Origin of the sequence: Rhodococcus sp. IEGM 1305 (assembly GCF_030058635.1) — a bacterium.
Lineage (GTDB): Bacteria > Actinomycetota > Actinomycetes > Mycobacteriales > Mycobacteriaceae > Rhodococcus_F > Rhodococcus_F opacus_D.
In genome coordinates, this window is record NZ_JASHKX010000003.1 from 1 (window position 1) to 56,789 (window position 56,789).

The window sequence follows — 56,789 nt, forward strand, 5'->3', positions numbered from 1 at the left end:
GCGATGATCCAGAACATCGTCGACCGCGCCAAGAAGTACGCGATCAAGTCGGTGCTCGACACCGGTGCCCCGGGTCTGCGGGTCCAGCACCTGTTCGACTCCATCGTCGACGAGTTCTCGGAGAACGAGGACCTGCCGAACACCACCAACCCCGACGACTGGGCCCGGATCTCGGGCAAGAAGGGTGAGCGGATCGTCTACATCCGCACGCTGGTCACCGGTAAGAACGCGAGCGCGAGCCGCGCCATCGACACCGAATCCAACACGGGCCAGTACCTGTAAGCCGTGCGGCACCACCTGCGCGGCGGGAACTCGAACACGGTTCCCGCCGCGCAGGCGGCTGTGTGTCAGCGGTCCCGTGTCACGAGGTAGTCCTCCAGGAGCGCCCGGGTGTCCGGCACGAACGGCCACTGCGGGTCGTGCAGATGCGTCACCAGTTCGTGGGGCGTCCACCACCAGCCCGACGCGATCTCGCTGGCCTGGTGGACGATCGGCCCGTCCCAGTGCGTCTCGTAGGCGTACAGGTGGCACCGCAGCCGCAAACCCTGCCAGTGCCCGTCCCACGCCACTTTCGCGATGGGGGTGAGGCCCACTCCGGTGATGCCCAGTTCCTCCGCCAGCTCCCGGCTCGCGGCCTCCTCCGGGGTCTCCCCGGGATCGACCACCCCGCCCGCCAGGCAGTCGTGATGTCCGGCGAACACCGTCTTCGTGTCCGAGCGTCGGTGCACGTAGAGGCGCTTTCCGTCGCCGGACCGGACGAGGACGCCGGCACTCGCGTGCCACAGCCCCTCGGCGTAGACGCGGGAACGCTCGGCGGACCCCACCGGTCGTCCAGCACTGTCGAACACCGCCACCACTTCGTCCGTGCCGGGTGGGGTGTTCGGTGCGGAATCCATGTGTCGATCCTGCCAGCACCCCGGCGGACGTCGGTACTGTCGAGGTCGGTTGCTCGTTCCGGTGCCGAAGGGGTGAGAGGTCATGGCGTTGCCGCGTTCGGTCGCCCGGTTCAACCGGGTCGTCACCAATCAGGTGAGCCGTCACGTCGCGACGATCCTGCCCGGGTTCGCCATGGTCGAGCACCGGGGCCGCAGGTCGGGCAAGGCGTATCGCACACCCGTCAACGTGTTCGTCGTAGACGGCCGCTACCGGTTCGCCCTGACGTACGGTGCGCAGAGCGATTGGGTGCGAAACGTGGTGGCGGCGGGCGGATGCACCATCGTGACGCGCCGCCGGACGGTGCACCTGACCGACCCGAGCGTCGTCACCGACAGCACCCACTCCTGGGCTCCCGCCGGGGTCCGCACGGTGCTCCGGGCGATCTCGGCGGACCAGTACCTGGAGTGCTCGCCGGACTAGTCGCCGGGCGCGGACGGCTCGCGCGGCAGGAGTGTGCCGCCGGGTGATGTGGGTGATCGCATAGGCTCGGCAGCATGCAGCGGATCATCGGTGTCGAAGTCGAGTACGGAATCTCCTCACCCAGCGAGCCTTCGGCCAATCCGATCTTGACGTCCACCCAGGCGGTGCTGGCCTACGCGGCGGCAGCGGGAGTGCCGCGCGCGAAGCGCACCCGATGGGATTACGAGGTGGAATCCCCGCTGCGCGATGCCCGCGGATTCGACCTGGGCCGGTTGAGCGGCCCGGCGCCGGTGATCGATGCCGACGAGGTCGGCGCAGCCAACATGATCCTCACCAACGGCGCCCGCCTCTACGTCGATCACGCGCACCCCGAGTACTCGGCCCCGGAGGTCACCGACCCCCTGGACGCCGTGATCTGGGACAAGGCGGGCGAACGGGTGATGGAGGCGGCCGCCCGGCACGCGTCGAGCGTTCCCGGCGCCCCGCGACTGCAGCTGTACAAGAACAACGTGGACGGCAAGGGCGCGTCGTACGGCACCCACGAGAACTACCTGATGTCCCGGGCCACGCCGTTCTCCGCGGTGATCAACGGGTTGACCCCGTTCTTCGCGTCCCGTCAGGTGATCTGCGGGTCGGGACGGGTGGGCATCGGCCAGTCCGGTGACGAGGCCGGTTTCCAGCTGTCCCAGCGAGCCGACTACATCGAGGTGGAGGTCGGGCTCGAGACGACACTCAAGCGCGGCATCATCAACACCCGCGACGAACCCCACGCGGACGCGGACAAGTACCGGCGTCTGCACGTCATCATCGGCGACGCGAACCTCGCCGAGATGTCCACGTACCTGAAGGTCGGGACGACGGCCCTGGTCCTCGATCTCATCGAGGCCGGTGTCGACCTCACCGACCTGCAGCTGGCCCGCCCGGTGACCGCCGTGCACCACATCAGCCACGACCCGACGCTGCGCGCCACCGTCGCGCTGGCCGACGGCCGGGAACTGACCGGGCTTGCCTTGCAGCGAATTTACCTGGACCGGGTCGACAAGTTCATGTCCGCCGAGGGCAACGACGACCCCCGGGTGGCCGATCTGCTGGAGAAGTGGGCGATGGTGCTCGACCTTCTCGAGCGGGACCCGATGGAGTGCGCTCACCTGCTGGACTGGCCGGCCAAGCTGCGGCTGCTCGAGGGTTTCCGGAACCGCGAGGGCCTCAACTGGTCCGCGCCGCGGCTACATCTGGTCGACCTGCAGTACTCGGACGTCCGCCTGGACAAGGGTCTGTACAACCGGCTGGTCGCCCGCGGGTCGATGGAACGGCTGGTCTCGGAGCAGGCGGTGCTCGACGCCGTCGACACCCCGCCCACCGACACCCGCGCCTACTTCCGAGGTGAGTGCCTGCGCAAGTTCGGCGCCGACATCGCGGCCGCGAGCTGGGATTCGGTGATCTTCGATCTCGGTGGCGACTCCCTGGTCCGTATCCCCACCCTCGAGCCGTTGCGGGGCAGCAAGGCGCACGTGGGGGAGTTGCTGGAGTCGGTGGAGACCGCGAAAGAACTCGTCGACGAGCTCACGAACTGACCCGTCGAGCGGTCGCGGACGGATCTGCGCCGGAACTCGCCGTCGCGTCGGCACACGTGCGGCGGCGGCGCTCGGTAGGGTGAAGGTCCGAGCGGATGATGTAGTCAGACTGCTTGGCAGGACAGGACGCTCGGAAGAAGAGCTCCCTTCACACAAGGAGGTCGGCTGCGATGGCACAAGAGCAGACCAAACGAACTGGTGGCGGCGACGAGGACGACACCCCGGGCGCTGACGGTGCCGCGGGTCAGGAACGTCGCGAAAAGCTGGCCGAGGACACCGACGACCTGCTCGACGAGATCGACGACGTGCTCGAGGAGAACGCCGAGGACTTCGTCCGGGCCTATGTCCAGAAGGGCGGCCAGTGACGGCGGATCGACCGGCATTGCGGACAGGCGACGGTGAGACGAGGCTCAGTTTCGGTTCGAATCTGAGCTCGTTCACCGAGTATCTGCGTGGTCACGCACCAGAATTGCTGCCGGAGAATCGGATCGGCCATCGTTCGTACTCGACACGGGGTGGTGACGGGATGGAGAGCGGTGATCTCGCACCGCACGGAACGACGATCGTGGCGCTCACCTACAAGGGTGGCGTCCTGCTCGCAGGCGACCGGCGCGCGACCCAGGGCAACCTGATCGCCAGCCGGGACGTCGAGAAGGTGTACGTCACCGACGAATACTCGGCGGCCGGTATCGCCGGCACCGCGGGGATCGCTATCGAGCTGGTTCGCCTGTTCGCCGTCGAACTCGAGCACTACGAGAAGATCGAGGGCGTTCAGCTGACCTTCGACGGCAAGGCCAACCGCCTGGCGTCGATGGTGCGGGGCAACCTCGGGGCGGCGATGCAGGGTCTCGCGGTCGTTCCGCTGCTCGTCGGCTACGACCTCGACGCGGACGACGAGGCCCACGCGGGCCGGATCGTCTCGTACGACGTCGTCGGCGGCCGGTACGAGGAACGCGCCGGATACCACGCGGTCGGTTCCGGGTCGTTGTTCGCGAAGTCGGCACTGAAGAAGATCTACTCGCCGGACAGCGACGAGGAGACCGCCCTGCGGGCGGCCATCGAATCGTTGTACGACGCGGCCGACGACGATTCGGCCACCGGTGGGCCCGACCTGACCCGTGGCATCTACCCGACCGCGGTCACGATCACCCAGGCCGGTGCCGTGCACGTGTCCGAGGAGACGACGTCCGAGTTGGCTCGGCGCATCGTCGCCGAGCGCACCGAAGAAGGGGGGTCTGCGCGATGACCATGCCGTATTACGCGTCCGCCGAGCAGATCATGCGGGACCGCTCGGAACTGGCGCGCAAGGGAATTGCCCGCGGACGCAGCGTCGTGGTGCTCACGTTCCGCGACGGCGTGCTGTTCGTCGCCGAGAATCCCTCCACCGCGCTGCACAAGGTCAGCGAACTGTACGACCGACTCGGTTTCGCGGCCGTCGGCAAGTACAACGAGTTCGAGAACCTGCGGCGCGCCGGGATCGTCCACGCCGACATGCGGGGCTACTCCTACGACCGCCGTGACGTGACGGGCCGATCGCTGGCCAACGCGTACGCGCAGACCCTGGGCACGATCTTCACCGAACAGCCCAAGCCGTACGAGGTGGAGATCTGCGTCGCGGAGGTCGGGCGCGTGGGCAGCCCGAAGGCTCCCCAGCTGTACCGCATCACCTACGACGGATCCATCGTCGACGAACAGCATTTCGTTGTGATGGGTGGCACGACCGAGCCGATCGCGACCGCCATGCGCGAGTCGTACCGTGCCGACCTCGATCTCGAGGCGGCGGTCGGTATCGCGGTCAACGCCCTGCGTCAGGGTGGTGCCGGGGAAGGCGAGAAGCGCAACGTCGACGTGGCCAGCCTCGAGGTGGCCGTGCTCGACCAGTCCCGTCCTCGCCGCGCGTTCCGGCGGATCACCGGACCCGCGCTCGAACAGCTGATCCCCGCAGCGCCCGCGGCCGCCCCGGAGCCGGCTTCGGAGTCGAAGCCGGACCCCGAGACGAAGCCGGCCGACCCTCAGGTCTGAGGCCGGTATACCGCGATCGCTTCGGGCACCGTCCGGAAGTCGAACCGCAGGGCGTCGGCGACCACTTCACCGTCGGTGGCCAGTGCGACCGGCGAGCCGTCCACGCGGACGGTGAGCCGGGGCACGAGGGATCGCACGTACACCCGGCTGCTTCCGAGTGTCCCGGTGGCGGCGGCGAACAGCAGCCGCGGCCGGGACGCTTTCCGGTCGGCCCGCACGTACCGGACGTCGAGCAGTCCGCCGGTGATGGCGGGACGCGACATCGGAACCTGATCGCCGGGGGAATACCGACCGTTCCCCACGAACAACATCCACACCTTCACGGGCCTGCCGTCGATGGTGACGGCGAGCGGTGTTGCCGCGGAGAGAATCCGGATCATCGCCACACATGCCGCGGGCCACTTCCCGTACCGCGGTTGCCACTTCTCCCGCAGTCGCACCGCGTCGGGATAGCCGCCGAGACTGGCGGTGTTGAGGAACGGCGCCGGCTCCGCGACATCGGTGTGGACGACGGCCTGATCGACGAGAACCGCATGCCCGGTCTCGACGGCGTTCACCGTGTCCGAGATGTCGGCGGCGCCGGCATCCCGCGCGAAGTGATTGAGCGTGCCGCCCGGGAACACCGCCAGCGGCAACGCGTGACGCGCTGCCGCGGACGCGACGGCGACCACGGTCCCGTCGCCACCGCACACCCCGAGGGCGCGCGGCTCCGTTTCGGCCACCCAGGCGTCGAGTTGTTCGGCGAAATCGCGGGCGGTGTCGAGTGCGCGCACGTCGGCCTTGGGGAGAGCGGTTGTGATCTCCTCACTCGGATCGACACTGTCCGGCCCGGACTCCGGGTTGACCACCACGAGCAGATCCTCGCCGCCCCGAAGTGCCGGTGCGTCGACGGCGGGGCCCAGCTCTGCCGGTTCCTCCGTGCGCACCGCCCACCAGCGGCGGGTGCCCGACGCGACGGCCCCGCCGAGTAGCAGTCCGGCGGCAACGTCGGTCGGCCAGTGCACGCCGTTGTGCACGCGGGAGTAGGCGACCGCGGCGGCGAGCGGGGCCACGACGGCAGCGGTCGCGGGCGATTCCAGGGCGACACCCGTGGTGAACGCCGCCGCCGACGCCGCATGTCCCGACGGGAACGACGAGGACCGGGGGATCGCCACCCCGCGCAGCACGTTCGTCCATACGCGGGCCGGGGGGCGCCGCCGGGGGAACAGCGGTTTGAGGATGCCGTTGGCCAGACCGCTCGCCATCATGAGGGACAGCAGTCCGCGCACACCACCGCGGCGGGCGCGCCCGCCGACCAGTCCCAGGACCGCCGCCACGAACCACCACAGGAGCCCCTTGTCGGCCGCGCGGCTGAGGAAGCGCATGGCCCGGTCTAGCCCGGAGGGACTCAGATTGGCGCTGCGGTCGAAGACGATCTCGTCGGCCCGATGGATTCGGCGTAAGTGTCGGTTCACCATCTCAGCGTATGCGCGGGGTGTCGCTGGACGGTTTTATCGCTCCGCCGGGTGATCCGCGTTGTACTGTCGAGGTGTGCAGCGACGAATCATGGGAATTGAGACAGAGTTCGGTGTGACCTGCACCTTCCATGGTCACAGGCGACTGAGCCCGGACGAGGTTGCGCGCTACCTGTTCCGGCGGGTGGTGTCGTGGGGCCGGAGCTCCAACGTGTTTCTCCGGAACGGTGCCCGCCTGTATCTGGACGTCGGCTCGCACCCCGAATACGCCACCGCCGAGTGCGACAACCTCATCCAGTTGGTCAACCACGACCGGGCGGGGGAGCGCGTTCTCGAGGAGCTGTTGATCGACGCCGAACAGCGGCTCGCCGAGGAAGGCATCGGCGGTGACATCTACCTGTTCAAGAACAACACCGATTCGGCGGGCAATTCGTACGGCTGCCACGAGAACTTCCTCGTGGCCCGGGCCGGCGAATTCTCCCGGATCTCGGACGTGCTGCTCCCGTTCCTGGTGACGCGGCAGCTGATCTGCGGCGCGGGCAAGGTCCTGCAGACGCCGAAGGCGGCGACGTTCTGCCTGTCGCAGCGCGCCGAGCACATCTGGGAAGGCGTGTCCTCGGCGACCACGCGGTCGCGGCCCATCATCAACACCCGTGACGAGCCGCACGCCGACGCGGAGAAGTACCGCCGCCTGCACGTGATCGTCGGCGACTCGAATATGTCGGAGTCCACCACCATGCTGAAGGTGGGCACGGCGGCGCTCGTGCTCGAGATGATCGAGGCCGGGGTGTCGTTCCGCGACTTCGCGCTCGACAACCCGATCCGCGCCATCCGCGAGGTCAGTCACGACGTCACCGGACGCCGCCCAGTGCGGCTCGCCGGCGGCAGGCAGGCCAGCGCCCTCGACATTCAGCGGGAGTACCACGCGCGCGCGGTGGAACACCTGCAGAACCGGGATCCCGATCCGCAGGTCACTCAGGTGGTCGACCTGTGGGGTCGCATGCTCGACGCCGTCGAGACGCAGGACTTCGCGAAGGTGGACACGGAGATCGACTGGGTGATCAAGCGCAAGCTGTTCCAGCGCTACCAGGACCGGCACGGCTTCGAGCTGGCCGACCCGAAGATCGCGCAGCTGGATCTGGCGTATCACGACATCAAACGCGGTCGCGGCGTGTTCGACGTGCTGCAGCGCAAGGGGCTGGTGAAGCGGATCACCGAGGACGAGACGATCGAGGCGGCGGTGGACACTCCGCCGCAGACCACCCGGGCGAAGCTGCGCGGCGAGTTCATCACCGCGGCGCAGGAGGCCGGACGCGACTTCACGGTCGACTGGGTGCACCTCAAGCTCAACGATCAGGCCCAGCGGACCGTGCTGTGCAAGGACCCGTTCCGGTCGGTCGACGAGCGGGTGGAGCGCCTGATTGCCTCGATGTAGCGGCGCTGTGGGAGTCCGTAACGGGCTCACCCACTAGGCTTCCGGGCGTGCCGACTTCCAAGATCGAGCGGTTGATGAACCTGGTGATCTGTTTGTTGTCCACCAGGCAGTTCCTCACCGCCGAGAAGATTCGCGAGAGCGTTGCCGGGTACGCCGACTCCGCCAGCGACGAGGCGTTCAGCCGCATGTTCGAACGCGACAAGAACGAACTCCGAGATCTCGGTGTCCCGCTCGAGACCGGGCAGGCGTCGCGCTTCTCGACGGTCGAGGGCTACCGCATCAACCGCAATGCGTATGAGCTCCCCGACATCGAACTCAGTCAGGAGGAGTCCGCGGCGGTCGCGGTGGCGGTCCAGCTGTGGGAGTCGCCGGAGTTGACGTCCGCGGCCCAGGGGGCACTGCTCAAGCTGCGCGCGGCGGGTGTGCAGGTGGATCCGGATTCGGCGGCCACCCCGATCACGGCGGTGCCCGCCCGCACCCGCGGCTCCGAACCGGCGCTCGGCAAGCTGCTGGCGGCGGTCGACGCCGGCCGCGCCGTGCACTTCCCGCACCGCGGCGCCCTCAACGAACCGTACACCGAGCGCACCGTCGAACCCTGGGGCGTCGTCACCGCGCACGGCCGGTGGTACCTCGTCGGTCACGACGTCGACCGGGGGGCCGTCCGGACGTTCCGGCTGTCGCGGATCGGCGACGACGTGACGGAGTTCGGACCGTCCGGGGTCGTCCACAAACCGGCGGGCGTCGACCTCCGGGAGATCGTCGACCGGGTTACCGGTTCGGGGGAGGTCACCGGGACCGCCACCGTATGGGTGGCCGAGGGCCGGGCCCAGGAACTGCGCCGACTGGCGACCACGGCGGGGGAGAAGCGGGTGAACGAGCGCGCCGGCACCGTGCTCGGGATTCCGGTCCGCTCCCGGGACTGGATTGCGCGGCTGGTCGCGGGCCACGGGGCGGACGCCCTGGTCCTCGATCCGCCCGAACTACGCCACGATGTGCTGACCAAGCTGAAGGACGCCGCAGGGGAAGGGGGGACGTCGTGAGCAACAGGCTGTCGTCGAGATTGTCCCGGCTCCTCAACCTGGTGCCGTACTTCATCGCGAACCCCGGGATGAGCGCGGCCGAGGCCGCCGCCGAACTGGGCGTCACCACCACACAGCTGATGTCCGACCTCAACCAGTTGTGGGTGTGCGGCCTGCCCGGCTACGGTCCCGGCGACCTCATCGACCTCTCGTTCTCCGAGGAGAGCATCGAGGTGACGTTCTCGGCGGGCATCGACCGACCGCTGCGGTTGACGTCCACCGAAGCCACGGCCCTGCTGATTGCCCTGCGTTCGCTGGTGGAGATGCCGGGCATGGTCGATCCGTCCGCGGCGCACAGCGCGATCGCGAAGATCGAGGACGCCGCGGGCACCGCGGCAGCCCGCGCGGCGGTGACGCCGGCGTCGGAGCGGGAGGCGGTGGAAGATGTGGCGGAAGATCCCATCGCCGCCACGGTGCGGTCCGCGCTCCATCAACGGCACGCACTCCACCTGACGTACTACTCGGCGTCCCGGGACCGCGTCACCGAGCGCACCGTGGATCCGGTGCGGGTCGTGCTGGTCGACAACCAGAGTTACCTGCAGGCGTGGTGCCGGCAGGCCGAGGGCGTCCGGCTGTTCCGGCTCGACCGGATCGACGCCGCCACCGAGCTGGACGAGCCGTCCACACCGCCGGCGCAGGCACTCGTGCGGGATTCCAACCTGGAATTGTTCAGCGGCGACGCGTCCCTTCCCCAGGCACGGTTGAACATCGGCGCCGACTGCGTGTGGGTGCTCGACTACTACCCGATGGATGTCCGGACGGTCGCCGCCGACGGCTCGGTGGAGGCGAGCATGAGTTACGGGGCGCTCGAGTGGATGGCCCGGCTCGTGCTGGGGTTCGGGTCCGGAATCAGAGTGCTCGAACCGGCCGAACTGGTCGACGAGGTGCGCCGCCGGGCTGTGGAGGCGCTGTCCGCCTACGACGCCGTCGAGGCATGAGCGGCGACGGGCGTCCGCTGCGGATCAGCGTCTTCGGTGCGGGCAGCATCGGCTGCTATGTCGGGGGCCGGCTCGCCGCGGCCGGTGCCGAGGTGACCCTGATCGGCCGGGAGCGTGTCGGGGCGGAGATCCGCGAACACGGGTTGCGGCTGACGGACCTGCACGGAGCGGACATCCGGGTCGGTGCCTCCGGCATCGCCTTCGCCACCGGCCCGGAGTCGGTGGCCACCGCCGATCTCGTCGTCGTGTCGGTGAAGTCGGCGGGGACACCGGAGGTGGGTGCCGCGCTGGCGTCGGCGATAGGTTCCGACACGGTCGTAGTCAGTGCGCAGAACGGGCTGGGCAATGCGGACACCCTCCGCGCGGCCGTGCCGGAGCAGGTGGTTCTCGCGGCGATGGTGCCGTTCAACGTGGTGCACCGCGGTGACGGGCATTTCCACCAGGGCTCCGAGGGTAACCTCGAGATCGAGCAGCATCCGGCGGTGCGTGCATTCGCGCCGGTCTTCGGCGACGCAGGGCTGCCGCTGCATGCACGTGACGACTTCCGCGCGGTGCAGTGGGCGAAGCTGCTGCTCAACCTGAACAACGCGGTCAACGCCCTGTCCGGCCTGCCGCTCCGCGAGGAGTTGTCGCAGCGGTCGTTCCGGCGTGCGGTCGCGCTGGCGCAGCGGGAAGCGCTGACTCTCCTGACCGCCCGTGGCATCGCTGTCGCCAAGCTCACACCGCTGCCGCCGCAGTGGATTCCCCGGTTGCTGACCGTCCCGGACGGGGTGTTCCAGGTGGCGGGCAGCCGGATGCTGGCCATCGACCCGCACGCGCGATCCTCGATGTGGGACGACCTCGAAGCGGGCCGGCGCACCGAAGTGGACTGGATCAGCGGGGAGATCGTGCGCCTGGCCGCGTCGTCGGGGACGGTCGCACCGGTGAACGCGAGGCTGGTCGAACTGATCCGCGAGGCCGAGGCGGGCGGGAACCGGCACTGGTCCGGGGACGCGCTGCTCGCCGAGCTGCGCTCACAGCGGGCACCCGGGAAACCGACAGGTAAACGGCAGCGCAACTAGCCGGTTTCGACCGAACCGGTGCCGTGTATGTCCGGTAGCATCGGGGTCACCTGATCTTTTGGAGGTTTCATCATGGGAGCCATGAGCCCCTGGCACTGGGCCATCGTCGCGCTGGTCGTCATCATCCTGTTCGGTTCCAAGAAGCTGCCCGACGCGGCTCGTGGACTCGGCCGTTCGCTCCGCATCTTCAAGAGCGAGGTCAAGGAGATGCAGAACGACAACAGCACGCCGGCGCCCACCGCGCAGCAGAGCGCGCCCGCCGAGCTGCCCGTGGCGGACACCACCACCGCACCGGTCACCCCTCCGGCGCCGGTGCAGCCGCAGCACACCGAGCCCAAGTCGGCGTAACCCGAGCCGCCTGACAACCGGGGTGATTCTTCACCCCGGTTGCCTGCTGACCAAGACTAGGGCGAACAACAGTGCGAATTCCGTTCGATCCGCGCCACAGCAAGCGGAGGACCAATCCCGACGGCACCATGTCGTTGGTCGATCACCTCTACGAGCTGCGCACGCGGTTGCTCCTGTCCGTGCTGGCCATCGTGGTCACCACCGCGGTGGGCTTCTTCTGGTACTCCCACCAGATTCTCGGGATCGAGAGTCTCGGTGAGCTTCTGCGTGGGCCGTACTGTTCGCTGCCTGCGTCGAGTCGCGCCGACCTGAGCAACGACGGGTCGTGCCGTCTCCTCGCGACCGGACCGTTCGAGCAGTTCATGCTCCGTTTCAAGGTCGCGCTGACCGCGGGCATCGTCCTGGCCTGCCCCATCTGGCTGTACCAGCTGTGGGCGTTCATCACGCCCGGCCTCTACTCGAAGGAGCGCCGTTACGCGATCGGCTTCGTGGTGTCCGGTGCCGCGCTGTTCATGGCCGGAGCGGTCCTCGCCTACGTGGTCGTCGCGAAGGCGCTGCATTTCCTGCTGACGATCGGCGACAACGTCCAGATCACCGCACTCGGTGGCGCGGAATACTTCGGGTTCATCATCAACCTGCTGATCATCTTCGGAGTCAGCTTCGAGATCCCGCTGCTCATCGTCGCGCTGAACTTCGTCGGCATCCTGCCCTACGCGAAGCTCAAGGCGTGGCGCCGCGGCCTGATCTTCGCTCTGTTCGTGTTCGCCGCGATCGCCACCCCCGGGCAGGACCCGTTCTCGATGCTCGCGCTCGCGTTCGCGTTGACCGTGCTGTTCGAGGTCGCCGTGCAGATCGCCCGCATCAACGACCGCCGCAAGGCCCGTCGCACGGAACAGGAGTGGGGTGCCCTCGACGACGACGAGGCGTCGACCATCGCCGCGCCGTCGGACCTGAACGAGGCGTTCGACGTCGCCGCCACACCGGTCCCCGAGCCGGCGGGCCGGTTCCGGCGGTCACGCAAGTCCGGCAAGTCCGGCGGCGCGAACAAGAACGACGACGCGAGCACGACCGGCAGCAACACACCGGGTCAGGACTTCTCCGACACCCTGTGACAATCTGACGGGGTGGCAGTGACAACAGGTGACACGACCGGCGGCACCGAACTCGACGTGTTCTCGGCGCAGCTCGGCTTCGTGCTCGACCCCTTCCAGATCAACGCCTGCCGCGCGCTCGAGGGCGGCCACGGCGTCCTCGTCTGCGCCCCGACCGGCGCGGGCAAGACCGTGGTCGGCGAATTCGCCGTGCATCTGGCGCTCACGTCCGGTCGCAAGTGCTTTTACACCACACCGATCAAGGCGCTGAGCAATCAGAAGTACGCGGAGCTGGTGCGGCGGTACGGCAAGGACACCGTCGGGCTGCTGACCGGCGATTCGAGCATCAACTCGGACGCCCCGGTGGTCGTCATGACCACCGAGGTGCTGCGGAACATGCTGTACGCCGACTCCCCGGCGCTGCGCGGGTTGTCCCACGTCGTCATGGACGAGGTGCACTTCCTGGCGGACCGGTTCCGTGGGGCCGTGTGGGAAGAGGTGATCCTGCACCTGTCCGAGGACGTCCGACTCGTCAGCCTGTCGGCGACCGTCAGCAACGCCGAGGAGTTCGGCGCGTGGATGGAAACGGTGCGCGGCGACACGACCGTGGTGGTCGACGAGAACCGCCCGATCCCGCTGTGGCAGCACATCATGGTCGGGAAGCGACTGTTCGACCTCTTCGACACGAGGGCGCGCAGTGGGGACGCGCTCAAGGATCTGGTGGTCGACCAGGATCTGGTCCGTCACGTCAAACAGCGACAGGCTCTCGAGCGCGCCGACTCGTGGGAGTCGCGTGGCAGGGGACGCCGCGGCGGCGGGCGCGGATTCTCCAGCGATTTCCGGCCGCTGCCCCGACCGGAAGTGATCTCCCGCCTCGACGACGAGGGACTCCTCCCGGCGATCACGTTCATCTTCAGCCGCGCCGGGTGCGACGCCGCGCTGGCGCAGTGCCTGCGGTCCCGCCTCGATCTGACGACGCCGGAGCAGGTCGCCGAGATCCGGACCATCATCGACGCCCACACCGCCGAACTACCGAAGGCCGATCTGGAGGTCCTCGGGTACTGGGAATGGCGCAAGGCGCTCGAGCGGGGCCTCGCCGCGCACCACGCGGGGATGCTGCCCGCGTTCCGGCAGACGGTCGAGGAGTTGTTCGTCAAGGGACTGGTCCGGGCCGTGTTCGCCACCGAGACGCTGGCGCTCGGCATCAACATGCCCGCCCGCACGGTCGTCCTCGAACGCCTCGTCAAGTACAACGGCGAGGCCCACGCCGAACTCACCCCGGGGGAGTACACGCAGCTCACCGGCCGGGCGGGACGTCGTGGCATCGACATCGAGGGTCACGCGGTGGTCCTGTGGCAACCCGGGGTGGAACCCGTGGACGTCGCCGGGCTCGCCTCCACGCGCACGTTCCCGCTGCGCAGCTCGTTCCGTCCCGGCTACAACATGACCATCAACCTGGTCGATCGCATGGGAGCCGCGGAATCACGGGCCCTGCTCGAGCGGTCGTTCGCCCAGTTCCAGGCCGACCGGTCGGTGGTCGGCCTGACGCGGGGCATCGAACGCAACGAGGCCGCGCTCACCACGCTCCGCGAACGGCTGGGCGGCGAGGACGGCGAGTACTTCGAGTACGCGCGCCTGCGGGAGGAACTGAGCAGCCGGGAACGGTCACTCGAACGGGCAGGTCGAACCGAACGCCGGGACGCCGCCGTCGCCTCGCTCGTCGCACTGCGGCGCGGCGACGTGATCGCGATCCCGGTGGGACGGCACTCGGGTCTGGCCGTGGTGCTGGAACCGGACCGGGACCCCACGGATCCGAAGCCGCTGATCCTCACCGAGGCGAAGTGGGCGGGCCGGGTGTCGGCCGGCGACTTCCCGGAGCCCGCACGGTCTTTGGGATCGATGCGGTTGCCGCGGCGCTTCGATCACCACACCGCCCGGGTGCGACGCGATCTGGCATCGGCGTTGCGCAGCACCGGAATCGTCGCGCCGGGACGCCGGAAGCGGAAGAAGTCGGGTGCTGCCACCGACGACGCCGAGATCGCACGGCTGCGGCGCGCCATCCGGCAGCACCCGTGCCACAGTTGGCCCGACCGCGAGCAGCTGAGCCGGATCGGTGAACGCTACAACCGGCTGGCCCGCGAGACCGAGACGATGCGGCAGAAGGTGGCTGCCACGACGAACTCGTTGGCGCGCACGTTCGATCGCATCCTGTCGCTGCTCGCCGAACGCGACTACATCTCGCCGGGCGAACACCCCGACGCCACCGAACACGGCACACGGCTGAGTCGAATCTATTGCGAGAGCGACCTCTTGGTGGCCGAGTGCCTCCGGCAGGGTGTGTGGAAGGGTCTCGGGCCCGCGGAACTCGCCGCCGTCGTGTCCGCCGTGATCTTCGAATCGCGCCGTGAAGGGGACACCGTCGAAGGCGGCGGTCCGGGAGCACTACGGCACGCCCTCGACGAGACCGTGCGGGTGTGGCGGGAACTTCGGGCGGACGAGATCCGGCACAAACTGCCGCCCACCCGTGAGCCGGACCTCGGCTTCGCTGCCGCGATCTTCCACTGGGCGAGCGACAATTCGCTCGTCGAGGCGCTGATCGCGGCAGGAGATCAGGGGCGTGCGCTGTCTGCCGGCGACTTCGTGCGGTGGTGCAGGCAGGTGATCGACCTGCTCGAACAGGTCCGGTCGACGTCCCCCGATCCGCAGGTCGGCAAGGCCGCAGGTCGGGCGGTCGCGGCGATCCGCCGCGGTGTCGTCGCCGTGGATGCTGCGTGACCCGACGCCGTGTGGTTGGATTCGCACGCCGTCCGAAGGCCCGAATCCGATGGCGGGGCGTTACGGTAGGTACAAAACTTGACACGTGAGCGGGAGGCGACGATGAGCGGCCCTTACGGACCGAACGACCCGAACGGGCAATGGGCCCAGGGACAGCAACCGGGCCAGGGTAACCCTGACCAGGCCGGCGGCCAGTACGGGGCGCCGCAGTACGGTCAGCAGCCGCCCGCTCAGCCGTGGGGACAGCCGGCGCCGGGTCAGCCTCAGCAGCCCGGGCAGCCGCAGTGGGGTCAGCACCCCCAGCAGCCCGGACAACCGCAGTGGGGTCAGCAGCCGCAACCCGGTCAGCTCGGGCAGCCGGGTCCGGGACAGTGGGGTCAGCAACCCGGGCAGCCGCAGTGGGGTCAGCAACCGGGTCAGCCGCAGCAGTGGGGCCCGACTCCCGGCCAGCAGCAGTGGGGGCAGCCGCCGTCGTCGGGGAAGTCGAAGCTGCCGTTGATCATCGGCGGTGTGGTGGCTCTGCTGGTCATTGTGGGTATCGCCCTGGTGCTCGCGTTCACGGTGTTCGGCACGGACACACTCGATCAGAAGGCGGCCGAGGACGGTGTCGAGCGCATCGTCACCGATTCGTACGGCGCCGAAAACGTGTCCGGTGTCACGTGCCCCGCGGATCAGGAAGTGAAGAAGGGCAACAGCTTCACGTGCAGTCTCACCGTGGACGGTGAGAAGAAGCAGGTCACTCTCACCTTCACCGACGACAAGGGCACGTACGAAGTGAGCCGCCCCAGCTAGATGGCCGTCACGGAACCCGTACGGCGGCCACCTTTTTCATCGCCGCCGTGAGGCGGCCGACGGAATTCTCGATTCCGAGTTCCTCCGCCAGCCTGCCGAGCCGGTCCGCGTCGACCGGTTCGGCAGGCAGCGTGTCTTCGCGGGACAGCTCGACATCGGCGTCCCGCACCACCCGCACCACCGGCAGTGCCGCGTCGAGATAGTCGGCTGCGGCGGCGAATTTCGCGCGCGCACCCTTCGCCATGTCGGATTCGGGGTCGACTGCGGCGGCCCGCAGGGCGGCGAGCGATCCGTATTGCATGATCAGGCTCGACGCGGTCTTCTCGCCGATTCCCTTCACACCAGGCAGCCCGTCGGACGAGTCGCCGCGCAGCAGGGCGAGTTCGGCGTAGGCCTCACCGGCCCGGTCGGCGGGTACCCCGTACTTGGCTGCGACCTCTTCCGGCCCGAGCAGTTCGGCCTTGGCGAGGCCGCGCACCACGTACAGCACCCGCACCGGCACCGGGGCGTCCGTGACGACCTGCAGGAGGTCGCGGTCGCCGGTGACGACGATGGTGGTGTCGCGGGTCTCGATGGCGGCCAGGGTGCCGAGCACGTCGTCGGCTTCGAGCCCTTCGGCGCCGGCGGTCGCGATTCCGGTGGCGGCCAGGACATCCAGGATCATCGGGACCTGCGGCGACAGGGTGTCGGGAACCTCTTCCTCCGCCCCGCCGGTGTCCTCGGCGACCCGGTGCGCCTTGTAGGTGGGCACCGCCTCGACGCGGAACGCGGGCCGCCAGTCGAGGTCGAGGCACACCGCGAGCCGGGACGGCTGGTGCTTGGTGATCAGTGCGGCCACCATGTCGGTGAACCCGCGCACCGCGTTGACGGATCGACCGTCGGGGGAGGTGATCGAGTCGGGTAGCGCGTAGTACGCGCGAAACCACAGGCTGGCACCGTCGAGGAGAAGCAGAGGCCCTGTCATGACCCTCATCCTGCCAAACCGGTTTAGCCTGAAGCCATGAGTTCCCTCGGCGCATCGACTTCACGCTTCCCGACCACCATCTATGCCGACCGGATCGCTCGCGCAGGCGCACTGGCCCGCGACGCCGGACTCGACGGCCTCCTCATCACCCCCGGACCCGACCTGCGGTATCTGCTGGGTTCGCGCGCGGAGTCGTTCGAACGGCTCACCTGCCTGGTGATTCCCGCGAACGGCGACACCGCGTCCGTGGTCGTGCCGCGGCTCGAACTGGCGTCGCTCACCGAGTCGGCCGCGTCCGAACTCGGGTTGACGATCCGCGACTGGGTCGACGGGGTCGACCCGTACGCGTTGGTGTCGGGACTGCTGCCGTCTCCTGCCCGGACCGCGGTCACCGATGCGATGCCTGCGCTGCACCTGATTCCGCTGTCGGAGGCGCTCGGCGCGCTGCCGGTCCTGGCCACCGGGGTGCTGCGGGAGCTGCGGATGGTCAAGGACGACGCGGAGATCGGCGCGTTGCGCCGGGCCGGTCAGGCCATCGACCGGGTCCACGCCCGCATGGGGGAGTTCCTGAAGGTCGGCCGCACCGAGGCCGAGGTGGCGGCCGACATCACCGCCGCGATCCTGGCGGAGGGGCACACCGAGGCGGCGTTCGTCATCGTCGGCTCGGGACCGCACGGCGCCGACCCGCACCACGAGGTGTCCGAGCGGGTCGTCGAATCGGGTGACGTCGTGGTCATCGACATCGGCGGACCCGTCGAACCCGGCTACAACTCCGACTCCACCCGCACGTACAGCATGGGTGAGCCCGATCCGGGTGTGGCCGCCAAGTTCGCGGTGCTCGAGGAGGCGCAGGCGGCGGCCGTCGACCTGGTGCGCCCCGGCGTCACCGCGGAAGCGGTCGACGCGGCCGCCCGCGACCTGCTGGCCGCGCAGGGGCTGGCGGAGGTGTTCGTGCACCGGACCGGGCACGGAATCGGGTTGTCGGTGCACGAGGAGCCGTACATCGTGTCGGGTAACGCGATCGAACTGGCCGAGGGGATGGCGTTCAGCGTAGAGCCCGGCATCTACTTCCGCGGGGAGTGGGGTGCACGGATCGAGGACATCGTCATCGTGACCGCCGACGGCTGTGAGCCGGTCAACACCCGGCCGCACGGGCTGACGGTTCTCCCCGGCTGAGCGCCGGGAGCGTGCGGGGGCGGTGCGGCGCGGGTAGTAACATCTTCCATTTGTTCACGACCGCACTCGCCGCTGCACGTCTGCGGAGAGTCGGGATCACAGATCACGCGAAGGTGTCATGGAAAGCGTCGCCCCGAAGGTAACCGTCGTCGTACCGACCTACAACGAACGCGACAACCTGCCCAAGATCGTCGAGCTTCTCGCGGCGTCGGAAATTCCGAACCTGCATGTGCTGGTCGTCGACGACAACTCGCCGGACGGCACCGGTGAGGTCGCCGACACCCTGGCGCAGAGCGGTCCGATCCCGGTCGGAGTCCTGCACCGGACCGTGAAGGACGGCCTCGGGCGGGCCTACGTCGCCGGGATGAGCAGGGCTCTGGACGAGGGCGCGGACATCGTGATCCAGATGGACGCCGACCTGTCGCACCCCACCGAGGCCATTCCGCGGATGGTGGAGACGCTGGCGACGACGGACGCGGCCGTCGTGCTCGGCTCCCGCTACGTGGCGGGCGGCGCGGTCGCCAGCGACTGGCCCTGGCATCGCAAGGCGCTGTCGGCGTGGGCGAATTTCTACGTCAACGCGATCCTGCGGCTGCGCGTCAAGGACGCCACCGCCGGGTTCAAGGCGTGGCACGCGGACACGCTGCGGGCCATCGACGTCGACGGTGTGCAGAGCAACGGGTACGCGTTCCAGGTGGAGATGAACTACCGCACGGTGCAGCGCGGCATGACCATCGCGGAGGTCCCGATCCGGTTCGAGGAGCGCACCGACGGCGTGTCCAAGATGAGCCTCGCCGTGCAGATCGAGTCCGCGCTGGTCCCGTGGAAGCTGCGATTCAGCGGTGACGCAGCGCAGCCGAGCCGAGTACGCGGCTGACGGCGATCTCCACGACCACGCGGGTCGGGTTCACCCGGGGCTGGCGGTACCTGGCGGCGTAGCGGGCGACGGCGTCGGCGACGGACTCGGGGTCGGTCAGGACCCGGGCGGGACCCTCGAGGGTCATCCAGCGCGGTCCGTCCACCTGGCTCACCGCGCCGTATCCTCCGCGTTCGGCGTTGAGGGCCTTCTGCGAGGAGCCGTTGGTGATGACCCGCGCCAGCCCGTGCTCCTGATCCCAGGTGAAGCCGACGGCGACGACGTGCGGGGTGCCGTTCTTGCGGAGCGTGGTGAGCGTCCCGAGGTGGTATTCGCCGAGGAAGGTGAGTGCCGCGTCGGTCAGGCGGATCGGGGTGGAGGGGGTGCGGTCCATGCTCCGACGGTAATCCAGGACACTGGACTGGTGAGCCTGGGATCGAAGAAGAACAGCGGCAAGCCCGGCGACGACGGGGTGGTACTCCTCCTCGGTGGTCGCAGCGAGATCGGCCTCGAGATCGCGTCCCGGCTCGCGCCCGGCCGCACGATCGTCCTCGCCGCCCGCCGCAGCACCGAACTCGCCGCCGAACGGCAGGCGCTGCTGGCCGCGGGCGCGTCCGTGGTCGACTGCGTGGAATTCGATGCCGACGACTTGGACAGCCACGAGAAGCTGCTGCGGTCCGTGGTGGACGCGCACGGACCGCTGTCGGTGGCGGTGCTGGCGTTCGGCATTCTCGGCGATCAGGCGCGCGCTGAGCGGGACGCGCGGCACGCCGTCGCCGTGGTCCACACCGACTACGTCGCGCAGGTCGCTGTGCTCACGCATCTCGCCAGCCTGCTCCGGGAACAGCGGTCGGGGCGGATCGTGGTGTTCTCGTCCGTCGCGGGTGTGCGTGTGCGCCGGGCCAACTACGTGTACGGGTCGGCGAAGGCGGGCCTGGACGGATTTGCCTCCGGTCTCGGTGACGCCCTCCACGGTAGCGGTGTCTCCCTCCTGCTCGTCCGGTCCGGTTTCGTGATCGGCCGGATGACCGAGGGGATGTCGCCCGCGCCGATGTCGAGCACACCGGCACAGGTCGCGGACGCGGTCGTGCGGGGTCTGCACCGCGGTGCGAGCCGAGTGTGGGTGCCGGGACGGTTGCGCCCGGTGTTCTTCGTCATGCGGTTGCTGCCGCAGGCGATCTGGCGCCGGATGCCGCGATGACCGATCCGATCGTCGTCGTCGGTATCGGTGCCGACGGGTGGGACGGTCTGTCGCCGTCCGCGCGCCGCGCGATCGACGGCGCCGACGTGGTGATGGGCTCGGGGCGTCAACTCGCCCTGCTTCCCGAGTCGCCGGCACTGCGGGTGGCCTGGCCGTCGCCGCTCGTCCCCGCGCTACCGGGCCTGTTCGAACAGCACCACGGCCGGCGGGTGTGCGTCCTGGCCAGCGGAGACCCGATGTTCCACGGTATCGGCGTCACCCTCGTCGACCTGCTCGGCGCGGAGCGGGTTCGGGTGATCTCGCACCCGTCCTCGGCCACCCTGGCGTGCGCGCGGCTGGGCTGGGCCGCGCACGAGACGCCCGTGGTCAGTCTCGTGAACCGGCCCGTGGGCGCGCTCCTGCCTGCACTCGGCGATCACACGCGACTGCTCGTGCTGAGCCGCGACGAGCACACCCCCGCTGCCGTGGCCGAGCTCCTGACGAAACACGGGTTCGGACCGTCGCGGCTCATGGTGCTCGGCGAACTGGGCGGACCCGACGAGTCGAGGCTCGACGGAACGGCGTCGGCCTGGCCGCACGAACCGGGGGCCCGGCTGAACGTGATCGCGATCGACTGCCGGGCCGACTCCGGCACCCTCCGGATGACCCGGATGCCCGGACTGCCCGACGTCGCGTTCACGGGCGACGGGCAGATGACCAAACACGAGATCCGCGCCCTGACGCTGTGCGCCCTCGCCCCGGCGGCGGGGGAGTTGCTGTGGGATGTGGGAGGCGGGTCCGGCACGGTCGCGATCGAATGGATGCGTACCCACCCCCGCTGCCGGGCCGTGACTTTCGAGCGCAGCGCGGCACGCGTCGACCAGATCGAGTCGAACGCGGCCGCGCTCGGGGTGCCGTCCCTCGCCGTGTTCGGTGACGCACCCGCAGCGTTCGAGGACGTACCACCCGCGCTGTCCACACCGGACGCGATCTTCGTCGGCGGTGGCGTCACGCAGGACGGCCTGCTCGACGAGTGCTGGTCGCGGCTCCGGGCCGGCGGCCGGATGGTGGTCAACGCGGTGACGGCGGAATCGGAAGCGCTTCTGCTGCAGTGGTTCTCGAAATGCGGCGGGCAGCTCCGCAAGTTCCAGGTGTATCGCGGTGAGCCACTCGGCGGGTTCACCGCGTGGCGGCCGCAACTGCCGGTGGCGCAGTGGTCGGTGACGAAGCAGTCGAAAGGTGATGCGGCATGACGGTGTACTTCATCGGGGCAGGTCCCGGCGCGGCCGACCTGGTCACGGTCCGCGCGCAGCGGATCATCGCGGCGAGCCCCGTCTGCCTGTATGCGGGCAGCCTCGTCCCGCAGGAACTCCTTGCGGAATGCCCCGAGGGTGCGCGGGTGATCGACACGGCGCGGCTGAGTCTCGACGAGATCGTCGCCCTGCTGATCGAGGCGGACACGGCCGGTCAGGACGTCGCGCGCCTGCATTCGGGTGACCCGTCGATCTTCAGTGCCGTCGCCGAGCAGGTGCGCCGGCTCGAAGCCGCCGGCGTCGCGTACACCGTGGTGCCCGGAGTGCCCGCGTTCACCGCGGCGGCGGCGTCGCTGGGGCGGGAGCTGACCGTTCCCGGTGTCTCGCAGTCGATCGTGCTGACCCGCGTGTCCACGTTGTCCACCGCGATGCCGGAGGGCGAGGACCTGCGTTCCCTCGGCCGCAGCGGTGCCACGATGGTGGTGCACCTGGGTGCGCACCGGATCGATCAGATCGTCGAAGAGCTCACCGAGAACTACGGCCGCGACTGTCCCGCCGCCGTTGTCGCGTTCGCCTCGCGTCCCGACGAGATCGTGCTCCGCGGCACCCTGGCCACGATCGCCGATCAGGTGAAGGCGGCGGGCGTCACGAAGACCGCTGTGGTAATCGTCGGGAAAGTGCTTGCGGCCGAGGGATTTCCGGACAGTTACCTGTATTCCGCCACGCGCGAGCGCACCACCCACTGAGCGTGGCGCGGATCCTGATCCTCGGCGGCACCGGGGAGGCCCGAGCGCTTGCCGCCGCACTCGCGGACGTTCCGGGTGTCGACACCGTGTCCTCCCTCGCCGGCCGGGTCCGTGATCCGCGCCTGCCCGTCGGTGACGTGCGGATCGGCGGATTCGGGGGAGCGGACGGACTCGACGAGTGGCTGCGCGCGCATCCCGTCGCCGCGATCGTGGACGCCACGCACCCGTTCGCGGCGAAGATCACGAGCAACGCCGCCGAGGCCGCGCACCGTCGCGGGATACCGCACGTCGTCCTCCGGCGCCCCGAATGGTCTCCGAATCCCGGCGAACGCTGGCACCGCGCCGCCGACCTCGCCGACGCGGCCACACTGCTGCCCGACCTGGGAACGAGAGTCTTCCTCACCATCGGCAGGCAGGGTGTCGACGCGTTCGCCGGCCTGCACGCACTGTGGTTTCTCATCCGCGCGATCGATCCCCCCGATGTGGCGACGCCGCCGGAGTCGACGCTGCTCCTCGCCCGCGGGCCGTTCGCGGTGACCGACGAGATCGCGCTGATGCGCGAGCACCGCATCGACGTCCTGGTCACCAAGAACAGCGGCGGCGGTCAGACCGACGCGAAACTCGACGCCGCCCGCGCACTGAGCGTTCCGGTACTGATGATCAGCCGTCCACCGTTGCCGTCGGGAACGACAACGGTGGACGACGTCGCGGGAGCGGTCGAGTGGATCGACTCGGTCACCCGATGAGGAGGCGGGCGCGGTGACCGTCAGCAGGCCGGCGCCGGCGCGTCCTCGGACAGGGGCTTGCCCTCCGGTTCCGTGTAGAACGCGAGCAGCACCAGCGGTTCGGTTCCCAGATTCGAGCCCTCGTGGACGTGATCGCTTCCGTGGTCCTCGGTGATCGCCTGACCGGCTGTCGTCACCGCTTTCGTGCAGTCCTGCAGAGTGCGGGACAGCACACCGGATTCGACGAACGCGTACACCGGACCGTCGTGGTAATGCCATCCCGTCGTGCCGCCGGGGGCGATCTCGATGCGCCGCAGCGTGAGATCGGTGCCCGCCGAGCTTCCGGCGACCGCCGGAACCGTCGTCTCGAACAGAACCTGCGCGGTCACCCCCGAGGACGGCGTGGCCTGGGCGGGGGAAGCGGACAGCACCGCGGCTACGGCACAGGACAAGACGACCACACTCGATCTGAGGAGCATCGTGACGACCTCTCGGCGCGCTGGCCCTGCACACTGCGCGCAGGCATCCAGGGGGAGTGCCTTTCGGCGTGTCCAGGGTAGGGCTCCGGAGGGAGCGGCCGCGGGGATATCCGCGAACCCGATCCCGGTCGCCTACCTCAGGGTGCTCTCGTCGTCGCCCTCGGCGACACTGTAAAGGCGTGCCGGTCGCGGCGATGATGTCGTGGCCGTGGGGTTGCGGAGCGGACCGACGGGACGAGCATGACGATCGAGCAGTTGCTGACCACTCACTTTCCGGACGATCCCGTGTTGGACGCGGCGCTTGCCACGGCGCTTCTGCGTCGCACCGCGCGGGAGCCGAATGCCCCTGCGCTGATCCGCATCTACAGTCCCGCGCGGACGCTGTCGTTCGGGCGGCTGGACGCTGTTCGACCGCAGTTTCCGGCCGCCGCCGCGGCGGCGCGGCGACATGGATTCACCCCCGTCGTCCGAGGGGCAGGCGGTCGGGCGGCGGCCTACCACGAGCAGACCCTCGTCGTGGAGATGTTCTCCCGCGACACGGAGGGCATGGTCGGGGCCCGGCCCCGCTTCCAGCGCATCACCCCGCGGCTCGTCGACGTGCTGAGGAAGCTGGGTGTCGACGCTCGCATCGGACCGGTGCCCGGTGAGTATTGCCCTGGTGATTGGACGGTGAACGGCGCGGGCCGCGTCAAGCTCGCAGGAACCGCGCAGCGAATAGTCGCCGGGGCGTGGCTGTTCGGCTTCGAACTGGTGGTGTCCGATTCCGACCCGGTGCGGGCGGTGCTCACCGATGTCAACGCCGCGCTCGAGCTGGAGTTCGACCCCGGTACGGCGGCGTCCCTGACCGACATGAATCCGGCCGTCACCCTCGACCAGGTCCAGGCCGCGGTCCTCGCCGAGGTCGGCGTGGTCCGCGAACTGACCGCAGACCACGACGTACGCGAGGAGGCCGCGACCCTGCGCGACGCACATGTGGCGTGAGGGTCACCGCGCCGGGCGTTGACCCGTTGTCCTAATACGTTGCCGGACAGTGAAATTCACACGTCCGGCGGGGCGCGCGCGAGCATTCTGTTCCAGAGAACGCAGGCATCGGTACAAACTGTTGGGCCGCCGTTCTGCCGGGTTCCAGCGTTGTCGCAAAGCCGAGACCCAGCATCGCGAAGTTCACCGCGCTCACGATCAACTGGGGACCTTCGTGGTCCGCGAATTGTCGGCCGGCTTCGAGTACCGCTACACGGTAACCCCTCTCCACGAGAGGGAGAGCGGCTACGCTGCCGCCGAAACCTGAACCGATGATCACGACATCGAAGTCGAACGTGCTCAACCGGCACCCGCGACGGTCCGGGGGTGCTTGGTTCCGGTATGCCAAGCTAACCAATGAAATGGGCGTGGGATCGCACGCGCGATAGGGTGCAGGGCAGCCCACCTCCATGGTGCATGGACATCGTCCGCATCGCGGCGTAGTGCCGAGACGACGACGTCGGCGACTTGCTCGGGAGTCATAGTGCCGAGGAGCTTCTCAATCCTCGGAATCCGATCTTCAGCACCGGGGTTGCGGTCGAAGTAGGGGGTGTCGACCTTCGCAGGCGTTACCGAAGAAACACGAATGCCAGTGCCGCGCAGATCTTGTCGAAGAGACTCGGTGAACCCGCGGACGGCATAACGAGCTGACGCATAACCGACTGCCCCGGGCCAGGGAACCGTGGCAGCTGGAGTATTTATCTGCAGGATGTTACCGGAGCCCCGGGCTATCATCGGTGTCACGAATGCACGGCTGACAAAGAATGCGGCAAAGTATGGCGCAGCCATCATCTGGACTGCGTCCTCCGGATCGGTTTCGTCGAGGAACAGGAACCGGCCGGCACCAGCATTGTTGACGATGATGTCCGGAACACCGATATCCCCGAGCACCTGGTCGGCCAAGTCTTTGACCTCCGAGTACGACGTAAGGTCAGCGGGAAAATCGTGCGCTTGGCCGCCTCGAGATCGGATCAACTCGGCCGTTTTTGTCAGTGGCCCGGGTGTTCGGGCGACGAGGATCACTTCTGCGCCGGCAGCGGCGAGGGCCGCGGCGGTAGCAGCACCGATACCTGATGACGCTCCCGTCACTACAGCTAGTTTCCCGGTCAATTTCATTGTGATGGTTCGTTTCTGATTGAGGGTCAATGGATGATCAGCTGTCGTAGCTGATGGAGATCGCGGAACTGGTTGGGCGAGATTGGCAGGTAAGAACTGACCCGCGTGCAACGTCATCCTCGCCGAGTGCATAGTTCTGCTCCATGTGAACTGGCCCGCGTGGGAGGATCGCCTTGCAGGTCGAGCAGGCGTCGCCGCTGCAGGAGTGCGGGGCGCCCGAGTTGTCAGGTCCATTGCTGCTGCTTCGTTTTCCGGTGAGACCGGTCGGGCCAGCCCCATACCTCGCTCGGGCTGTTCCGGAAGGGTCATTTCCACTCCGGGGAGGGGCCAGGTGGGCTTTAGAGCAGGGTGACTGTGTCGGAGGTCTTGATTGGTGCTCCTTCTGGACCGGCGGTATGGGTCGAGATCCAGATTGGGTGGTGGCGTTGTTCGCTGGGATTCCATTGCTTCTTCCAGTGACCTCGCACTGTCCAACGATGCGAGTAAGTACGTGTTGGTGTCTCGTCTTGGGTGGCCCGCACTGAGGACCGGGACCGGGAGGACGAGTACGTGACCTGTGAGGGCTTCCTGCACCGCCGGGTGGTCGCAGACTTCGTGGCAGTCACTGTTGTGGACTCGGTCTGGGTCGTTCGCTGCCGGAGTATGTGAGTGAAGGAGACGAAGACCTCGAGAATCTGCGCGGATGTCCATCCGCGGTAGTTTGTGAGGGCTTGCTGCGGGACATCCGAATCCCCGGCGCGGGTGAAGTCGTCGATCGAGTGCAGGCTCGGTGGAGTGTCGCTTTCGGGCGGGCTGAGTTCGGCTTCCGCGGTCGGGATCGGCAGGTAGTCGTGGTTGCCGAATCGGTATGCCGAACCTGCGCGGAGCTCACCTTCGTCGCCGAGGAATTCTTCTACTCCGGCTGCCGATACGAGCTGGACCGAGAGATGCGTGTCATACAGGATATTCCAGAGAAGGACGAGTCCGCCTTCGGGTCGGGCGAGATACGCCACTCCGGAAGGTGACGGCAGGTCATCGGGTGTCACGCTCACTTCGGCAGAAGCCTTGCTACCGGCGCGGATGAGCGCTGTCATTTCCTCGGAGGCGTAGTACGCGTGCCGGTCGGCAGTAGCCCCGCTCGTGCACCGATACGCGCTGTACATTCCAACCGGATCCACCGGCGGTCACTCCCGCGCTCTCGCGCGGACCCCGCGTTGTGCTACCCATTCCGCATCACTGTCGAGTCGCGCGAGTCGCACTATGAGTGGGCGGACGATCAAGTGCGGCATGGGGATAAATGAATTGACGTCCTGCCTGCGAACCTTAGGCATGCGAGTTGTTCCTTTGGTGTTGCTTGGTGGGGATCGGGACGAGCCGAATCGGGTTGGCCAGATCGAAATCGGTGCGTTCGGATCTGGCGCAGCCGACCAAGCGCTTACCGAGGCAGCCGCCAGAATCTTTCAACACCGCCCACTGGCGACCTGGCGATCGCCGATGCCGATCGAGGCGCCGGCGACGCGTGCGACCTTTGGCGGTGTTCGCGCATGTGTGGGCTCAGCTGTCGTAGTCGACTGCGACCGTTGGGGTGGTGGGATGGGACTGACAGGTCAGTATGAAGCCGGCCTCGGTTTCGGCGGTCTGAAGTGCAAAATTTTGCTCCATCGAGACTGCCCCTGTGGTGACTCGGGCTTTGCAAGTGCCGCACGCGCCGCCAAGGCAGGCATAGGGGGCGTCGATGTCGTTTTTCAGCGCGGATTCGAGGACCGTCTCACCGGGGGCGAGTTGCACGATGTGATTCGCGCCGGACAGTGTGATGGTCACTTCGGAGGCGGGAAAGGCCTCGACGTGGGTGGGTCGCTTCGTGCCGCGGAACAGTTCGAGGTGGATCCGCTCGGTCGGCACTTTTTCGGTTGCGAGGTCATCGCGGATTGTGGTGGTGAGTTCGCTCGGGCCGCACAGGTACCACCGGTCGATCGACGTGAGGTCGGTGGCGAGCAGGCGTTGAACCATCGCCAGGTCGATACGGCCGCGAAGCGATGCGGGGTGGTGCGCCTCGGCTGAGCGGACATGGAAGATGCTCAGCCGGTCGGCATATCGGGATTCGAGCTCATCAAGTTCGGCGGCGAACATGGTCGACTCTGCGGTTCTGTTGCCGTAGAAGAGGGTGAATCGGCTCTCGGTCTCGATCTCCATCGTGGTGCGCACGATCGACAGGATGGGTGTGATGCCGCTCCCGGCGGCTACCACGACATGGTGGTGCCGAGCGAGTGGATCGAGGGGTGCGCCGAAGCTACCCGTAGGCGTCATCAGCTCCAGGAGGTCACCGGCTCGCAGCGTTTCGACCGCGAACGTTGAGAACATTCCGCCGGTGATGTGGCGTACTCCGATCGCGAGTTCTCCCGATGTCGCCGAGGTGCAGATCGAGTAGTTTCGTCGCACCTCCTTCCCGCCGACGCGGTGTTGAACGGTCAGGTGTTGGCCGGCCTGGAAGGCGAACTGGTCGCTGAGGTGATCGGGAACGTCGAAAGTGACTTTGACGCTGTCTGGGGTCAGGCGCTCGACGCTTTTGACAGGGATCGGGTGGGTGCTGGCATGGCGTGCCGCGGAGGAACGCGGCATTCGGACGGGGAGCAGTGCGGCGAGGGCGCCGTTGAGGCGTTTCCACTCCTGGTACTGGGTGGCGTCGAGATGTTGGCCAAAGACGGTGCTTATTGCCGGGTCGCGCTCGAGGTAGGCGGCTTCATTGCGTCGCCACGCCGCGACGTAGCGGTAGAAGGGGATGGAGGGGTGTAAGTGGTGGACCAGGTGATAGTTCTGCGACAAGAGCAGGGGAGTCAGGATCCACTCCGAGCCGACCCGGTTGCGGGTCGCGCGATAGCGGTTCTCGCGTTGTGTGTCGTCGAGGTCGTGGTGGGGTAGCCAGTCGAACCACCACGCGAGCGCGAACATCGCCACCCGTTCGGGAATCAGGTAGATCAGCGCGAGCGTCCACAGATGTCCCGCGAAGGCGGCCGACGCGATGACCGTCACCGACAGGGTCATCAAAGCCGCCGTTTCCAGGACCTCGGCGCGCGGGCGGCGACGCAGGTTGCGCACCAAGAAACTGATGTAGGGCAGGTCCATAGCCGGAAACCGGATGGGCAGCTGCCACCAGGGTGAGGCGCTGACGAAGTGATCGGGATCGGACTCACCGTCATTGGTGTTGCGGTGGTGCTCGATATGGATGAACGCGAAAGACCTGAATGAGATCAGAGGCGAGACGAAGAACATTGCCAACCGACCGAAGGCGACGTTGACCCAGCGATGTGAGCTGATCGAGTAATGCGAGGCGTCGTGCAGCACGGTGAACAGGACGAAGATTGCTGCGGAGCTCGCGGCGATGGTGGCGATCGCAGGCAACGTGTCGGTGAGCGCGGCCCAGGTCGAGAGGCCGAAGAGCGTAAGCGCAAATGTGCCGATACCGACAATCGGCCAGGACAGCGCAGGAACCTGCTCGCCCGGATCAGGCAAGGCGTGCTGCGAGGCCGCTACTGGGGGTTGGGGTGCTCGAGTCGTAGTCGGCATCGGACTCCTCCTTCGCGCTTCGGGATGAGATGCCAACCTACTAACGGCCGGTGTCGGTCGACAAGGCCTTCCCAGCCCTCTCCGGTGTGCTGTCAGCACATTCTGCGTGCTCGGTGTCCGTTTAGTAATGCTCTGACCCGCGCAACGCTGAGGCCCCCAGCACATTGCAGACGATCAGCGCTGCGTGTAGTTCGGCGATGTTGATCGTTGCCGGCCGGCTCCAACGCCTCCATATCGGCGCTGTAGCGCCGACCAAACCGCTACAGCTGACCGGTCCTGCAACGGGTGCGTCGCGCCAAGGAGCGCAGTCACGACAGGAGCGGGGTCGTCGTCAGGACGAGGTCGCCGATGCGCTTGCCGCCTCGGGTGCCCTGGACGAGGTGCTCGCCAAGATCGATGTCGGCGAAGTGTTGCCCGGTGATTCGGGCGATCGCTGATGAAAGTCGCTCTCGAACGCGGTCTGAACGCGGAGATCATCTCCTACTCGGCGAGCTGCCGACGCAGCCGGGTCAGCTCGTCACGCTCAGCGGCCGTCAGCGGTTCCTTGCCGTCTCGCTGCGCGGCATCGAGCGCGGTAGCAGGAGCCGTTGTCGGTGACGATCCGATTGATGTTGGCCGACGGAAGTGTGCAGCGAAGAACACCCGGGCTCGATGCATGAATCCGATTGCCGTCAAGGCTTTCTCATCGGTCAGGGCCTCGGTGTATGCGAGCGGAAGAACCCGTCGACGGCGGAGTGCAGGTACCCGTAGCCGGCGCGGGCTCCGGCAGCCTCGGCGCGTTCGACGGCCTTCGCCTGGTCAGAGCGTTTGCCGTGGGCATGCCAGCCACCGCCTTCCGGTATCCGCCCGACCTTCGTCACATCCACGTGCACCATAAGCGCGTGGGTGGTACTTCTCGTCCTGCCGTCGGAGTCCTGTCCCCTTCGCTCAACCCATGCCCCGCCCGGCGTCTACAACGTCATGACTCGCAACAACTAGTGTGCAGATATGGAGGCGCTGGAGCCGGCTCACGCTGCGGAGGCTGGAAGGGGTATCGCTGCGTATTTGCTGGCGAATGTGTCCAGCCTGGCTGACGACATGCTGCGGTACTTAGTCGAACGGATACCGGAGGTCGGTGGGGATGCTGAGCTTCGCGGTCTGACTTTGGGATCGTGCTCGTCGAATCTTGAGGCGGTACTTTCGATGGTTCGTCATGGGATCGATGCAGCGGCTGCGGAGGCGCCGGTAACGGCGCTCGAACACGCGCGGGCAATGGCATCACGAGGGCACAGCGTCGATGTGATGCTGCGGTTCTATCGGTTGGGCCACGAGTACTTCACCGAGAAGCTTTCCGAATCGCTGACTGACTGGATCGAGGACCCCGCGGTCGCGTTGAGGACGTTTGTCGATCTCGAGCGTTTCGGATTTCGATACATCGACCGCATCTCCAGTCTGGTGGCTGCCGAGTACGTCGCTGAGCTCGACCGACGCCAGACCCAGGCACGAGCCGAGCGCGACGACGTCGTGCGGGCACTGCTCGCTGGGGAGCGCGTCGACATCGCTCGCGCTGAACGTGTGCTCAGCCACCGGCTCACCGGTCGGCAGATCGGTTTCGTGTGCTGGGTCGACGACCGCGGCGTCGACCTCGAGGGATTCGCTCGGCGGGTTGGTCGGTTTCTCGGGGCGGGTCACTCACTCGTTGTGGCGGACGGCCCACTCGCGGTGTGGGGGTGGGCCTCGATCACGGGGGACGTGAGGACTTCGCTCACGGGCATGGCGAATGAGTTTCCCGGCGAACGCGACAACGTTCACATCGCGGTGGGCTCACCCCATCCGGGGGCGGCCGGCTTCCGCACCTCCCATCTCGAGGCCTTACGCGCACGCCGAATCATCGAACTGTCCGGGCGCGCGGCGCCATCGATCACCCAGTTCAGCGATGTTGCGTTGGTGGACGCCATCTCGCGCGACCTGGATGCGGCGCGGGCCTTCGTCGCCGCTCAGCTCGGCGCTCTCGCACGGGACGACGCGAAAGAGCGCGGCGAGCGCGCCGCGCTCTTGGCTGTGCTCGACGCGCAAGGGAGCCTGGCGACCGCAGCGAGCACCTTGGGAATCCACCGGAACACGGTCCTGCACAGGGTGCGTCGTGCCGAAGAGCGCAGGGGCCGGCCGGCAACGATCAACATCGCCGAACTGCACGCCGCCCTACTCGTCTGCGACGTGCTGGGGGCCTCAGTGTTGCCCGATTCATCTCGTCACTGACCGGAGCCAACGCGCGCTGGATGAGCTGACAGCACACCGGAGAGGGCTGGAAGGCCTTGTTGGCCGACACCGCCCGTTAGTAGGTTGGCATCTCATCCAGAAAGCACGGCCGAGGAGTCCGACCCGCGACTGCCTGTGCCACACCCTGGCTCCGATGACCATCGGCCTACCCTGGGTCGGGCGAGGACACACTGGGGGAGTTGCGCTTCCACATGGGGTAGTCGCGCCCCGCGGGCTCTTGGAACGGTCGTCGCGGGCTGACCGGGTGCCGGGCGTCTTGGGCCATGCCGCTCACCGTCGCTTCCGATGTGCGGCGCCGGGACTGGGGTTGATCGTCGGCATATCACCGCTGTGGTGCGTTATTTGCTCTCGGACGGGGACCGGATCAGTCCTTGGTTGTTATGGGGGTCGGCTACCGTGGGGGTTTGTGGCAGCAGGTATTCCGGTGCCGTCGGACAAGTTGACACCGAGCCCCGAGGTTGGGCTCGACTTCGCTCGGGAGTGGGTGGAGTTCCTCGATCCCGACGACGCCGAGCATCTCATCGCCGCGGACATGACGTGGCTTCTCTCGCACTGGACCTGCGTGTTCGGCACCCCGGCCTGCCAGGGCATCATCGCGGGCCGACCCGACGACGGCTGTTGCTCGCACGGCGCGTTCTTCTCGGACGAGGAGGATGTCGAGAGGTTGCACGAGTCGGTGAAGCTGCTCAGACCCGAGGACTGGCAGTTCAGGAGGCAGGGTCTCGGGAAGAAGGGGTACATCGAGGAGGACGAGCTCGACGACGAGCCGGCGCTGCGGACCCGCCGCTACAAGGGTGCATGCATCTTCCTCAACCGTCCCGGCTTCGAGGGTGGCATCGGGTGCGCGCTGCACTCGATGGCACTCGAGCGCGGCATCGAGCCGCTCGAGGTGAAGCCGGACGTGTGCTGGCAGCTGCCGATCCGGCGCACTCAGGAATGGGTGGAGCGACCCGACGGCGAGCAGGTCCTGAAGACGACGATCAGCGAGTACGACCGGCGCGGGTGGGGTGAGGGCGGCGCGGATCTGGACTGGTACTGCTCCGGCTCGCCGGACGCGCACGTCGGCGCTAAACCGGTGTGGCAGTCGTATGCGCCGGAGCTGACCGAGTTGCTCGGCAAGGCCGCGTACGCCGAGTTGGCGAAGCTTTGCAAGCGCAGGGCGGGCCTCGGGTTGGTTGCCGTGCACCCGGCGACCGCGGTCGCCGGGAAGAATTCCCAGTAACGGAGCGTCGCTCCCCAAAACGTCGACCCCGGCGGCAGCGTGGTTGCCAAGTAGGCTCTCCGATCGCGACTGGTGTCGAGTGTTCGGGGCAGGGACCTCCGGGATCCGCCGCGAAGGGTATCGGGCCGTCGTCGGCCAATCCCGACTGATGTTGAGTGTGCCTCCCGGGGTGCGCGTTTCGGCCCAACCGCCAGGCTGTCGGGGCGTCCGGTACTACCTCCTAGAGCGTCCGGTCGCTCGGGCAGCAGACACGTTCCACAGGCTGGGGGCTCACCGGTGGTGGCCAGACGTGCCTGCTACGTGGAAACGCACGACTTCCCACGGGCCTATATTCGGCAGCAGCACACGATGACTCGATGACGTGCTGCACTACCGAGCAGCGGCTTGCCGCCGAGGCTGGCAGCCGACACGTCGGAATGTGGCTCGCGAAATAAATTAGGTACTTGCTCGAGCCCGTTCAATCAGAAACCGTCGGAATTAGATTACTTGTCCATTTGAATTGGTCGGTTGTTCAAGTTTCGACTTCGAGAAGATTGTCGTATTGGTGAAACTTCTCGGGTGTTGATGCGATATGCGAAGTAGGCGGTGGATCCGATCGTGGCTTCCCTGGTGGGGTCGGCGTCACCGTTCCCTATCCGAGTCGGGACTTTTTCAGAATCGAAGGTGAGCACGATGAACAAGATCGCGTTGCGCACAGCTGTTGCCTCAGCCGTCATCGCCCCCGTGATGCTCGTGGGGGCCGGCACCGCAACGGCGGCACCTACTGTCACCGCGGGCGGTACAGGCGAGATCAGCATTGCGGTACCGCCGGGGGAGAGCTGGAATTGCTTTGCACTTGACTCGAATTTCGGATTCAAAGCCGGCGTCGGAAGGATCGGCGGTTTTGCGTCGGGGTCCAATGTGACCGTCTTCTGCTTCGGCAGTGTGGCCCCGTTCTTCTTCACCGGGAGCGTCAAGGTGACGTAACCACTTCGTCCTGCCGAATCCGCATTCCATCTGTGAGCGACGGGTCTGCCTGGCGCCCGGCTTTCGATCTGCCGGCCGCGCCCGGAACATGTCGTGTATAAGCAGCGACCTCGGATGCCGCCGTTTCGACCCGACCGCACTCGGGGTCAGGGCCGGACCCCGTCCGCCTGGCGCTCGGGAGGGCGGAGCCGTGGGAGGCGTTGGCGGAGCCGATGACTGCCCGCCGGTCGGTGGCGATGACATTGGCGTGCAGGTTCGGCGAAGACAGCACCCGAACCCCGGCGTCCGCGTAGTACGCGAGCACAATAGGGGAGGTCAGGGCGCCCGTACGGCTGCGCGGGAGGCGTTGACGACGAGGACGTCCCCGGCGCGCAGCGGCAGGGTGGGCGCGTCCTGGCCGAGGTGGGCGATCGCGGCATGCCGGGGCCCGCGCGTACGGATCGCGCGGGTGATGTGCGGCCACGGACTCGGACCGTGGAAGGCGGTCCCCATACCCGGACACGGTAGCGGGGTGTGAATGCCCGGCTCGGTATATCCGGATTCAATATCGACCGGTCAGCTTCTACATCGTGTTGGGGTGGGGTGTTTCCCTCCCTGGGGTGGGCGAACGGACCCCTGGGGTTGCTTCAGTTCGGGCGCTGGAATGGGCAGAGTTGTACCTGTCACCGACGCACTTCCCCGACATCCTCAGGAGCGAATGAATGATCAACGCCCGCCGAACCGTTGCCGCTATCGCCTTCACTGCCTTTTCGGTCCTGGGTGCCGTCGGGGCGGCGTCCGTCGCTCAGGCCGAGCCGATCGGTCCGAACGGTCCCACCGGTGGGCCGTGTCCGATCGTGAACACGGACTCGCAGGGCAACGAGACGGTGACGTACGGCAAGCCCGGTGATCGCAATGGTGCCCTGGTGTGCGGTGCGGACGGCGAATGGACGGTCGGCAAGACCAAGGCCAACCCGGGGCAGATCCAGATTCAGCCCGGACTCTCTCGCGGCTAACCGTCGGCAGCCTCTGCTGTCCCCTCTGAGCCAAGTGCCCCGCATCGATGTCGATGCGGGGCACTCTCGTCGGGAGGGACGTGTCGTCAGTCCTGGTAGAAGCGGTTTTGTGGGCTCATCCTCGTCTACGAATCCAGTAGATACCGTCGGCGCCCGGCAGGTACGAATGCGGTACGTAGCAGGGAAACTCGCCGTGTACTACGCGCCGGAAACCACGTGGGGATCGTCCGGAGTGAGCTGCTACCGACCCACACACAATGTCGACTCGCTCTAGGGAACCGGGAAGGATCCGAACCCAGGGTTGACCGGTACTTGAGGCCATCGGTCGCTCGCGGGCGGCAGGACGTGGGCGTTGACATCGGCGGTCGCGACGACTGTTCCGCTGCCGGTGCCCACTGTCGCCGGGGTATATCGGCACCTCTCGTCCGGCGCGATGGGGCGACTGAAGTCGACGGGCCGCTCGGCTCGGAGCACGGTGGTGCCGGTGGCGCCGGTGGTCAGGTTTCGCCAGTTCACCGATACGTCGATACAGTCGAGCGTGGTGATCGCGATTGTGTTCGAGGGCTCTGCCGCCAAAGTCACCATGCCGGGTGCACCGGTTGTTGCGGACGGAGTCACGGTTGCCAGCAGGTACGGTACCCAGCATCTGAATCCCACTGTGCTACAAGCAGAAACGAACGTCACCGGGGCCTGAAACATCGTTGTCGTCGCCGGGACCGGCGGCGGGTTCGCGGTCGCCGCAGCGGACGAGCCGAGCGGTGCAGCGAGGATGGCCACGGACGCCGCAGTCCAGGCGAAGGACGAACGAGGAAGCGAAACCCACCGCATGGTGTGCCCTCCAATGTGGGACCTGTCGCGACCCCTGTTGCAGTGTTAGCGTACTCGCTGAGCGCCCACCAGCTAGTCAACTCGAGTTCGGTGAAATTGCGGGGCGTTGGATTCGTATGCCCTGTTCACCGGCTCAATTCTCCAGCTGGCTTGTCCGCCGGCATCCGTCTTCCGACGCGTCAGGGAACGAAACCGACGGTCGTGGTCAGCCGGTCGCATTGGCTGCCACGGTGTGTGCGAATCCCGTTCCGACGGGTTATCAGCTCAGGTCGAGTTCGGTTGCGGTGGCGAGGTATTCGATCTGTTCCAACGTGATCGGGACGGTGGAACCCTTGATGGGGGTGGTGCTGATGATGATCTGTTGGGTGGAGGGACGGGTGATCGAGAAGTAGGCGCTGCCGTGCGCGGGGTAGAACCCGCGGGTGAGGGTGGACCCTTCTTTTGACACAGTCGTGATGCGGTTCGGGTCGATCTCGTTCAGGTACTCGTCCTGGCGCGAGGACGCGGGTTGACCGCTGACGACGACGATGTCGAGGCGCCCGGCGGCCCCGGTGGCCGATGTCACGGTGAGCACCTCGCAGACGTTGTCTTTTCCGGCGTCGGTCAAGCGGAGTGATCCGATCGGCCGATCCAGGGTGAGGTCGTTGTTGCCGGGCATGCTCGCCCACCGGGCTTCGAGTGCCTGGTCGAGCCGGGTCACCTTGTCCCGGGTCAGCTCCGGGCCGTTCCAATCGGTGAAGGCCCCGCAGGACGGCATCAGTGGCACGGCCGGGATGACGGGTGCCGTGACCGCCAGGGAGGGGGTGGTGGCGATCGCGGTCAGCTCGTCGAGGGTCAACGGGATCTGTCCGCTGTGGCGGCTGCCTGCCCTCGGGTCGGTGTTGTCGGCGTCGTTGGCCGTGGCCACGATCCGGGTGCCGTCGGGAAGGTACGCGTCGACAGTGCGTTCGAGTGTGCGGACGCCGTTGATCTCGTACCAGGTGTCCAGCGTGTCGAGCACCGTGCCGTCCGGGCGGGTGTCGCGTCGATCCAGCGCTCCTGTCACGCACGGCAGGACGGGACGGTTCCAGGCCTGGACATCGACGGTCAAGGTTCCGACGTGTCCGTCTCGGACCAGCGAGCCGCGGGCGTTTGTCGACCCGTTGAACAGGTCTGCATCCTCCTCCTGTGGGAAGTTGGCGGGGTCGACATCGGTGATCGGCTCGAACTGTAGGGACTGGCGTGGGCTGGCGAAGACCAGCTCCACCGAGTCCGGGAGTGCATCGACGGTGGCCTGTGTCATCGCCGCGGCCTTAGCCCCCGAGAACCATGGATATTTCGGGTTGTCGTACTCGCCGGGCCCGACGGTGGCGAAGTTGACGCGTTTAGGGTCCGAGGGCGGTTCGACTACATCGCACCCCGGTATCCGCGCCGGGTACGGCGCGGGTTCGAAAGCGTAGGTGTACGCGCCGTCGGTGGTGTGCTCATTGGGCCCCGGGTCGTTCAGCAGGCCGGCCACCACGGTTCCGGCGGCGATGGTCGAGAGGATGACGACAACGTCGAACCATCTGCTGTCGCGCCATCTGCGAGCACCGTCCTTGACCACTTTGCCCCCTCGGCGAGTCAGTGTTCACCGTAACTCAGGATTCGGCCGAGACGGCTGCCCACAAGCTGCGCCGTGTTCGCCTGCCTGCTCGGCGGGGACCGTCGTCGCGGTCGCGGCACGTGAGGCTCAGCTGGCGAGCTCGGCGGCGGCGGACTGGTGTGGGTATTCGGCGAGCTGCCCTGTCAGGGTGTCGTGATAGCTGTGGACGTTGCCGACCTTGATCTGCTCGTAGCCGCGGATCATGTCGGGCAGGGCGGCGATCTCGACGGCGGCAGGCAGTGATGCTGCGGTCAGGTCGACGAGGAGCCGCTCGATGATCTGGCGGTATTCGACGATGAGTTCGCGTTCCATCTTGCGGATGTGGTGGTAGCCGAAGACGTCCAGTTTGGTGCCGCGGACTCGCCGCAGCCGGTGCAAGGTCTTGAAGCCGGGATTGACCCAGGAGCCGAGGGAGAGCTTGTTCTTCATGCCCATCGCGCGCAGCATCGGCGGGTGCAGGCGCACCGACCGTTTCGCGCTGCGGCCGAAGGCATCGGTGACCGCGGCGTCGAAGGCGGGGTCGAGGGCAAGGCGCGCGACCTCGTACTCGTCCTTGTAGGCCATCAATTTGTGCAGGTGCTGGGCCACGGTTTCGGTCAGCGCGGTGGATCCGCCGATCAGCGTGGTCTCCTGCGCGCGCACGTGTTCGACGAAGGTGGCGTACTGCTGCGCGTAGGACGCGTCCTGGTAGTCGATCAGGTCCGCGGTCCGCAGGGACACGAGTCGCGCCAGCTCGGAGTCATCGGCAGCAGCGACGGTGGCCGCAATCTGGAGTGCTCGAGGTGACGGCGCCGGCGGGGTGTAGACGGCGCGCCGGGTGCTCTCGATGGCGGCGGTCAGGGCGGCCGGGTCGGCAACGGCCTGGCGGCCACGGCGAAAGGCCTGCACGTTGGTGTGGACTGCGGCACCGTTGAGGGTGATCGCCCGCTCGATGGCGTCGGCGGAGATCGGGAGGACACCGGTCTGGTAGGCCGCACCGACGAGGAGCATGTTGGTGTACTGCTCGTCGTCGAACAGATCCCGCGACAGGCCGGCCGGGTCGAGGTAGACGGACCGGTGGGTGGCGCTGTCGATGGCGGTGCGGATCGTGCTCAACTCGGGGAAGTGCACCGTGGTGTCGACCACCATCTGCCCGGTGGGGATCTCGGTGGTGGAGACGACTGCGATGGTGCTGTCGGGGTTGGCGACCTTCAGATTGGTCGGGTCGGTTCCGACGAGGGAGTCGCAGGCCAGGTACAGATCGCACCGGCCCTGACCGATCTTCGATCCTGTTTCGAAGGCGCGGTCGCTGAGCTTGAGGTCGGAGATGACGGCGCCGCCCTTCTGCGCGAGACCGGTCTGGTCGAGGCTGCGCACGAACTTGCCGTCGAGCACTGCGGCAGTAGCGAGGATCTGCGAGACGGTGACGACGCCGGTGCCGCCGACACCGAGAAGCCGCATTCCGAATTCGGACCCGACCGGCGCAAGTGCCGGCTCCGGAACCAGGCCGGGTGCGATGTCAGGTACGGGGGTGCGCTGCTCGGCGGGACCGGGAGTGACCGTCACGAACGAGGGGCAATCACCTTTCAGGCACGAGTAGTCGAGGTTGCAGGAGGATTGGTGGATGGCGGTCTTGCGGCCGAACTCGGTGTCGACGGGGTGCACGGACAAGCAGTTCGACTTCTCGCCGCAGTCTCCGCATCCTTCACAGATGCGTTCGTTGATCATCACCCGCGTGGTGGGGGTGTCGATTGTGCCGCGCTTACGTTTACGGCGTTTCTCTGCTGCGCATTCCTGGTCGTGGATGAGCACCGTGACACCGGAGACGGCGGCGAGGTCCTGCTGCACCTGCACCATGTCGTCGCGGTCGCTGATCTCGACCCCGCGGGGCAGCTTCAGGGCTTTGACCCGGTTACGGTCCTCGGTGGTGACGACGATCTTGTGGACGCCCTCGGCCAGGAGAAGTCGGGTGAGACGGTCGAGTGGCATGGCGCCGACCGGGTCCTGGCCGCCGGTCATGGCGACGGTGGCGTTGTAGAGCAGCTTGTAGGTGATGTTCTCACCGGAGGCGACGGCGGCGCGCAGCGCCAGACTGCCCGAGTGCATGAAGGTGCCGTCGCCGACGTTCTGGACCAGGTGGTTTTCTTCCAGGAAGGGGGCCATCCCGATCCATTGAGCGCCTTCGCCGCCCATCTGGGTCAAGCCGATGACATCGCCGACCTGTTTGTCGTCCATCAGCAACACCATGGCGTGGCAGCCGATGCCGCCGCCGACGAGGCTGTCCGGGGCCACCTTCGTCGACGAGTTGTGCGGGCACCCAGAGCAGAAATACGGTGTCCGGGTCAGCAGCGGCAGCGTGATCCGTGAGGTCTTGGCCCGCTCGCGCCAGCGCTGGACCGGTTCGATGTCGTACTCGTCGCCGAGGCGGCGGGCCAGAGCACCGGCAATCAGATCGGCGTCGAGTTCGCCGAAGGCATTGACCAGGGGCTTGCCGTGGGGATCGGTCTTGCCGAACACCCTGGGGGCGTTCGCCCGTGGGTAGAGGATGTCGCGGACCGCGGTCTCGATGAAGGCGCGCTTTTCCTCGACGACGATGATTTCGTCGAGGCCGTCGGCGAAGGTGTGCACGATCTGCGGGTCGACCGGGTAGATCATGCCGAGCTTGAGGATCCGGATGCCGAAGCGGCGCAGGTCGGTGTCGTCGAGTCCGAGTACGGTGAGGGCTTCGCGCAGGTCGAGGTAGGTCTTGCCGGAGGTGACGATGCCGATGCGGTCGTCGGGTCCGGCGGCGGCAATGCGGTTGAGGTGGTTGATGCGCGCGTAGTCCAGGGCGCGCGGGAGGCGGTCGTAGAGCTGGCTGCGCTCGAGGGTCAGCAGGTTGGGGCCGGCGAGCTTCGCGCTGGGTACGTAGGTGCTCGGTCCCAGGTCTCCGAAGCTGGGGTCGATTCGGTCGGGGTGCACCACCGCGGTGCCGGCGCCGTCGGCGACGGCGGTGACGAACTTGAGCCCCGACCAGAGTCCGGTGAACCGGGACAGGAACGGTGCGTGCAGTCCGTAGTCCAGTACCTCCTGCGGGTCGGCCGGGTAGAGGGTGGGCATCAACAGATCGGCCATGGCGATTTCGGAGGCGCAGGCCAGGCTCGACGATTTACCACCCGGGTCGTCACCGACCAGGGCGACGGCGCCGCCTCGGGGGTCGGTGCCGATGAGGTTGGCGTGCCGGATGGCGTCCGAGGCGCGGTCGAGGCCGGGCGATTTTCCGTACCAGTAGCCGGTGACTCCGTCCGGCCGCATCCGTCCGACCTGGGGCACCATCTGGGTGCCCAGGACGGAGGTGGCTGCCAGTTCCTCGTTGACCCCCGGGCGGTGCACGATGTCGAACCCGTCGAGGAGTTTGCGCTTGCGCCCGATTTCGAGGTCGTAACCGGCCAGCGGCGAGCCCTCGTAGCCGGAGACGAACGAGGCGGTGCGGTGCCCGCGGCGGCGATCGAGGATCGCCCGGTCACGCAAGGTGCGGACAAGTGCCTGGATGCCGGTCAGGTAGATCGTGCCCTCGTCGAGAACGTAGCGGTCGTCGAGCGAGAAGGTGGCGGCGGGGCTGTGCAGGGTGGAGGACAAGGTGGTTTCCTTCGATGATGTGTCGCCCGGTCACGCCGGGGCGTGACCGGAACCGAGGCCGGCGACGAGTTCTTCCAGGGACGAGGCGGCGTCGATCCGGTCGATGAAGGCGGCTTCGGTGGCGCTGGCGTTCTCGCAGAACTCGACGACCCCGGGGACGTCGAAGAACGGGATCACACAGACACCGTCGATGTCCGCGACGATGTAGTCCCCGGGCTGGACCAGGTAGCCGCACAAGGACACCGGACCGTTGAGCTCGATGACTTCGTACCGGTAGCGAGCGGAGTTGGGGCGGCGCGCGGCACTCCACACCGGTAACCCGGTGTCGAGGATGGAGGCGCTGTCACGGACCGCGCCGTCGACGACGCAGCCGGCGATGCCGGCCTTGAGGGCCCACCGAGCCGACAATGTGCCCATCACCGCCCCCGCGCGTGAGCTCGAGCAGTCCATCACCGCGACGTCGCCGGGGCGGCCGAGCCCGTACACGTCCCGGTCCCCGGCGCCGTTCCAGGACTTACTGTCGCGGACGCTGCTCACGTCGCCCCCCAGGGGGATATAGCGCAGGGTCACTGCCGGTCCGCAGAGCGTGTCTCCCGCCGCCAGCGGTTGCAGGGCGGTGGAGTCGAGCACGGCGCCGCCACCGAATTCATCGAGCGCGTCCGCGACGGCGGAGGACACGTCGGGGATCGCGAGCAGCCTCGCGGCGAAGTCGGTGTCGTACCGCGGGATCTCGGTGGTGCGGATCTTCGATTCGGGAACGGTCCCGGTCAGTCGGTTGTGATGATCTTCGACGGTCGAGAGGTCAGGCACGGCGGGCCTCCTGGAGGGTGATGCGGCGGGCGATGGGAAGGGTGCGCCGCCGGGTACTTTCGTAGATATCGATGTCGGCGACCTGCGCCAAGGTCAGGCTGATGTCGTCGTAGCCGTTGAGCAGGCGCCACCGAACGTTCTCGTTCAGCTCGAACGGGTAGATCACCTCGCCGACACGGACCTGCAGTTGCACCAAATCGACGGTGACGGCCGTGCCGGGCCGGGCCTCGATGCTGTCCCAGATCTGTTCGACCACATCGGCGGGGAGTTGCACGGTGAGCAGGCCGTTCTTGAGCGAGTTGTCGCGGAAGATGTCGCCGAACCGGGGCGCGATGATGGCACGGAAGCCGTAGTCCCGCAGGGCCCAGACCGCCCATTCGCGCGAGGACCCGGTACCGAAGTCGGTTCCCGCGACCAAGACGGTCGCGTCGCGGTATTCGGGCTGGTTGAGGACGAAGTCGGATTGGTCGGCTCGCCATTCGCCGAACAGTGCGTCCGCGTGCCCGTTGTCGAAGTCCCCAGTGAAAAAGCCCACCGGATAGATCTGGTCCGTGTCGACGTCGGAGCGACGCAGGGGTGCGGCGATTCCGGTGTGCTCGGTGAAACTATCCATCGTCAGCGCTCCTCGAGGTCGGTGGGAGAGGTCAGTCGGCCGGTAACAGCGCTGGCGGCCGCCACCGCCGGTGACACCAGATGCGTTCGCGCACCGCGGCCCTGCCTGCCCTCGAAGTTCCGGTTGTTCGTCGAGGCTGCGCGTTGACCTGGACGCAGCCGGTCGTCGTTGAGTGCCACGCACATCGAGCATCCCGACGAGCGCAGCGACGCCCCGGCCGCGGTGAAGATCTCGTCGAGTCCTTCGGCGACGGCCTGGGCGCGCACCGTTTCCGATCCCGGCACCACCAGGACCTCGATGCCGGGAGCGATCCGTCGTCCCTGCCACACCGCCGCGACTTCCCGCAGGTCCTCGATCCGGCCGTTGGTGCACGATCCGATGAACACGGCGTCGATCTCGATCGCCCTCATGGCGGTGCCGGGGGCGAGGTCCATATACGTCAACGCGCGTTCCGCCGCCGCGCGGGCGACGGGGTCCAGGAACGAATGGGGTGCCGGCACCACGCCGTCGAGCGGAACCGACTGTGCAGGGTTGGTGCCCCAGGACACCCGCGGCGCGACGGCGGAGGCGTCGATGTGCACTTCCTTGTCGAACTCGGCGTCGTCGTCGGAGTAGAAGGTGCGCCAGTAGTCGACTTCCTCGTCGAAGACGGCACCGGACGGCACGTGTGGTCGTCCCCGCAGATACTCGACGGTGACCTCGTCGGGTGCGATCAGTCCTGCGCGTGCCCCGGCTTCGATGGTCATGTTGCACACCGTCATTCGACCTTCCATCGACAGCGCGCGGATCGCCTCACCCTGGTATTCGATGACGTGACCCTGGCCTCCGGCGGTGCCGATCTGCGCGATTATCGCCAGGATCAGATCCTTGGCGGTGGTACCGGCGGGCAGCATCCCGTCCACGACCACGCGCATGTTCTTCATCGGGGTCATCGGCAGTGTCTGCGTGGCGAGGACGTGTTCGACCTGGCTGGTTCCGATACCGAATGCGAGGGCTCCGAAGGCGCCGTGGGTGCTGGTGTGCGAATCACAACACACCACCGTCATGCCGGGCTGGGTCAAACCCAGTTCGGGGCCGATGACGTGTGCGATACCCCGCAAGGGGTCACCGAGGGTGTACAGCTCGACGTCGAAGTCGTGGCAGTTTCTCTGCATATGGTCGATCTGCCGGATGGCAGTGGCGCTTGAAAGGTCACGCAACTCGTCATCGGTCGGGTTGTTGTGGTCGACCGTGCCGAGGGTCAGCTCGGGGCGGCGCACTGTGCGGCCCGCAGCTCGTAGTCCGGCGAACGCGGGCGGGGTGTTTGCCTCGTGCAGCAAGTGCAGGTCGATGTAGATCAGATCCGGCTCACCCTCGGCGGATCGCACGAGATGGCTGTTCCAGATCTTCTCCGCAAGCGTGTGGCCCATGTTCAGTGCCTGTCCCTTCCATTTACTCCAGAGCGCGCCGGCCGGACAGCCGTGCCGCTCTCGGCCGGCGGCGAAATGCGGGTTCGATCGATCCCCGATCTCCGCGGTACTCGATGTGACCCACAACATACGCAGACATGTACCGTGAGATAAACACAGCTCCGAAATTTGCTGCCAAATGCTCAACACAGGTGGGCGAGAGCGGTGCCGACTGCGCATTCGGCCTAGTTTCGGACCCTTACGACAGGAGTAGCAATGGACGGCTTCGACAAGCTTGATCTCGACATCCTTCGGCTGATCGTCGAAGAACCCCGTGCCGGTGTCCGCGAGTACTCCCGCAGGCTCAACATCGCTCGCAACACGGCACAGGCACGGATCACCAAACTCGAGAAGGCGGGCGTCATCGTCAGCTGGCGCCCGCAGATCAACCCCGCCCCCCTCGGGTACACCGTGATGGCCTTCGTGCATGTCCACATCGCTCAGAGCGAGATCGACCGCACTCTCGACCGCCTCACCGCGATACCGGAATTGATCGAAGCCAACACCGTCTCCGGTGACGGAGATCTGCTGTGCCGCTTCGTCGCCCGGGACAACTCACACTTCGAGGAAGTACTCCAGGCGGTCATGAGGACCGACGGGGTCCTACGGACGCGCTCGGAGATCGTGTTGAGCCGGCGGATCTGGCCGCGAACCATCCCCATCGTGGAGAAGCTTCGCCAGGAGCGCTGATCCGGACCTTTGGCCGTGGTAGCGCATGACCGGTGAGCATCGAACCAACAGAGGCGGTTAATTCTGAGCCATTGGCTTCATTTCGCGCGGCGGCGAAGATCCACGGTGAGCATCTGGATGCATTTTCGCCAAGCGGGTTGCTTCTGTGACAGCCATCACCCTTCAATAGGCGGGTGCGGGCCGTCGCCCGACGGGCCCGGCCCGACCGCGACGCCGCCCGCAGTCGGCTCACCGCCCCGGCTCGTCACCGGAAGGCGTGCTCGGAAAACCGAGCAACCACCGAAAGGGTTACCTCCATGCTCTATTTCCTCTCGATCGCGGCGTTGGTAGCGCTGTTCGCGATCGCCACCATGACCCCGATCAACATGGGGGTCCTGGCATTCGCCGCCGCCTTCGTGATCGGAGGTTGGGTCTCCGGAATCGCGCTCGAAGACATCTTCGACTTCTTCCCCGGCAACATCGTCATCGCCATCATCGGGATCACCCTGCTGTTCGGGATCGCACAGCTCAACGGCACCGCGGACTTGATGATCGGCGGAGCACTCAGGCTCGTCCGCGGCAAGCGCTGGGCCATTGTGTGGCTGATGTTCTTCCTCGGCGCAGGCCTGATGACCATGGGATCCACGCTTGCCGTCGGCATGCTCGCGCCCATCGCCATGCCGATCGCCAAGCGCTACAAGATCGATCCGCTGCTGATGGGCATGATGATCAGCCACGGCGTGCTCGGCGCCGCCTTCTCCCCGGTCACCGTCTACGGCGCGTTCACCAACGGTTGGCTGCAATCCGCCGGCCTGCCCAACAACCCGTTCGTGTTGTACGCAGTCCCCCTCGGGCTGAACTTCCTGTTCGCCGTCGCCATCTTCCTGGTGCGCGGACGCGACCTGATGCATTCGGGTGAACAGGACATCGACATCGACATCGACAGCATCACCGACACCGCCGAAACGGCCGAAACACCGCCACGGGGCGGTCAACTCGTCACCACGGGAGCGCCGACCGGCCGCAACGCCACCGCAACCCGCCCGGGGACAGCTACAACGGCCACGACCACCGGATCCGCTCAACCGAAGGTCACGCCCGGCAGGATCGAGGAACTCGAAGCCACTGGATTCACCCCGATGCGGATCGCCACAATCGTCGGCATTCTCGCTCTCCTCGTCGGCGGTGCAGCCTTCCAACTCGACATCGGCGTCTGCTCCATGGTCATCTCGGCGATCCTGCTCTGCCTGGCACCGAACAAGTTGAAAACGGCTGTCAACAACGTGCAGTGGTCAGCGGTCCTCCTGGTCTCCGGAATGCTCACCTACATGAGCGTGCTGAACGAGAACGGCACCGTCGACTTCCTCGGCAATGCGGCGGCCTCACTCAGTTCGCCGCTGCTCACAGCCCTGATCCTGTGCTACGCCGTCGCCGTCCTTTCCGCCGTCGGGTCCTCCATCGGCACCATCGGCATCGTCCTCCCACTCGCGGCTCCGCTACTCCTCGCCGGCGACATCGGCCTCATCGGATTCGTCGCGGCGGTCATCTTCGCAGCAACGATCGTGGACGTGAGCCCACTGTCCAGCAACGGCGTCATGGTCCTCGCCAACGCCCAGGTCCCCGACCGCAACAAATTCCAACGCACACAATTCAAATACACCGGCTACGTCGTCCTCGTCGCCCCGATCCTCGCCTGGGCCCTGGTCGTCCTTCCGACCTCCCTGTAGTTCTGCCCCTGCAGCTCGCCGACACCACCAACTGAGCCGCCGCGCCGGCCGCCCACCACACGAGGGGCAGCCGGCGCCGGGCTGGGGATTCCGCACAAGTTCGCAGCGCTGGGCAGGTACCTGTATCTCGGATTGACCATGGGCGCGGTGGCCGCCGAAGGCATTCTGCGTGCCCAGGACATCCCACCGGACCTGATCATCCGAAAGCGGCTCTTGCCCAGCAAGTCCTTAGCGCAACTCATTCTGGACGACGACGTCGAGGTTGCGGTTCTGGACGGACAGCGGAACCTGATCCGGCTCTGATCAGCGTGTTCTTCGTCCGCGAAGCCGACCTCAGCCGGGGCAGCATCGACATGTTCATCGACCACGACGGCACCTATCGCCCAGTCTCCACACAATAACGACCCGCAAAAAGCCAAATCCCTAAGGACATTCGTTGATTTCCACTCACTTCGAGAACATCCGCGTCGGTGATACCACCACAACCGAGTCGCGCACTATCACCGACGAGTACGTGCAGGACTTCGCCGAGCTGACCTGGGACCGGCACCCGCTGCACCTGGACCCCGAGTACGCGCAGCGGACCCGCTTCGGTCGCCAGATCGCGCACGGCGCGCTGATGCTGTCCACCCTGCTCGGACTGGTCGAACTGCATCCGAGCTACTTGCAGTGCTTCTACGGGCTCGACGAGGTCCGGTTCCATGCCCCGACGTTCTTCGGTGACACCGTGCACGCCGTCTCCGAGGTCATCGCAATCCGACCACGACCCAGCGGTGAGGCCGCGGTCGTCACCTGCAAGGGATCATTGATCAACCAAGACGGCACACTCGTCGTCTCCGGGCACTTCTCCCTCCTCGTGGCGGGAAAGGCTCAGGCCATCGATTTGGCGCACTTCTCGGGCGACGCCGTGCGTCGACGGGCCGATTGGATAAGGGCCTTATCAACTTCTGTCGAGATCTCCTGAACGGGGGCTCGCTCATCGTTTCGGGCGCTTGATCGCGGGGTAGCTTCCCATTGGGATTGCCGCGCGGGCGGCGTGGATGTTCATGGTGTTGGGGGTGTAGCCGAGTAGGCGGCGAGGGATGCGGCGTCGATTTCCTTGCTGAGGTCGTGCAGTGCGGCGTTGCGGGCGGCTCGGATGTCGATGCCGAGTTAGAGACTCACAAGGAGATCCGGCGGCGGACCGATGTCGTCGGGATCTTCCCCGACCGCACCGCCCTCATCCGGCTCGTCGGCGCAGTCCTCGCCGAACAGCACGACGAGTGGATCGAAGCCCGCCGCTACCTCGGTCTCGACGTGCTGGCCCGCTCCCGCGGAACCCACACACCATCCGAACCCGCCGAGGAGGTGACACCGGCGGCTCTGACCGCATAACCACCAGCCGAGGAATCACACGACGACGTCGTACACCACCTCACGGGACTTGACCAGGGCAGCATGGTTCGACTGCGCCATCATCTGGCGGAACAGGCACGCCGCGGACGAGACGCTCCGCCGGATCGTCACCGAGGCAGATGTTGCCTGATGCGGCACTGGTCGAGGCTAGCTGTCCGCGCGCAGAGCCGTCGGGGTCCAGGACGGCCAGGTCGGGTCGTCAATCGGATTGCCATTGGTGAAGCTTGCGACAAGGCGAAACGGGTGAGCTGTGGTGGTGTTGTCGTATACGTAGGCTTGATCGGCGGAGGCGATCGCAGCCCGCAGTAGACTCCACAACCGCCCAAACCGCGCCCGGATCTTCTCCTCGGGCACGTGGTGGCCTCCGTTCGCTACACGGTCGACCACGCGCGCGACGGCCAACTCCTCCGGGATCAGGACCACGTGCAAGGTCACGTGGAATCCTGCTTGTTGGGCGTCGCGGAGCAGGTCGAGTTTCGACTCGTGGGAGAACACGGTCTCGGTGACGAACGATCGGCGTTGGGCGATCCGCTGTGCTCGTTCCTCGGCTGCAAGGGCGGCCGCTTCGTACGCGTGGGTGGCCTCCTCGTTCGGCCAACGTGCGGCGGCGATGACGTCTGCGTTGACGAAGTCCAGGTGCGTGACAGGGCGGAACACGAGCTCGTAGAACGTGGTCTTCCCGGCACCGTTCGGTCCGGCGATGGCGTGCAGGACGGGATCAGGGCTCAAGCGCCGGCCGACTTGCCGTCGTGCGCGGCGTGCCGAACGATGTTCCCGTGTTGGTCCAGCTCGACATAGGAACGGCCGGAGTGGGCGAACTGTTCTGCCAGGTCCAGTCCTTCTCGGCGCTCGGTGATTCGCTCGGTCCATTCCGCACGGACGACCGCCTGTTCCCGGTCGGTCAGCTCGTCGTAGTCGCGTCGGCCGTCCAGGACGTCGGCGACGTCGCGGTAGGAAACGCTGTGGGAGGCTTCCAGTTCGCGGCCGATCCGCGCCCAGTGCGCAATCTGTTGCGCGGCGCTGCGACTCATCCGTCCACCGACCAGTTTCGCCGATGCATACAGCTCGTTGTCGATTCGAGTCGGAGATGTACTTGCCATGTCGGGAACCTTCCTCTCGACACCACTGTAGCAGTCTGCAACAGCCCAGGTGGGTGCGGTGCCTTAGGTCACTTCCGAAGCCTTTCTGAGCAGGCCTGCTGCTGGCACTTTCCTGTTATCGGCGAGTTGATCGGGGGACACCGTCGGCGGCATCGTCAACTTGGCCGGCCCAGGGCTGGATCCGCGAGTATGGAGCCGGGTGAGGGGCCCTGTCGGAGTCGCATCGTTCAGGCTGCGGCAGAGACACCGGTGACCGTGTTCCACACGGCGAATCGGTAAGTCGTCTCGCGTCGCCATTCGGAAGCGGTGAGCAGGTGTCGCCGCGCCTGAAAGTGCCCCGCGATGCCGCCGAACGCCGAGAGGAACCGCTGCGCCTGCCCGGGCGAGGCGAACCGTTTCATCCCCCGCTCGCGTCGTCGCGTGGGCCAGAACAGTGCGTCCCATTCGGCGCGGGCTGCGCGGGCGGCGGTGGGCTCGTGCAGCTCGTTCCCGCTGGCGAGGGCAACCAGGGCCTCGGCGAGCGTGAAGACGGACACGCCGTGACTTCGGGCCGCAGTCACCAGTTCGTCGAAAGCGTCTGCGGCCTCGATCCGGCGGGTCCCGATGACCGCCAGAATCCGCCGATCCCGTTCCGGGACGTGCGTCGCCGGCGGGACTGTCGTCGCTCCAAGGCCCGTCAAGGCTTGGCCGGAGAGACCGAACGCCTGCGGTGAACGACGTCCGTAAGCCGTGTGCGGGAGAACCGCATACACGGATTGACGGGCGGGAGCTGGGGCCGGAGCACCTTGACCAAGGTGACGAAGAAGAACACCGAGCGGGAAACCGTTCTGCTCATTGGCTTCCCGACCTACAGTCAGGATCTGCCACCGCGCCAGCTCGCGCCCCTGCACTCCTCGAGTGCGCATCGCCCTCCGCTGGAGCCTCTATCGATCGGGTGCTGCAGTCAGCGGAGAAATTCTGCTGATTCGTCGTCTCGGAGAAGCTGTGCGAGAACGTCGAATTCGTTGAACAGGTTCCACTCTTCGATGATGCGACCGTCGGCGATGTACAACTGGGTAATCCCCCAGAGGTGAGCTCGACGTCCTGTCGGTGTTCCGTAGAACCCGTAACCGCGGTGCGTTCCGGTGCCGGTCCACCGCACACAGACTCGGTAGCCGTCGCGGTCGTTTCCCATCCAGTACACCTCGTCGACGGCTACCCCGAGGTCGGGGAACGTCGAGAGCAGCCCGCGGGCGAAGGCGCGGACGTCGTTTCGGCCGCGTCCTTCCCGGTTTGTTGTGCCGTGGAAGAGGACGGTGGGGGAGTATGCCTTGTTGATGGCGCTGAAGTCGCGCCGGTTGAACACGTCGTGGAACAGTGCGCGCACCATGTGCTCGACATCGAAGCCGGTGCGGGTGCTGGCCTGCGGGTAGGGCAGTGGTTTGCGGCCCCCTGCCAGCCGGGCGACCTCGGTGTAGTCGCGTTCAGTCAACGGCGCGGTGCCTCCGTTGTTGCCGTAGGCCCGCGCGGCGTCTACGACGTCGATGCCGAGCTGTTTGAGCTTGGCGCCCATGTTGTAGAGAACCCATTCCTCGACGATCTCGTTCTCGCGCACGAGACAGTTCGCGATAACCCAGGTTTCGAGTTTGCGGCCGGTCGCCGGCCCCCATTGCCACGGTCCGGTGTGGTGGCCGATGTTGATCGCCCGGTGGGAGGTGACGAATCCCTGCTCGTCGTCGCCGGCCCAGATCACGTCGTCGGAGTACACGCGCAGATCGGGGAAGGCGTTGATCGATTGGATAGTGCCTTCCACCATGTGTTCGACACCGAAAGCGAATCCGCTGTCGTTCGAGACCCGGCATCCGGGGGCGTAGGTGTCGTAGATGTAGCCCACGTCCTGGTCCTCCCAGATGCGATGGGTGATACGGACGATGTAGTCGACGATGTCGGTGTACTGGTCTTCGAAGCCGCGCATCGAGTGTCGACGGTCTCCGGTGGGATAACCGGGCATGTCCGCGCCGTTGGCGGGTCGGACGGCGATGTCGAAGTTCGGCGGCATGATGCGAGTCGAACCGGATTTCGCCGTCGTCGGAGCGGCATTGCCGTTGGTAGCCGTTGCAGCGATGGCGGACGACTGGTCGTCAGTCTTGGGCATGGTGAGTGTCCTTCGAGATTATGGTGATGAGCGCGCGCTGCGAGCGCGCGCTGGTCGGGATCTACGAGACGCGGTTTCGGTCGCATCGTGCAGGGTCACCGGACGAAAGCCGATCTGGGGCGGCGCCGTCGGCGGTTGGTTGGTTGCTCAACCGAGCAGTCGTGCCCCGGTGACCGGGTGAAAAAGGTGCGTTTCGGCCACGTTGCGGAGACCGACCCGTACCGTCTGACCGAGACGGGGCGGCGTGCGGCCGTCCACGCGCACGTTGACCCGATGTGCCCCGGATGTGCTCAGAACGGTGCCGTAGATGTAGGCGTCGGCGCCGAGTTCTTCGACCAGTTCGACAGCGAGGTCGAATCCGTCGTCGGCTGGCCCGACCAATTGCAGTGCTTCCGGCCGAATTCCGAAGGTGACGTCATCCAGACCGGAGACGGCGGACCGGGGAACGGGAACGATGAGTTCGCCGAACTCGACGCCCACCGCGGACACCGGCACCGTTGTCAGGTTCATTCCGGGCGAGCCGATGAAGGCCGCGACGAAGGCGTTGGCCGGCCGTTCGTAGAGTTCGCGCGGGGTGGCAGCCTGTTGCAGGATGCCGTCCTTGAGTACCGCCACCCTGTGCCCCATCGTCATCGCCTCGACCTGATCGTGGGTGACGTACACGGTGGTGGTGGCCAGCCGTTGCTGCAGAGCCGCGATGTTGGCGCGGGTCTCGACACGGAGTTTGGCGTCGAGGTTGGACAGCGGCTCGTCCATCAGGAATACCGATGGATCGCGGACGATCGCGCGTCCCATTGCCACTCGCTGCCGCTGGCCACCTGACAATGCCTTGGGCTTGCGATCGAGGAATGGGGTCAGGTCGAGCAGGCGGGCCGCCTCGGCCACCTTCTGTTTGACGACCGTTTTGTCTTCACCGCGGAGTTTGAGCGCGAAGCCCATGTTGTCGCCGACGGACATGTGGGGGTACAGCGCGTAGGACTGGAACACCATCGCGATGTCGCGGTCCTTCGGTGCCACGGCGGTCACCTCGCGTCCGCCGATGGAGATTCCTCCCTCGTCGATATCCTCTAGTCCGGCCAGCATGCGAAGGGCGGTGGTCTTGCCCGAACCGGAGGGGCCGACCAGGACGAGGAATTCGCCGTCTTGGATCTCGAGGTCGAGCTGGTCGACCGCGGCGATGTCGGTGCCGGGGTAGCGGCGGGTGGCGCTGTCGTAGCTGACGGTGGCCATGTTATGCCCTTCCTGAAGGGGTCTGCGGTGGGTCGACGGAGCGGTTTCGGGTGGTGCCGCGGGCGGTGTCGAGGACCACACGGTGGTCGGCGATGCTTGCGAAGGCGCGCGCCGGGGCGTTGCTGCCGAGCGCGGGCGGGAACTGTGCGGTGGTGAGACGGCTTGTGCTGGTCGTGTGATGGGGTTCGCCACTCATTCCGCGCGTCGAGAGGAGGGTACGAGGGGTGCACCTCTTCGTGTCGGTGGTCATCGGTCGAGTTCCCGAATCTCGTCTGCGGTCTCGGCGAGCTTGCCGGGGACGTCTGCGCCGTTCGCCATTTCGTTGACGGTGACGGCGAGGATGTCCATGATGCGTGGCCAGTCGAGATTCATCGGTATCGCCCGCGCCGATTGCAGAGTGTTGTACTGAATCTGGGGAAGCCCTTGGTTGGCTGCGTTGACCTGCGGTTCGAGCATGTTCGAGTTGTGGACCGTGATACCGGTGGTGGTCGCCGGATCGGTCTTGTCGAGGGCGATCTCACGTTCGGTATCGGCGTGGGTGATCCATTTGACGTATTCCCATGCCGCGCCTTGGTGCTGGGAGGTGTTGAGGACCCCGGTGAGCCAGGTGTAGGCATAGCTCGCCGGGTCCTGGCCCGGGAAACCAGGTAGCGACGCGACTCCGACGTTGCCGCCGAGTTCGGGGGCAGCCTTGCCGGGATTGGTGAAGTCTTCGAGGTGCCAAGACCATGTCAGCACGGTCGCGGCGTTCCCCTTCAGGAAATTGGTCGTGGACTCGAGCTCACCCCAGTTGGTGGACTCCGGCGGTGTGTATCCCTGGCGCATCGTCTCCAGATACTTCTGCGTGGCGGCGACGGCTGCGGGACTGGTGAACGCAGGGGCTCCGCTGTCGTCGAACAGTTCGGCTCCGTTGCTCCACAGCATCGTCAGCCAGGTATAGAGGTCTTGGCCGTTGTTGCGGCTGAACTGGCCGGCGAGCGGATTCTTGTCGGTGCGGTTCTTGATCAGCTCCAACTGCTGGTAGTACTCGTCCCAGGTGGTGGGCGGCTCCAGGCCGAGTTGGGCGTAGATGTCCTTGCGGTAGAAGAGGTTGTAGGAGAATCCGCGAAAGGGCAGACCGTAGGTGGCCGTCGGGTCGCCCGCGCTGGCCGCTTCGCGGAAGGGTCCGGAGTAGTCGTCGAGGGTGATGCCGTCATTCTTCATGACCTCATCGAGGGGCTGGACGCCGATCTTCAGCGAGGGCCCCCAAGCGTCGGGCCAAATCAGAACGTCGTAGGTGCCGCCGCCGATAGCACTTTCGGCGACGATCTTCTGCAGGAACGCGGCGTAGGGATGTTGGACCATTCGACGGTGATGCCGGTGCGTTCGGTAAATTGCTTCGTCCGCTCGTTCAATGCGGCGAACTGCGGCACCGCGGTGCAGCAGGTGAGGAAGCGGATGTGGGTTCCCTCGTAGGGTTTGCCTTCGAGGAGACCGAGTTCGTCGACCGGCCCGGATTTGACCTGGGATGCGAAGTCCTTGGTGATGGGACCGGATCCGCAGGCAGACGCGAGTAGTGCGAGTACGAGGGCGATTGCGGCCGGAACGAGGCTCCGGAGGCGAGGAGTCTTTCGGGTCATTTGACCGCTCCTAGTGTCATGCCCTGTGCGAAGTGCTTGCGGACAAGGGTGGCGAGGATGATCATCGGAACCATCACGAGCAGACCGGCCGCCGCCATCTGACCCCACTCGACGCCGTCGGGTTGATCGAGCGTCATCAGAGAGACGGGCAGGGTGATGGCGTTGGCCCTGGCAAGGAAGGTCGGGAAGAGGAATTCGTTCCAGGACAGGAGGAAGGCGAAAACCACCGAGACGAAGATCCCAGGGGCGGCGAGCGGGGTGATGACGCGCCACAGCAGCATCAGCTGCCCACATCCGTCCAGTCTTGCGGCCTCCTCGACCTCGATGGGCAGTCCGTCGACGAACCCCTTGAGCAACCAGGTGTTGTAGGGAACGACGATCGCGAGATTGGTGACGATCAGGGCGAGGTGGGTGTCCAGCAGGCCGAGATCGCGGAACATCGTGAGGAAGGGGAGGGCGATCGCGACACCCGGAATGAATTGGGTGGCCACGATTCCCAGAAGAACGGACTTCGCACCGGGAAACCGGTACCGGGAAAACGCATAGGCGGCCAGCAGGGCCAGCGGTACCGAGATGACGGTGGTGATCACCGCGATGATGATGCTGTTGAACATCGGGTGCACCAGATCGTTGGCACCACCGATGATTCCGCGAAAATTGTCCAGTGAGGGGCGGAAGAGGATCGAGGTGGTGAATACCTCCCTCTCCGGCTTGAACGCGGTCAGCGCCAACCACAGGATCGGGAACAGCACGAAGAACAGGATGACGAGCGTGGCGAGTAGCCGGGCGACCCCGAGCGCGGTCTGCTTACCGGTCTTGCGGGGCCTGCGCCGCTTGAGTACGGCGGGGCGTGTCCGCGCGCCTTCGCGGTCGAGTGTGTCGGTCATTTCGACTCCTGCCTTCCCATGAGCCAGAGGTACCCGGCGGCGAGGGCCCCGAGGATCACGACGAGGATCCAGACGGTTGATCGTCATTCACGCGCCGACGGGGTTCGGCAAGAGCACCCTGGCCGTGCAGTGGCGCGACGGGCTGGTGGCGGAGGGGGTCACGGTGGCATGGCTGACCGTTGATCACGACGACAACAATGTGGTGTGGTTTCTCGGTCACGTGATCGAGGCGATTCGGGTCGTGCAACCGAGTTTGGCCGCGGAGCTGGGACAGGTGCTCGAGGAACACGGGGATGAGGCCGAGCAGTATGTCCTCGTGTCGTTGATCGACGAGATTCACGAGAGGGGGGAGCGCGTGGCCCTCGTGATCGACGACTGGGACCGGGTCGACGACGCAGGCACGATCGCCGCCCTGGAATTTCTTCTCGATCACGGCTGCCATCACCTCCAGCTGGTGGTGACGAGCAGGAATCAGTCCAATCTGGCGTTGAGCAGGATGCGGGTACGCGACGAGCTGGTCGAGATCGATCCCTCGGCGCTGCGGTTCACCCCTGCGGAGGCGCAGTCGTTGCTCATCGAATTGGGCGGCATCGAGCTCGGGACCGACGATGTAGTGCGGCTGACCACGACGACAGACGGTTGGGCCGCCGCTCTTCAGTTGGCGGCGTTGTCGCTACGGGGCACGACGGATTCGTCCGCACTGATCGGGCAGCTGACGGGTCGCCATCACGCAATCGGCGAGTACCTGGCCGAGAACGTCCTCGACCGACTGGAACCGCAGATGCTCGACTTTCTCCTCGTCACCTCGGTCCCCGAACGTATCTGCGGCGGATTGGCATCGGCTCTCGCCCAGGTAGCTCACGGACAGGCCATGCTGGAGGAAGTCGAGCGTCTCGATCTGTTCTTGCACGGCGTCGATGAGGGCAAACGGTGGTTCCAGTACCAAACGATGTTCGCCGACTACCTTCGGCGACGGTTGGAGCGTGAGCACCCGGACCGGATTGCTCAGCTCCATAGAACTGCATCCGAGTGGTTTGCCGATCACCGATTGCTCAGTCAAGCCGTCGACCATGCGCTGGCCGCGGGAGACGGCAATCGGGCCGTGGTGTTGGTCGAGGAAGCCGGTACGAATCTTCTAGAACATTCACAGATGTCGACGCTGCTAGGTCTCGTTGCGAAACTCCCGCCGCAGGTCGCCGCCTCGAGACCCCTGTTGCAGATCCTCGTCGCCTCCGCAAACAATCTCCTGCGACGATCCGGGGCCGCGGCAGGTGCGCTGCAACTGGCGGAGTCCGCACTCGACGGCGGTTCTGCGAGCGACTCCGACACTGCAGAACTTCGCGTGATGGCCTCCGTGATTCGGGGCGTGGTGGAAGTCTTCGCCGACCGAATCGACGGTGTGGACGATCTGATCGCGGCGAGTTTGGCGCAACCGGAATCACTGCCACCGTGGGTCGTGTCGACCGCCGCGGACGTCGCATCCTGGGTTGCGCTGTACAGGTTCGACTTCGATGGCGCTCGGCGGTGGCAGGACTGGGCCATCGAGTACCACCTCCGCACGACCGGTCCATTCAGTGCGATGTACGGATATTGCTTCGCCGGCATCGCAGCGCACGAGCAGCTCGACATCGACAGGGCCGAAGAGAGCTTCCGGCAAGCTCTGCACGGAGCGAGAGACCCGGCCGGTACACAGTCCCCTGCATCTCGGCTCGCGGGCGGACTCCTGGGTGACCTGCTGTACGAGCGTGGTGACATCGACGAGGCCGAACATCTACTGGACGAGTGTTACATGCTCGGGGCCGAAGGAGGAGTAGTCGATATCACTCTGGCCGCATACGTCACCGGCTCTCGGATCAAGGCCTTGCGGGGCGATCTCGGCCTCGCGAGCCGTCGCCTGGACGAAGGAGAGAGAATCTCCGAAGCGCACTCGTTGCCGCGGTTGAGAGCGGCGATCACTGCCGAGAGAGTCCGGTGGGGACTCGCCACGCTGTCGCACACGAATCAACCTCGCGGCGGCGCGGTGCAGACGAACGGGATCCTGCAGATCGCTGCAGAATATGAGGAGACATCGCGGCTGCGCGCGCTCATGGCCAGTGGGTCGGGCTCCGATTCGACACTCGCCTCCGCAGGAGCGCGAGCCATGGTCACGAAGTTCACCGAACAGGGCAGACCTCGATCTCAATTGCAGGCCAATCTCCTTTTAAGCGCAGCACTCTCGGCGGAAGGCCGAATCGAAGAAGCGAAGCAAGTCCTCGCCGATGCCGCCGTGAAATGCTCCGAATTAGGCCTGATCCGCTTCCTCGTCGATGGAGGACCTCGGGTTGTCTCCATCCTCACCGCCGTACGGGCCGACCGAGCGCAGGGCGTGGGAAATTCCGAATGGTCGAATGTCTCGACCGCGTTTCTGACCGATGCGATCACCGCCGCTGAGTCAAACGGTGTGCCACCCCTTTAGCTATCGCTTAAAAGGGGGTTCCCCCTGAGTGAGGACGTCGTGAACACCGGGGCGTGAGGGTCCCGGAGGAAGAGATGTCACTGATGGCGATGAAGGTGTACTCGGCGGAGTTCAAGGCCGAGGCCGTCGCGCTGTATCTGTCCTATCCGAGCACACCTTCGAGGGCATCGGCAACGACCTGGGCGTCAGTCGCGAGACCCTGCGCAACCGGGTACGGGCCGAACGCAA

Annotated in this window: 54 protein-coding genes and 6 pseudogenes (1 of these 60 running past the window's edge); 34 read left to right on the forward strand and 26 right to left on the reverse strand. The window is 66.6% G+C overall.

Annotated features, from left to right (window positions below):
* A pseudogene (locus QM693_RS06605) lies at positions 1-282 on the forward strand (proteasome ATPase); the annotation flags it as partial.
* A gap of 65 nt (positions 283-347) precedes the next feature.
* Here QM693_RS06605 and QM693_RS06610 read toward each other — a convergent pair.
* Positions 348-896, reverse strand: a complete 549-nt coding sequence (locus QM693_RS06610) for an NUDIX domain-containing protein (protein ID WP_283335138.1) — start codon at positions 894-896, stop codon at positions 348-350.
* Positions 897-978: 82 nt separating this feature from the next.
* Here QM693_RS06610 and QM693_RS06615 point away from each other — a divergent pair, with 82 nt between their 5' ends.
* From QM693_RS06615 to prcA, 5 genes are all read left to right on the forward strand, one after another.
* Positions 979-1,356: a nitroreductase family deazaflavin-dependent oxidoreductase gene (locus tag QM693_RS06615; RefSeq protein WP_283351814.1), complete on the forward strand. Its 378-nt coding sequence runs from the start codon at positions 979-981 to the stop codon at positions 1,354-1,356.
* Between the two features lie 74 nt (positions 1,357-1,430).
* Positions 1,431-2,930: a depupylase/deamidase Dop gene (dop, locus tag QM693_RS06620; protein ID WP_007299057.1), complete on the forward strand. Its 1,500-nt coding sequence runs from the start codon at positions 1,431-1,433 to the stop codon at positions 2,928-2,930.
* A gap of 170 nt (positions 2,931-3,100) precedes the next feature.
* Complete coding sequence (locus QM693_RS06625) at positions 3,101-3,295, forward strand: ubiquitin-like protein Pup (protein ID WP_007299058.1); 195 nt, start codon at positions 3,101-3,103, stop codon at positions 3,293-3,295.
* Positions 3,292-4,176 carry a proteasome subunit beta gene (prcB, locus tag QM693_RS06630; protein WP_283351815.1) on the forward strand — a complete coding sequence of 295 codons (885 nt, stop codon included), beginning with the start codon at positions 3,292-3,294 and terminating at the stop codon, positions 4,174-4,176. The genes QM693_RS06625 and prcB overlap by 4 nt, the downstream gene beginning before the upstream one ends.
* Positions 4,173-4,952, forward strand: a complete 780-nt coding sequence (gene prcA, locus QM693_RS06635) for a proteasome subunit alpha (protein ID WP_280780059.1) — start codon at positions 4,173-4,175, stop codon at positions 4,950-4,952. Before prcB ends, prcA begins: the two co-directional genes overlap by 4 nt.
* On the opposite strand, the gene QM693_RS06640 is transcribed toward prcA, so the two are convergent.
* Complete coding sequence (locus tag QM693_RS06640) at positions 4,943-6,409, reverse strand: phosphatase PAP2 family protein (RefSeq protein ID WP_283351816.1); 1,467 nt, start codon at positions 6,407-6,409, stop codon at positions 4,943-4,945. The two genes, prcA and QM693_RS06640, sit on opposite strands and share 10 nt — an antisense overlap.
* A 73-nt stretch (positions 6,410-6,482) precedes the next feature.
* Here QM693_RS06640 and pafA point away from each other — a divergent pair, with 73 nt between their 5' ends.
* The 8 genes from pafA (at position 6,483) to QM693_RS06680 (ending at position 15,925) form a co-directional block, all read left to right on the forward strand.
* Positions 6,483-7,841, forward strand: a complete 1,359-nt coding sequence (gene pafA, locus QM693_RS06645; protein ID WP_012687833.1) for a Pup--protein ligase — start codon at positions 6,483-6,485, stop codon at positions 7,839-7,841.
* Between the two features lie 47 nt (positions 7,842-7,888).
* The gene (locus QM693_RS06650) at positions 7,889-8,881 is read left to right on the forward strand and encodes a helix-turn-helix transcriptional regulator (protein WP_283351817.1); all 993 of its coding nucleotides are present in this window, start codon (positions 7,889-7,891) and stop codon (positions 8,879-8,881) included.
* Positions 8,878-9,858 carry a helix-turn-helix transcriptional regulator gene (locus tag QM693_RS06655; protein ID WP_280780062.1) on the forward strand — a complete coding sequence of 327 codons (981 nt, stop codon included), beginning with the start codon at positions 8,878-8,880 and terminating at the stop codon, positions 9,856-9,858. Before QM693_RS06650 ends, QM693_RS06655 begins: the two co-directional genes overlap by 4 nt.
* On the forward strand, positions 9,855-10,919 hold the full coding sequence (locus QM693_RS06660; protein ID WP_283351818.1) for a 2-dehydropantoate 2-reductase: 1,065 nt from the start codon (positions 9,855-9,857) through the stop codon (positions 10,917-10,919). The genes QM693_RS06655 and QM693_RS06660 overlap by 4 nt, the downstream gene beginning before the upstream one ends.
* Before the next feature lie 72 nt (positions 10,920-10,991).
* Positions 10,992-11,267, forward strand: coding sequence for a Sec-independent protein translocase subunit TatA (gene tatA / locus QM693_RS06665; RefSeq protein WP_005563470.1), 276 nt, complete (start codon positions 10,992-10,994; stop codon positions 11,265-11,267).
* 71 nt (positions 11,268-11,338) lie between these two features.
* Positions 11,339-12,379, forward strand: a complete 1,041-nt coding sequence (tatC, locus tag QM693_RS06670) for a twin-arginine translocase subunit TatC (RefSeq protein WP_280780064.1) — start codon at positions 11,339-11,341, stop codon at positions 12,377-12,379.
* An 18-nt stretch (positions 12,380-12,397) separates the two neighbouring features.
* Positions 12,398-15,133, forward strand: a complete 2,736-nt coding sequence (locus tag QM693_RS06675; RefSeq protein WP_280780328.1) for a DEAD/DEAH box helicase — start codon at positions 12,398-12,400, stop codon at positions 15,131-15,133.
* 102 nt (positions 15,134-15,235) lie between these two features.
* Positions 15,236-15,925, forward strand: coding sequence for a DUF4333 domain-containing protein (locus QM693_RS06680; RefSeq protein ID WP_271212587.1), 690 nt, complete (start codon positions 15,236-15,238; stop codon positions 15,923-15,925).
* Between the two features lie 7 nt (positions 15,926-15,932).
* Here QM693_RS06680 and QM693_RS06685 read toward each other — a convergent pair whose 3' ends face one another.
* On the reverse strand, positions 15,933-16,889 hold the full coding sequence (locus QM693_RS06685; protein ID WP_283351819.1) for a 5'-3' exonuclease: 957 nt from the start codon (positions 16,887-16,889) through the stop codon (positions 15,933-15,935).
* A gap of 36 nt (positions 16,890-16,925) precedes the next feature.
* On the opposite strand from QM693_RS06685, the gene QM693_RS06690 reads away from it, so the two are divergent.
* Both QM693_RS06690 and QM693_RS06695 read left to right on the forward strand, forming a co-directional pair.
* Positions 16,926-18,065 carry a M24 family metallopeptidase gene (locus QM693_RS06690; RefSeq protein WP_283351820.1) on the forward strand — a complete coding sequence of 380 codons (1,140 nt, stop codon included), beginning with the start codon at positions 16,926-16,928 and terminating at the stop codon, positions 18,063-18,065.
* A gap of 118 nt (positions 18,066-18,183) precedes the next feature.
* A complete protein-coding gene (locus QM693_RS06695; RefSeq protein WP_105416207.1) occupies positions 18,184-18,942 on the forward strand; it encodes a polyprenol monophosphomannose synthase in 759 nt (252 codons plus the stop codon).
* Here the strand turns inward: QM693_RS06695 and QM693_RS06700 are convergent.
* On the reverse strand, positions 18,902-19,315 hold the full coding sequence (locus QM693_RS06700) for a TIGR03618 family F420-dependent PPOX class oxidoreductase (RefSeq protein WP_283351821.1): 414 nt from the start codon (positions 19,313-19,315) through the stop codon (positions 18,902-18,904). The two genes, QM693_RS06695 and QM693_RS06700, sit on opposite strands and share 41 nt — an antisense overlap.
* 30 nt (positions 19,316-19,345) lie before the next feature.
* On the opposite strand from QM693_RS06700, the gene dprE2 reads away from it, so the two are divergent.
* The 4 genes from dprE2 to QM693_RS06720 are packed head-to-tail and all read left to right on the forward strand — an operon-like array spanning position 19,346 to position 22,846.
* Positions 19,346-20,122 (forward strand): decaprenylphospho-beta-D-erythro-pentofuranosid-2-ulose 2-reductase, encoded by a 777-nt coding sequence (dprE2, locus tag QM693_RS06705; protein WP_283335132.1) that lies wholly within the window; start codon positions 19,346-19,348, stop codon positions 20,120-20,122.
* Positions 20,119-21,354, forward strand: coding sequence for a precorrin-6y C5,15-methyltransferase (decarboxylating) subunit CbiE (gene cbiE / locus QM693_RS06710; protein WP_283351822.1), 1,236 nt, complete (start codon positions 20,119-20,121; stop codon positions 21,352-21,354). Before dprE2 ends, cbiE begins: the two co-directional genes overlap by 4 nt.
* Positions 21,351-22,100 (forward strand): precorrin-4 C(11)-methyltransferase, encoded by a 750-nt coding sequence (cobM, locus tag QM693_RS06715; RefSeq protein ID WP_283335130.1) that lies wholly within the window; start codon positions 21,351-21,353, stop codon positions 22,098-22,100. The genes cbiE and cobM overlap by 4 nt, the downstream gene beginning before the upstream one ends.
* Positions 22,101-22,102: 2 nt before the next feature.
* On the forward strand, positions 22,103-22,846 hold the full coding sequence (locus QM693_RS06720; protein ID WP_283351823.1) for a cobalt-precorrin-6A reductase: 744 nt from the start codon (positions 22,103-22,105) through the stop codon (positions 22,844-22,846).
* 20 nt (positions 22,847-22,866) lie between these two features.
* On the opposite strand, the gene QM693_RS06725 is transcribed toward QM693_RS06720, so the two are convergent.
* Positions 22,867-23,304: a cupin domain-containing protein gene (locus QM693_RS06725; protein ID WP_005256250.1), complete on the reverse strand. Its 438-nt coding sequence runs from the start codon at positions 23,302-23,304 to the stop codon at positions 22,867-22,869.
* A 240-nt stretch (positions 23,305-23,544) separates the two neighbouring features.
* Here QM693_RS06725 and QM693_RS06730 point away from each other — a divergent pair, with 240 nt between their 5' ends.
* The gene (locus QM693_RS06730; RefSeq protein WP_283351824.1) at positions 23,545-24,285 is read left to right on the forward strand and encodes a lipoate--protein ligase family protein; all 741 of its coding nucleotides are present in this window, start codon (positions 23,545-23,547) and stop codon (positions 24,283-24,285) included.
* 202 nt (positions 24,286-24,487) lie between these two features.
* Here QM693_RS06730 and QM693_RS06735 read toward each other — a convergent pair.
* The 5 genes and pseudogenes from QM693_RS06735 to QM693_RS06750 all read right to left on the reverse strand — a co-directional run.
* A pseudogene (locus QM693_RS06735) lies at positions 24,488-24,736 on the reverse strand (FAD-dependent oxidoreductase); the annotation flags it as partial.
* Positions 24,625-25,470, reverse strand: coding sequence for an SDR family NAD(P)-dependent oxidoreductase (locus QM693_RS06740; protein WP_283351825.1), 846 nt, complete (start codon positions 25,468-25,470; stop codon positions 24,625-24,627). The pseudogene QM693_RS06735 and the gene QM693_RS06740, both read right to left, overlap by 112 nt.
* 7 nt (positions 25,471-25,477) lie before the next feature.
* On the reverse strand, positions 25,478-25,879 hold the full coding sequence (locus tag QM693_RS37765) for a 2Fe-2S iron-sulfur cluster-binding protein (protein ID WP_502942619.1): 402 nt from the start codon (positions 25,877-25,879) through the stop codon (positions 25,478-25,480).
* Positions 25,779-26,513: a hypothetical protein gene (locus tag QM693_RS06745; RefSeq protein WP_283351826.1), complete on the reverse strand. Its 735-nt coding sequence runs from the start codon at positions 26,511-26,513 to the stop codon at positions 25,779-25,781. The genes QM693_RS37765 and QM693_RS06745 overlap by 101 nt, the downstream gene beginning before the upstream one ends.
* Positions 26,514-26,973: 460 nt before the next feature.
* Positions 26,974-28,983, reverse strand: a complete 2,010-nt coding sequence (locus QM693_RS06750) for a fatty acid desaturase (protein ID WP_283351827.1) — start codon at positions 28,981-28,983, stop codon at positions 26,974-26,976.
* Positions 28,984-29,180: 197 nt separating this feature from the next.
* Between QM693_RS06750 and QM693_RS06755 the strand changes: the two genes are divergently transcribed.
* Entirely contained in the window at positions 29,181-29,420 is a 240-nt protein-coding gene (locus QM693_RS06755) for a hypothetical protein (RefSeq protein WP_411194629.1), read from the forward strand.
* 128 nt (positions 29,421-29,548) lie between these two features.
* Here the strand turns inward: QM693_RS06755 and QM693_RS06760 are convergent.
* A pseudogene (locus tag QM693_RS06760) lies at positions 29,549-29,858 on the reverse strand (IS481 family transposase); the annotation flags it as partial.
* 112 nt (positions 29,859-29,970) lie between these two features.
* Here QM693_RS06760 and QM693_RS06765 point away from each other — a divergent pair.
* The 3 genes from QM693_RS06765 (at position 29,971) to QM693_RS06775 (ending at position 33,430) form a co-directional block, all read left to right on the forward strand.
* Positions 29,971-31,221, forward strand: a complete 1,251-nt coding sequence (locus QM693_RS06765; RefSeq protein ID WP_283351828.1) for a PucR family transcriptional regulator — start codon at positions 29,971-29,973, stop codon at positions 31,219-31,221.
* A 460-nt stretch (positions 31,222-31,681) separates the two neighbouring features.
* Complete coding sequence (locus QM693_RS06770) at positions 31,682-32,464, forward strand: DUF3109 family protein (protein ID WP_283352165.1); 783 nt, start codon at positions 31,682-31,684, stop codon at positions 32,462-32,464.
* Positions 32,465-33,136: 672 nt separating this feature from the next.
* Entirely contained in the window at positions 33,137-33,430 is a 294-nt protein-coding gene (locus QM693_RS06775; protein ID WP_283351829.1) for a hypothetical protein, read from the forward strand.
* 178 nt (positions 33,431-33,608) lie between these two features.
* Here QM693_RS06775 and QM693_RS06780 read toward each other — a convergent pair.
* Positions 33,609-33,922: pseudogene (locus tag QM693_RS06780) on the reverse strand (phospholipase D-like domain-containing protein); the annotation flags it as partial.
* A gap of 209 nt (positions 33,923-34,131) precedes the next feature.
* Here QM693_RS06780 and QM693_RS06785 point away from each other — a divergent pair.
* Positions 34,132-34,425, forward strand: a complete 294-nt coding sequence (locus QM693_RS06785; protein ID WP_105422014.1) for a hypothetical protein — start codon at positions 34,132-34,134, stop codon at positions 34,423-34,425.
* A 352-nt stretch (positions 34,426-34,777) separates the two neighbouring features.
* Positions 34,778-35,119 carry a hypothetical protein gene (locus QM693_RS06790; protein WP_283335122.1) on the forward strand — a complete coding sequence of 114 codons (342 nt, stop codon included), beginning with the start codon at positions 34,778-34,780 and terminating at the stop codon, positions 35,117-35,119.
* A 393-nt stretch (positions 35,120-35,512) separates the two neighbouring features.
* Here the strand turns inward: QM693_RS06790 and QM693_RS06795 are convergent, their stop codons facing one another.
* From QM693_RS06795 to leuC, 5 genes are all read right to left on the reverse strand, one after another.
* Complete coding sequence (locus tag QM693_RS06795) at positions 35,513-36,838, reverse strand: hypothetical protein (protein ID WP_283351830.1); 1,326 nt, start codon at positions 36,836-36,838, stop codon at positions 35,513-35,515.
* Between the two features lie 126 nt (positions 36,839-36,964).
* Positions 36,965-40,474 carry an indolepyruvate ferredoxin oxidoreductase family protein gene (locus QM693_RS06800; RefSeq protein WP_491930723.1) on the reverse strand — a complete coding sequence of 1,170 codons (3,510 nt, stop codon included), beginning with the start codon at positions 40,472-40,474 and terminating at the stop codon, positions 36,965-36,967.
* 30 nt (positions 40,475-40,504) lie between these two features.
* On the reverse strand, positions 40,505-41,284 hold the full coding sequence (locus QM693_RS06805; protein WP_283351831.1) for an RraA family protein: 780 nt from the start codon (positions 41,282-41,284) through the stop codon (positions 40,505-40,507).
* Positions 41,277-41,897: a 3-isopropylmalate dehydratase small subunit gene (gene leuD / locus QM693_RS06810; RefSeq protein ID WP_271213484.1), complete on the reverse strand. Its 621-nt coding sequence runs from the start codon at positions 41,895-41,897 to the stop codon at positions 41,277-41,279. Before leuD ends, QM693_RS06805 begins: the two co-directional genes overlap by 8 nt.
* A gap of 2 nt (positions 41,898-41,899) precedes the next feature.
* Positions 41,900-43,306, reverse strand: coding sequence for a 3-isopropylmalate dehydratase large subunit (gene leuC / locus QM693_RS06815; protein WP_283335118.1), 1,407 nt, complete (start codon positions 43,304-43,306; stop codon positions 41,900-41,902).
* Between the two features lie 255 nt (positions 43,307-43,561).
* On the opposite strand from leuC, the gene QM693_RS06820 reads away from it, so the two are divergent.
* From QM693_RS06820 to QM693_RS06840, 5 genes and pseudogenes are all read left to right on the forward strand, one after another.
* Entirely contained in the window at positions 43,562-44,035 is a 474-nt protein-coding gene (locus QM693_RS06820; protein ID WP_283351832.1) for an Lrp/AsnC family transcriptional regulator, read from the forward strand.
* Positions 44,036-44,331: 296 nt separating this feature from the next.
* Complete coding sequence (locus tag QM693_RS06825) at positions 44,332-45,741, forward strand: SLC13 family permease (RefSeq protein ID WP_283335116.1); 1,410 nt, start codon at positions 44,332-44,334, stop codon at positions 45,739-45,741.
* Between the two features lie 138 nt (positions 45,742-45,879).
* Positions 45,880-46,044, forward strand: a complete 165-nt coding sequence (locus QM693_RS06830) for a hypothetical protein (protein ID WP_283335115.1) — start codon at positions 45,880-45,882, stop codon at positions 46,042-46,044.
* Positions 46,045-46,177: 133 nt separating this feature from the next.
* Positions 46,178-46,705, forward strand: a complete 528-nt coding sequence (locus QM693_RS06835) for a MaoC family dehydratase (protein ID WP_283335114.1) — start codon at positions 46,178-46,180, stop codon at positions 46,703-46,705.
* A gap of 197 nt (positions 46,706-46,902) precedes the next feature.
* Positions 46,903-47,115: pseudogene (locus tag QM693_RS06840) on the forward strand (transposase); the annotation flags it as partial.
* Between the two features lie 15 nt (positions 47,116-47,130).
* On the opposite strand, the gene QM693_RS06845 reads toward QM693_RS06840, so the two are convergent.
* The 9 genes from QM693_RS06845 to QM693_RS06885 all read right to left on the reverse strand — a co-directional run bounded on the left by QM693_RS06845 (position 47,131) and on the right by QM693_RS06885 (position 54,106).
* Positions 47,131-47,274 carry a hypothetical protein gene (locus tag QM693_RS06845; protein WP_283351833.1) on the reverse strand — a complete coding sequence of 48 codons (144 nt, stop codon included), beginning with the start codon at positions 47,272-47,274 and terminating at the stop codon, positions 47,131-47,133.
* Between the two features lie 9 nt (positions 47,275-47,283).
* Positions 47,284-47,865, reverse strand: a complete 582-nt coding sequence (locus QM693_RS06850) for an ATPase (protein ID WP_283335113.1) — start codon at positions 47,863-47,865, stop codon at positions 47,284-47,286.
* A complete protein-coding gene (locus tag QM693_RS06855; RefSeq protein ID WP_283335112.1) occupies positions 47,862-48,236 on the reverse strand; it encodes a TA system antitoxin ParD family protein in 375 nt (124 codons plus the stop codon). Before QM693_RS06855 ends, QM693_RS06850 begins: the two co-directional genes overlap by 4 nt.
* Before the next feature lie 227 nt (positions 48,237-48,463).
* The gene (locus QM693_RS37585; protein WP_349307436.1) at positions 48,464-48,916 is read right to left on the reverse strand and encodes a hypothetical protein; all 453 of its coding nucleotides are present in this window, start codon (positions 48,914-48,916) and stop codon (positions 48,464-48,466) included.
* A gap of 263 nt (positions 48,917-49,179) precedes the next feature.
* Complete coding sequence (locus QM693_RS06865) at positions 49,180-50,370, reverse strand: ester cyclase (protein ID WP_283335111.1); 1,191 nt, start codon at positions 50,368-50,370, stop codon at positions 49,180-49,182.
* A 147-nt stretch (positions 50,371-50,517) separates the two neighbouring features.
* Complete coding sequence (locus QM693_RS06870; protein ID WP_005256922.1) at positions 50,518-51,600, reverse strand: ABC transporter ATP-binding protein; 1,083 nt, start codon at positions 51,598-51,600, stop codon at positions 50,518-50,520.
* A gap of 246 nt (positions 51,601-51,846) precedes the next feature.
* Positions 51,847-52,944, reverse strand: a complete 1,098-nt coding sequence (locus tag QM693_RS06875) for an ABC transporter substrate-binding protein (RefSeq protein ID WP_283351834.1) — start codon at positions 52,942-52,944, stop codon at positions 51,847-51,849.
* A complete protein-coding gene (locus QM693_RS06880) occupies positions 52,863-53,219 on the reverse strand; it encodes a hypothetical protein (RefSeq protein WP_283351835.1) in 357 nt (118 codons plus the stop codon). The genes QM693_RS06875 and QM693_RS06880 overlap by 82 nt, the downstream gene beginning before the upstream one ends.
* On the reverse strand, positions 53,216-54,106 hold the full coding sequence (locus QM693_RS06885; protein WP_283335109.1) for a carbohydrate ABC transporter permease: 891 nt from the start codon (positions 54,104-54,106) through the stop codon (positions 53,216-53,218). Before QM693_RS06885 ends, QM693_RS06880 begins: the two co-directional genes overlap by 4 nt.
* A 76-nt stretch (positions 54,107-54,182) precedes the next feature.
* Between QM693_RS06885 and QM693_RS06890 the strand changes: the two genes are divergently transcribed.
* Together QM693_RS06890 and QM693_RS06895 are read left to right on the forward strand one after the other, a co-directional pair.
* On the forward strand, positions 54,183-56,561 hold the full coding sequence (locus QM693_RS06890; RefSeq protein ID WP_283351836.1) for a winged helix-turn-helix domain-containing protein: 2,379 nt from the start codon (positions 54,183-54,185) through the stop codon (positions 56,559-56,561).
* An 83-nt stretch (positions 56,562-56,644) separates the two neighbouring features.
* Positions 56,645-56,789: pseudogene (locus QM693_RS06895) on the forward strand (transposase) (its annotated part continues 181 nt past the right edge of the window); the annotation flags it as partial.

Excerpts from the sequence above, each read along its gene's own strand:
- QM693_RS06640 (WP_283351816.1), bottom strand. The coding sequence starts at position 6,409 with ATGGTGAACCGACACTTACGCCGAATCCATCGGGCCGACGAGATCGTC.
- QM693_RS06870 (WP_005256922.1), bottom strand. The coding sequence starts at position 51,600 with ATGGCCACCGTCAGCTACGACAGCGCCACCCGCCGCTACCCCGGCACC.
- QM693_RS06725 (WP_005256250.1), bottom strand. The coding sequence starts at position 23,304 with ATGCTCCTCAGATCGAGTGTGGTCGTCTTGTCCTGTGCCGTAGCCGCG.
- QM693_RS06730 (WP_283351824.1), top strand. The coding sequence starts at position 23,545 with ATGACGATCGAGCAGTTGCTGACCACTCACTTTCCGGACGATCCCGTG.
- cobM (WP_283335130.1), top strand. The coding sequence starts at position 21,351 with ATGACGGTGTACTTCATCGGGGCAGGTCCCGGCGCGGCCGACCTGGTC.
- QM693_RS06660 (WP_283351818.1), top strand. The coding sequence starts at position 9,855 with ATGAGCGGCGACGGGCGTCCGCTGCGGATCAGCGTCTTCGGTGCGGGC.
- leuD (WP_271213484.1), bottom strand. The coding sequence starts at position 41,897 with ATGGATAGTTTCACCGAGCACACCGGAATCGCCGCACCCCTGCGTCGC.
- QM693_RS06610 (WP_283335138.1), bottom strand. The coding sequence starts at position 896 with ATGGATTCCGCACCGAACACCCCACCCGGCACGGACGAAGTGGTGGCG.
- QM693_RS06880 (WP_283351835.1), bottom strand. The coding sequence starts at position 53,219 with ATGACCCGAAAGACTCCTCGCCTCCGGAGCCTCGTTCCGGCCGCAATC.
- QM693_RS06690 (WP_283351820.1), top strand. The coding sequence starts at position 16,926 with ATGAGTTCCCTCGGCGCATCGACTTCACGCTTCCCGACCACCATCTAT.
- QM693_RS06775 (WP_283351829.1), top strand. The coding sequence starts at position 33,137 with ATGAACAAGATCGCGTTGCGCACAGCTGTTGCCTCAGCCGTCATCGCC.
- QM693_RS06755 (WP_411194629.1), top strand. The coding sequence starts at position 29,181 with ATGTTGATCGTTGCCGGCCGGCTCCAACGCCTCCATATCGGCGCTGTA.
- prcA (WP_280780059.1), top strand. The coding sequence starts at position 4,173 with ATGACCATGCCGTATTACGCGTCCGCCGAGCAGATCATGCGGGACCGC.
- QM693_RS06625 (WP_007299058.1), top strand. The coding sequence starts at position 3,101 with ATGGCACAAGAGCAGACCAAACGAACTGGTGGCGGCGACGAGGACGAC.
- QM693_RS06820 (WP_283351832.1), top strand. The coding sequence starts at position 43,562 with ATGGACGGCTTCGACAAGCTTGATCTCGACATCCTTCGGCTGATCGTC.
- QM693_RS06885 (WP_283335109.1), bottom strand. The coding sequence starts at position 54,106 with ATGACCGACACACTCGACCGCGAAGGCGCGCGGACACGCCCCGCCGTA.
- QM693_RS06785 (WP_105422014.1), top strand. The coding sequence starts at position 34,132 with ATGATCAACGCCCGCCGAACCGTTGCCGCTATCGCCTTCACTGCCTTT.
- dop (WP_007299057.1), top strand. The coding sequence starts at position 1,431 with ATGCAGCGGATCATCGGTGTCGAAGTCGAGTACGGAATCTCCTCACCC.
- QM693_RS06865 (WP_283335111.1), bottom strand. The coding sequence starts at position 50,370 with ATGCCCAAGACTGACGACCAGTCGTCCGCCATCGCTGCAACGGCTACC.
- leuC (WP_283335118.1), bottom strand. The coding sequence starts at position 43,306 with ATGGGCCACACGCTTGCGGAGAAGATCTGGAACAGCCATCTCGTGCGA.
- QM693_RS06825 (WP_283335116.1), top strand. The coding sequence starts at position 44,332 with ATGCTCTATTTCCTCTCGATCGCGGCGTTGGTAGCGCTGTTCGCGATC.
- QM693_RS06765 (WP_283351828.1), top strand. The coding sequence starts at position 29,971 with ATGGAGGCGCTGGAGCCGGCTCACGCTGCGGAGGCTGGAAGGGGTATC.
- tatA (WP_005563470.1), top strand. The coding sequence starts at position 10,992 with ATGGGAGCCATGAGCCCCTGGCACTGGGCCATCGTCGCGCTGGTCGTC.
- QM693_RS06875 (WP_283351834.1), bottom strand. The coding sequence starts at position 52,944 with ATGGTCCAACATCCCTACGCCGCGTTCCTGCAGAAGATCGTCGCCGAA.
- QM693_RS06680 (WP_271212587.1), top strand. The coding sequence starts at position 15,236 with ATGAGCGGCCCTTACGGACCGAACGACCCGAACGGGCAATGGGCCCAG.
- QM693_RS06695 (WP_105416207.1), top strand. The coding sequence starts at position 18,184 with ATGGAAAGCGTCGCCCCGAAGGTAACCGTCGTCGTACCGACCTACAAC.
- QM693_RS06615 (WP_283351814.1), top strand. The coding sequence starts at position 979 with ATGGCGTTGCCGCGTTCGGTCGCCCGGTTCAACCGGGTCGTCACCAAT.
- QM693_RS06685 (WP_283351819.1), bottom strand. The coding sequence starts at position 16,889 with ATGACAGGGCCTCTGCTTCTCCTCGACGGTGCCAGCCTGTGGTTTCGC.
- QM693_RS06700 (WP_283351821.1), bottom strand. The coding sequence starts at position 19,315 with ATGGACCGCACCCCCTCCACCCCGATCCGCCTGACCGACGCGGCACTC.
- QM693_RS06830 (WP_283335115.1), top strand. The coding sequence starts at position 45,880 with ATGGGCGCGGTGGCCGCCGAAGGCATTCTGCGTGCCCAGGACATCCCA.
- QM693_RS06855 (WP_283335112.1), bottom strand. The coding sequence starts at position 48,236 with ATGGCAAGTACATCTCCGACTCGAATCGACAACGAGCTGTATGCATCG.
- QM693_RS06750 (WP_283351827.1), bottom strand. The coding sequence starts at position 28,983 with ATGCCGACTACGACTCGAGCACCCCAACCCCCAGTAGCGGCCTCGCAG.
- QM693_RS06745 (WP_283351826.1), bottom strand. The coding sequence starts at position 26,513 with ATGACAGCGCTCATCCGCGCCGGTAGCAAGGCTTCTGCCGAAGTGAGC.
- cbiE (WP_283351822.1), top strand. The coding sequence starts at position 20,119 with ATGACCGATCCGATCGTCGTCGTCGGTATCGGTGCCGACGGGTGGGAC.